The organism is Cytobacillus gottheilii, assembly GCF_001636345.1.
Classification (GTDB): domain Bacteria; phylum Bacillota; class Bacilli; order Bacillales; family Cytobacillaceae; genus Cytobacillus; species Cytobacillus gottheilii.
In genome coordinates this window covers 1377661-1435331 of the sequence record NZ_KV440945.1, presented here as the reverse complement: position 1 = coordinate 1435331, position 57671 = coordinate 1377661, and the positions used below count along the sequence as shown (strand labels likewise).

The 57671-nt window shown below is 40.0% G+C and carries 53 protein-coding genes, 1 riboswitch and 2 other annotated features (2 of these 56 only partly in view); of the genes, 9 read left to right on the top strand and 44 right to left on the bottom strand.

Annotation, left to right across the window (positions count from 1 at the left end):
• The 4 genes from A6754_RS06830 to ilvB form a co-directional block, all read right to left on the bottom strand.
• On the bottom strand, positions 1 to 1294 hold the 5' portion of the coding sequence (locus A6754_RS06830; protein ID WP_066443115.1) for a 2-isopropylmalate synthase. Its footprint begins 245 nt before the window's first position; only the first 1294 of its 1539 coding nucleotides appear in the window; the start codon lies at positions 1292 to 1294; the stop codon falls past the left edge of the window.
• Positions 1281 to 2306, bottom strand: a complete 1026-nt coding sequence (gene ilvC / locus A6754_RS06825) for a ketol-acid reductoisomerase (RefSeq protein ID WP_066443114.1) — start codon at positions 2304 to 2306, stop codon at positions 1281 to 1283. The genes A6754_RS06830 and ilvC overlap by 14 nt, the downstream gene beginning before the upstream one ends.
• 62 nt (positions 2307 to 2368) lie before the next feature.
• Entirely contained in the window at positions 2369 to 2884 is a 516-nt protein-coding gene (ilvN, locus tag A6754_RS06820) for an acetolactate synthase small subunit (protein ID WP_066443113.1), read from the bottom strand.
• Positions 2881 to 4602, bottom strand: coding sequence for an acetolactate synthase large subunit (gene ilvB, locus A6754_RS06815; protein WP_066443112.1), 1722 nt, complete (start codon positions 4600 to 4602; stop codon positions 2881 to 2883). The genes ilvN and ilvB overlap by 4 nt, the downstream gene beginning before the upstream one ends.
• A gap of 66 nt (positions 4603 to 4668) precedes the next feature.
• Positions 4669 to 4900: a binding site (T-box leader), on the bottom strand.
• A 375-nt stretch (positions 4901 to 5275) separates the two neighbouring features.
• Here ilvB and A6754_RS06810 point away from each other — a divergent pair.
• Entirely contained in the window at positions 5276 to 6031 is a 756-nt protein-coding gene (locus A6754_RS06810; RefSeq protein ID WP_066443111.1) for a hypothetical protein, read from the top strand.
• 282 nt (positions 6032 to 6313) lie between these two features.
• Here the strand turns inward: A6754_RS06810 and A6754_RS22305 are convergent, their stop codons facing one another.
• Genes A6754_RS22305 through A6754_RS06800 form a run of 3 tightly spaced genes read right to left on the bottom strand, consistent with a single transcriptional unit; the run spans position 6314 to position 8070 of the window.
• On the bottom strand, positions 6314 to 6808 hold the full coding sequence (locus tag A6754_RS22305; RefSeq protein ID WP_082851629.1) for a hypothetical protein: 495 nt from the start codon (positions 6806 to 6808) through the stop codon (positions 6314 to 6316).
• Positions 6780 to 7517: a hypothetical protein gene (locus A6754_RS22300; protein WP_082851628.1), complete on the bottom strand. Its 738-nt coding sequence runs from the start codon at positions 7515 to 7517 to the stop codon at positions 6780 to 6782. Before A6754_RS22300 ends, A6754_RS22305 begins: the two co-directional genes overlap by 29 nt.
• Positions 7498 to 8070, bottom strand: a complete 573-nt coding sequence (locus A6754_RS06800) for a nucleotidyltransferase family protein (protein WP_066443110.1) — start codon at positions 8068 to 8070, stop codon at positions 7498 to 7500. Before A6754_RS06800 ends, A6754_RS22300 begins: the two co-directional genes overlap by 20 nt.
• Positions 8071 to 8537: 467 nt before the next feature.
• Between A6754_RS06800 and A6754_RS06795 the strand changes: the two genes are divergently transcribed.
• Positions 8538 to 9359: an STAS domain-containing protein gene (locus A6754_RS06795; RefSeq protein ID WP_371806957.1), complete on the top strand. Its 822-nt coding sequence runs from the start codon at positions 8538 to 8540 to the stop codon at positions 9357 to 9359.
• Between the two features lie 81 nt (positions 9360 to 9440).
• Here A6754_RS06795 and A6754_RS06790 read toward each other — a convergent pair whose 3' ends face one another.
• The 14 genes from A6754_RS06790 to A6754_RS06725 form a co-directional block, all read right to left on the bottom strand.
• Positions 9441 to 9863 carry a group I intron-associated PD-(D/E)XK endonuclease gene (locus tag A6754_RS06790; protein ID WP_066443109.1) on the bottom strand — a complete coding sequence of 141 codons (423 nt, stop codon included), beginning with the start codon at positions 9861 to 9863 and terminating at the stop codon, positions 9441 to 9443.
• Between the two features lie 680 nt (positions 9864 to 10543).
• Positions 10544 to 11059 (bottom strand): metallophosphoesterase family protein, encoded by a 516-nt coding sequence (locus A6754_RS06785; protein WP_066443108.1) that lies wholly within the window; start codon positions 11057 to 11059, stop codon positions 10544 to 10546.
• The gene (locus tag A6754_RS06780; RefSeq protein ID WP_066443107.1) at positions 11056 to 11667 is read right to left on the bottom strand and encodes an XTP/dITP diphosphatase; all 612 of its coding nucleotides are present in this window, start codon (positions 11665 to 11667) and stop codon (positions 11056 to 11058) included. The genes A6754_RS06785 and A6754_RS06780 overlap by 4 nt, the downstream gene beginning before the upstream one ends.
• 29 nt (positions 11668 to 11696) lie before the next feature.
• Positions 11697 to 12440 carry a ribonuclease PH gene (gene rph / locus A6754_RS06775; protein WP_066443106.1) on the bottom strand — a complete coding sequence of 248 codons (744 nt, stop codon included), beginning with the start codon at positions 12438 to 12440 and terminating at the stop codon, positions 11697 to 11699.
• Between the two features lie 114 nt (positions 12441 to 12554).
• Entirely contained in the window at positions 12555 to 13619 is a 1065-nt protein-coding gene (locus A6754_RS06770) for a GerMN domain-containing protein (RefSeq protein WP_066443105.1), read from the bottom strand.
• A 119-nt stretch (positions 13620 to 13738) separates the two neighbouring features.
• Positions 13739 to 15892, bottom strand: a complete 2154-nt coding sequence (gene recQ / locus A6754_RS06765) for a DNA helicase RecQ (RefSeq protein ID WP_257297424.1) — start codon at positions 15890 to 15892, stop codon at positions 13739 to 13741.
• A gap of 89 nt (positions 15893 to 15981) precedes the next feature.
• A complete protein-coding gene (gene racE / locus A6754_RS06760; protein WP_066443103.1) occupies positions 15982 to 16782 on the bottom strand; it encodes a glutamate racemase in 801 nt (266 codons plus the stop codon).
• Positions 16783 to 16793: 11 nt separating this feature from the next.
• Complete coding sequence (locus tag A6754_RS06755; protein ID WP_066443102.1) at positions 16794 to 17252, bottom strand: MarR family winged helix-turn-helix transcriptional regulator; 459 nt, start codon at positions 17250 to 17252, stop codon at positions 16794 to 16796.
• Positions 17253 to 17498: 246 nt separating this feature from the next.
• Positions 17499 to 17723 carry a helix-turn-helix domain-containing protein gene (locus tag A6754_RS06750; RefSeq protein ID WP_009333184.1) on the bottom strand — a complete coding sequence of 75 codons (225 nt, stop codon included), beginning with the start codon at positions 17721 to 17723 and terminating at the stop codon, positions 17499 to 17501.
• A gap of 358 nt (positions 17724 to 18081) precedes the next feature.
• Complete coding sequence (locus tag A6754_RS06745; RefSeq protein ID WP_066443101.1) at positions 18082 to 18555, bottom strand: acyl-CoA thioesterase; 474 nt, start codon at positions 18553 to 18555, stop codon at positions 18082 to 18084.
• Positions 18556 to 18609: 54 nt separating this feature from the next.
• Complete coding sequence (locus A6754_RS06740; protein WP_066443100.1) at positions 18610 to 20214, bottom strand: bifunctional metallophosphatase/5'-nucleotidase; 1605 nt, start codon at positions 20212 to 20214, stop codon at positions 18610 to 18612.
• 696 nt (positions 20215 to 20910) lie between these two features.
• The gene (sdhB, locus tag A6754_RS06735) at positions 20911 to 21678 is read right to left on the bottom strand and encodes a succinate dehydrogenase iron-sulfur subunit (protein WP_066443099.1); all 768 of its coding nucleotides are present in this window, start codon (positions 21676 to 21678) and stop codon (positions 20911 to 20913) included.
• 2 nt (positions 21679 to 21680) lie between these two features.
• Positions 21681 to 23441 carry a succinate dehydrogenase flavoprotein subunit gene (sdhA, locus tag A6754_RS06730; RefSeq protein ID WP_066443098.1) on the bottom strand — a complete coding sequence of 587 codons (1761 nt, stop codon included), beginning with the start codon at positions 23439 to 23441 and terminating at the stop codon, positions 21681 to 21683.
• A gap of 47 nt (positions 23442 to 23488) precedes the next feature.
• Positions 23489 to 24097, bottom strand: a complete 609-nt coding sequence (locus tag A6754_RS06725) for a succinate dehydrogenase cytochrome b558 subunit (protein WP_066443097.1) — start codon at positions 24095 to 24097, stop codon at positions 23489 to 23491.
• A gap of 350 nt (positions 24098 to 24447) precedes the next feature.
• Between A6754_RS06725 and A6754_RS06720 the strand changes: the two genes are divergently transcribed.
• Positions 24448 to 24897, top strand: coding sequence for a YslB family protein (locus A6754_RS06720; RefSeq protein WP_066443096.1), 450 nt, complete (start codon positions 24448 to 24450; stop codon positions 24895 to 24897).
• Between the two features lie 89 nt (positions 24898 to 24986).
• Here A6754_RS06720 and A6754_RS06715 read toward each other — a convergent pair whose 3' ends face one another.
• From A6754_RS06715 to zapA, 13 genes are all read right to left on the bottom strand, one after another.
• The gene (locus tag A6754_RS06715) at positions 24987 to 26216 is read right to left on the bottom strand and encodes an aspartate kinase (protein ID WP_066443095.1); all 1230 of its coding nucleotides are present in this window, start codon (positions 26214 to 26216) and stop codon (positions 24987 to 24989) included.
• A 222-nt stretch (positions 26217 to 26438) separates the two neighbouring features.
• Positions 26439 to 26616, bottom strand: a riboswitch (Lysine riboswitch).
• 224 nt (positions 26617 to 26840) lie between these two features.
• The gene (gene uvrC, locus A6754_RS06710) at positions 26841 to 28613 is read right to left on the bottom strand and encodes an excinuclease ABC subunit UvrC (protein WP_066443094.1); all 1773 of its coding nucleotides are present in this window, start codon (positions 28611 to 28613) and stop codon (positions 26841 to 26843) included.
• A gap of 191 nt (positions 28614 to 28804) precedes the next feature.
• On the bottom strand, positions 28805 to 29119 hold the full coding sequence (trxA, locus tag A6754_RS06705) for a thioredoxin (protein ID WP_066443093.1): 315 nt from the start codon (positions 29117 to 29119) through the stop codon (positions 28805 to 28807).
• 340 nt (positions 29120 to 29459) lie between these two features.
• Complete coding sequence (locus A6754_RS06695) at positions 29460 to 30437, bottom strand: electron transfer flavoprotein subunit alpha/FixB family protein (RefSeq protein WP_066443091.1); 978 nt, start codon at positions 30435 to 30437, stop codon at positions 29460 to 29462.
• A 34-nt stretch (positions 30438 to 30471) separates the two neighbouring features.
• Entirely contained in the window at positions 30472 to 31245 is a 774-nt protein-coding gene (locus tag A6754_RS06690; RefSeq protein ID WP_066443090.1) for an electron transfer flavoprotein subunit beta/FixA family protein, read from the bottom strand.
• A gap of 124 nt (positions 31246 to 31369) precedes the next feature.
• Entirely contained in the window at positions 31370 to 32143 is a 774-nt protein-coding gene (locus tag A6754_RS06685) for an enoyl-CoA hydratase (protein WP_066443089.1), read from the bottom strand.
• A 31-nt stretch (positions 32144 to 32174) separates the two neighbouring features.
• Positions 32175 to 32759: a fatty acid metabolism transcriptional regulator FadR gene (gene fadR / locus A6754_RS06680; RefSeq protein WP_066443088.1), complete on the bottom strand. Its 585-nt coding sequence runs from the start codon at positions 32757 to 32759 to the stop codon at positions 32175 to 32177.
• A 325-nt stretch (positions 32760 to 33084) separates the two neighbouring features.
• The gene (locus tag A6754_RS06675) at positions 33085 to 34788 is read right to left on the bottom strand and encodes a long-chain-fatty-acid--CoA ligase (RefSeq protein WP_066443087.1); all 1704 of its coding nucleotides are present in this window, start codon (positions 34786 to 34788) and stop codon (positions 33085 to 33087) included.
• A gap of 299 nt (positions 34789 to 35087) precedes the next feature.
• Positions 35088 to 35495: a DUF350 domain-containing protein gene (locus A6754_RS06670; RefSeq protein ID WP_066443086.1), complete on the bottom strand. Its 408-nt coding sequence runs from the start codon at positions 35493 to 35495 to the stop codon at positions 35088 to 35090.
• A gap of 16 nt (positions 35496 to 35511) precedes the next feature.
• Positions 35512 to 37869, bottom strand: coding sequence for an endonuclease MutS2 (locus A6754_RS06665; RefSeq protein WP_066443085.1), 2358 nt, complete (start codon positions 37867 to 37869; stop codon positions 35512 to 35514).
• A gap of 205 nt (positions 37870 to 38074) precedes the next feature.
• Entirely contained in the window at positions 38075 to 39793 is a 1719-nt protein-coding gene (polX, locus tag A6754_RS06660) for a DNA polymerase/3'-5' exonuclease PolX (protein ID WP_066443084.1), read from the bottom strand.
• A 122-nt stretch (positions 39794 to 39915) separates the two neighbouring features.
• Complete coding sequence (locus tag A6754_RS06655) at positions 39916 to 40458, bottom strand: CvpA family protein (protein WP_066443083.1); 543 nt, start codon at positions 40456 to 40458, stop codon at positions 39916 to 39918.
• 8 nt (positions 40459 to 40466) lie between these two features.
• The gene (gene zapA, locus A6754_RS06650; RefSeq protein WP_066443082.1) at positions 40467 to 40718 is read right to left on the bottom strand and encodes a cell division protein ZapA; all 252 of its coding nucleotides are present in this window, start codon (positions 40716 to 40718) and stop codon (positions 40467 to 40469) included.
• A gap of 130 nt (positions 40719 to 40848) precedes the next feature.
• On the opposite strand from zapA, the gene rnhC reads away from it, so the two are divergent.
• Positions 40849 to 41787 carry a ribonuclease HIII gene (rnhC, locus tag A6754_RS06645; protein ID WP_066443081.1) on the top strand — a complete coding sequence of 313 codons (939 nt, stop codon included), beginning with the start codon at positions 40849 to 40851 and terminating at the stop codon, positions 41785 to 41787.
• 72 nt (positions 41788 to 41859) lie between these two features.
• Here the strand turns inward: rnhC and A6754_RS06640 are convergent, their stop codons facing one another.
• Entirely contained in the window at positions 41860 to 42648 is a 789-nt protein-coding gene (locus tag A6754_RS06640) for an SDR family oxidoreductase (RefSeq protein WP_066443080.1), read from the bottom strand.
• A 160-nt stretch (positions 42649 to 42808) separates the two neighbouring features.
• On the opposite strand from A6754_RS06640, the gene A6754_RS06635 reads away from it, so the two are divergent.
• Positions 42809 to 44188 (top strand): VWA domain-containing protein, encoded by a 1380-nt coding sequence (locus A6754_RS06635; protein ID WP_066443079.1) that lies wholly within the window; start codon positions 42809 to 42811, stop codon positions 44186 to 44188.
• Positions 44189 to 44543: 355 nt separating this feature from the next.
• Here the strand turns inward: A6754_RS06635 and A6754_RS06630 are convergent, their stop codons facing one another.
• Genes A6754_RS06630 through A6754_RS06620 form a run of 3 tightly spaced genes read right to left on the bottom strand, consistent with a single transcriptional unit; the run spans position 44544 to position 48332 of the window.
• Positions 44544 to 45086 (bottom strand): 4Fe-4S dicluster domain-containing protein, encoded by a 543-nt coding sequence (locus A6754_RS06630; RefSeq protein ID WP_066443078.1) that lies wholly within the window; start codon positions 45084 to 45086, stop codon positions 44544 to 44546.
• Positions 45079 to 47097 (bottom strand): molybdopterin-dependent oxidoreductase, encoded by a 2019-nt coding sequence (locus tag A6754_RS06625; RefSeq protein ID WP_066443077.1) that lies wholly within the window; start codon positions 47095 to 47097, stop codon positions 45079 to 45081. Before A6754_RS06625 ends, A6754_RS06630 begins: the two co-directional genes overlap by 8 nt.
• 17 nt (positions 47098 to 47114) lie before the next feature.
• Positions 47115 to 48332 carry a PucR family transcriptional regulator gene (locus A6754_RS06620; RefSeq protein ID WP_066443076.1) on the bottom strand — a complete coding sequence of 406 codons (1218 nt, stop codon included), beginning with the start codon at positions 48330 to 48332 and terminating at the stop codon, positions 47115 to 47117.
• Positions 48333 to 48577: 245 nt separating this feature from the next.
• Here A6754_RS06620 and A6754_RS06615 point away from each other — a divergent pair, with 245 nt between their 5' ends.
• Both A6754_RS06615 and A6754_RS06610 read left to right on the top strand, forming a co-directional pair.
• Positions 48578 to 49483: a 4Fe-4S dicluster domain-containing protein gene (locus tag A6754_RS06615; RefSeq protein WP_066443075.1), complete on the top strand. Its 906-nt coding sequence runs from the start codon at positions 48578 to 48580 to the stop codon at positions 49481 to 49483.
• A gap of 207 nt (positions 49484 to 49690) precedes the next feature.
• Positions 49691 to 49897 carry a twin-arginine translocase TatA/TatE family subunit gene (locus A6754_RS06610; protein ID WP_066443074.1) on the top strand — a complete coding sequence of 69 codons (207 nt, stop codon included), beginning with the start codon at positions 49691 to 49693 and terminating at the stop codon, positions 49895 to 49897.
• A gap of 72 nt (positions 49898 to 49969) precedes the next feature.
• On the opposite strand, the gene pheT is transcribed toward A6754_RS06610, so the two are convergent.
• The 3 genes from pheT to A6754_RS06595 form a co-directional block, all read right to left on the bottom strand.
• Positions 49970 to 52381, bottom strand: coding sequence for a phenylalanine--tRNA ligase subunit beta (gene pheT, locus A6754_RS06605; protein ID WP_066443073.1), 2412 nt, complete (start codon positions 52379 to 52381; stop codon positions 49970 to 49972).
• A gap of 18 nt (positions 52382 to 52399) precedes the next feature.
• Positions 52400 to 53437: a phenylalanine--tRNA ligase subunit alpha gene (pheS, locus tag A6754_RS06600; protein WP_066443072.1), complete on the bottom strand. Its 1038-nt coding sequence runs from the start codon at positions 53435 to 53437 to the stop codon at positions 52400 to 52402.
• A gap of 47 nt (positions 53438 to 53484) precedes the next feature.
• Positions 53485 to 53738: a binding site (T-box leader), on the bottom strand.
• Positions 53739 to 53812: 74 nt separating this feature from the next.
• A complete protein-coding gene (locus A6754_RS06595) occupies positions 53813 to 54565 on the bottom strand; it encodes a TrmH family RNA methyltransferase (protein ID WP_066443071.1) in 753 nt (250 codons plus the stop codon).
• Positions 54566 to 54683: 118 nt separating this feature from the next.
• Between A6754_RS06595 and sspI the strand changes: the two genes are divergently transcribed.
• The gene (gene sspI, locus A6754_RS06590; protein ID WP_066443070.1) at positions 54684 to 54890 is read left to right on the top strand and encodes a small acid-soluble spore protein SspI; all 207 of its coding nucleotides are present in this window, start codon (positions 54684 to 54686) and stop codon (positions 54888 to 54890) included.
• Positions 54891 to 54947: 57 nt separating this feature from the next.
• On the opposite strand, the gene A6754_RS06585 is transcribed toward sspI, so the two are convergent.
• Together A6754_RS06585 and A6754_RS06580 are read right to left on the bottom strand one after the other, a co-directional pair.
• Entirely contained in the window at positions 54948 to 56033 is a 1086-nt protein-coding gene (locus A6754_RS06585) for a M42 family metallopeptidase (RefSeq protein WP_066443069.1), read from the bottom strand.
• A gap of 70 nt (positions 56034 to 56103) precedes the next feature.
• Positions 56104 to 56592 (bottom strand): dUTP diphosphatase, encoded by a 489-nt coding sequence (locus tag A6754_RS06580; protein ID WP_066443068.1) that lies wholly within the window; start codon positions 56590 to 56592, stop codon positions 56104 to 56106.
• A 147-nt stretch (positions 56593 to 56739) separates the two neighbouring features.
• Between A6754_RS06580 and A6754_RS06575 the strand changes: the two genes are divergently transcribed.
• Positions 56740 to 57117, top strand: a complete 378-nt coding sequence (locus A6754_RS06575) for a sigma-w pathway protein ysdB (protein WP_066443067.1) — start codon at positions 56740 to 56742, stop codon at positions 57115 to 57117.
• Positions 57118 to 57398: 281 nt separating this feature from the next.
• Here the strand turns inward: A6754_RS06575 and A6754_RS06570 are convergent, their stop codons facing one another.
• Positions 57399 to 57671 carry the final stretch of a DUF3231 family protein gene (locus A6754_RS06570; RefSeq protein WP_066443066.1) on the bottom strand. The gene runs 741 nt beyond the window's last position, so 273 of the gene's 1014 nt are visible here — the last part of the coding sequence; its start codon lies off the right edge, out of view — the gene reads right to left on this strand; the stop codon is at positions 57399 to 57401.

Below are 57671 nucleotides of genomic sequence, written 5' to 3'. Positions count from 1 at the left end.
GTGCCTCAATCGAGCCAGCACCTGTTGCGGCTTCCTGCAGCATTTCATTTTGTTTGCCGGATAACGTGACAGTCGCTGTTGGAATTTGATTTGTGCCGTATTGAACCTGTATTTGCATCAGCTCATAGAAGCGCTGGTCTTTAGAGAGCTTTTCTTCAAGAACGATAGCGGCCAGGTCATCATCGGTCATTTCCTTTTTCCGATCTGCCAAATCCTTAAAGATGGTGAAAAGAGCTGGAATTTCTTCATCAGGAACAGTTAAACCAAGCTCCTGAAGACGGTTTTTAAACGCATGTTTGCCGGAATGTTTGCCTAACACCATCGCATTTGAATGGAAACCAACAAGTTCTGGTGAAATGATTTCATAGGTCGACTTGTTTTTAAGGACGCCATCCTGATGAATGCCTGACTCGTGGGCGAATGCATTTTTACCGACAACCGCTTTATTGGCTGGAACCGTCATTCCTGTAAGCTTGCTGACGAGACTGCTCGTGCGGCTGATTTCCTGCAGATTCATAGCAGTGCTCGCTCCATAAAAATCCTTTCTAATATGAAGAGCAACCGCAAATTCCTCTAATGCTGCATTGCCAGCTCGTTCACCGATGCCATTGATGGTTCCTTCCACCTGTGTTGCACCATTCTCAACAGCGGCAAGTGAATTGGCAATTGCCATTCCTAAATCATCGTGGCAATGTGCTGAAAGATGTACTTTATCAATAGAAGGAACATGTTCTCTTAAGTAAGAAAAGATTCGTCCATACTCAGCTGGTGTTCCATAGCCTACTGTATCTGGAATGTTTATAATGTTCGCTCCCGCCCTAATCACTTTTTCAATAATTTCTGCTAAGAAAGGAAGCTCTGTTCTGGAAGCATCCTCTGCAGACCATTGAATGATCGGGAACATTTTGGAAGCATATTCTACTGCTTCGACAGCTGCTGCAATGACTTCTTCTTTTGATTTTTTCAATTTATATTCTCTATGAATAGGAGAAGTTGCCAGGAATGTATGAAGACGCGGTTCTGCACCCTCTTTTAATGATTCCCATGCTGCATCAATATCCGATTTAACGGCTCTTGCCAAACCTGTTACAGAAGCGCTGCGGATGGTTTTGGCGATTTGCTCAACAGAAGCAAAGTCGCCTTTAGAAGCTGCAGGAAAACCAGCTTCAATAATATCCACATTTAATCTTTCAAGCTGTTTGGCAATTTCGAGCTTTTCTGAGAAATTCAAGTTTACTCCAGCTGACTGTTCTCCATCTCTCAAAGTTGTATCGAATATTTTAATGGTTCGCACTGACAGCCACTTCTTTCTTTTGTTTATTTTTTTGCACGAATGGCATCATTTTTCTTAACTCCTTACCAACAATTTCAATTTGATGCTGTTTTTCACTTTCGTTAACCGCGTTAAACACTGGGCGATTTGCCTGATTTTCAAGAATCCAGCCTTTCGCAAATTTACCTTGCTGGATGTCCGTTAAGATGCTTTTCATTTCTTCTTTTACTCTTGCATCCACTACTCGAGGTCCGCTGACAAAATCACCCCATTGTGCTGTGTCTGAGATTGAATAGCGCATCCCCTCTAATCCGCCCTCATACATTAAATCAACAATCAGCTTAAGCTCATGCAAACATTCAAAATAAGCTAGTTCTGGCTGATATCCTGCCTCTGTTAATGTTTCAAATCCTGCTTTTACTAAAGAAGTTAGTCCTCCGCACAGAACTGCCTGTTCTCCAAATAAGTCTGTTTCTGTTTCTTCTTTAAAGGTTGTTTCTAAACCGCCTGCTCTTAACGATCCAATGGCTCTGGCATATGCTAAAGCAAGCTCTCTCGCTTCGCCTGTTACATCCTGATAGACCGCAAATAGAGCTGGCACCCCTGCACCTTCTTCGTATGTTCTGCGTACAAGATGACCAGGTCCTTTAGGTGCTACTAATAACACATCACTTTCCTCAGGAGGAACAATTTGATTGAAATGAATGTTGAAGCCATGTGCAAACATTAAAGCCTGGTTTGTCAAATTAGGCTCAATTTCTTCTTTATACACCTTCGTCTGCTGCTCATCAGGCAACAGGATCATGACTACATCAGCTTGTGCTACTGCTTCGCTTACAGGATAGACTGCAAATCCATCTGCTTCTGCTTTGTTCCAGGAATTCCCCTTGCGCAGTCCAATCACAACTTCTACACCGCTGTCACGCATGTTTAATGAATGTGCATGCCCTTGTGATCCGTAACCAATTACTGCAACCTTTTTCCCGTTTAAGTATTCTGCATTTGCATCTCCGTTATAGTACATTTTCGCCATTTTTCATTCTCCTCTTCTATTGTTTTATGGTTTTAAAATATTTAGAAAGTGCTTGAACATTTTTATAAAATCGATACCTGTTTCGGCGGTGCACTTCTTTGCGTCCCTCGAGGGAAAGCGGTTGTGCCCGTTCTTGCCAGCTCTTTAATCCCATAAGGACTAATTAGTTCTATAAAAGCTTCAATTTTTTCAGATTCGCCGGTAATTTGAATGACCATGCTTTCTTTACTTACATCAATAACTGATGCTCGAAAAGGTTCTATTAACGAATAAAGCTCGTTTCTTGTCTGCGGAGTTGACTGCACTTTTATTAACGCCAATTCTCTTGCGACAATAGACTGGTCTGTAATATCCGTTACCTTGATCACATCAATTTGCTTATTAAGCTGTTTAGTAATCTGTTCGCTCGCTTTTTCGTCCTCGACATGTATGACACATGTGATTCTGGACATGCCTTCAAGTTCAGAGTGGCCGACAGAAATGCTTTCAATATTGTAATTTCGTTTCGAAAATAAGTTGGTCACTCGATTAAGCACCCCTGGCCGATTCATTACGGTCAGGCAGATGATTCTTCTCACGGTTTAACACCTTCCATTTCATGCAGCCCCTTACCCGGAGCAATCATCGGAAATACATTTTCATTTGGATCAATCCGCAAATCGATTAATACTGGTTCGTTACATGTTAATAGGTGTTTTAATTCATTTTCCGCTTGTTCCTTTGTATCAATTAAAACCCCTTTTATGTCATAGGCTTCTGCCAGTTTTACAAATGATGGCTGTGAGGAAAACTTACTATGTGAAAAACGCGAATCATAAAAGATTTCCTGCCATTGGCGCACCATTCCAAGAGCCTGGTTATTCAAGACAACGATTTTAATTGGCAGGTTCATCTCACGAATAACGGCTAATTCCTGCGTACACATCTGAAAGCCGCCATCTCCAAGAACCGCAATTACATTCCGCTTTGGATCAGCGAGCTGTGCCCCAATGCTTGCTGGCAAACCGAAGCCCATTGTTCCTAATCCTCCTGATGTGACCCAGCGATTCGCTTCGTTAAATCGATAATATTGCGCTGCCCACATTTGATGCTGCCCTACATCTGTGACAACAATCGCCTCTCCGTTTGTAAAAGAGTGTATAAGCTCCATTGCCTTTTGCGGCTTCACCTCAAGTGATGTTTGGTCATAATGGTATGGAAACTCTTCTTGCCACTCCTCTAGCTGTTTCATCCATTCATCATGGACTGGCGGTTTGCCTTCTCCATTCACAAGTTCCTGCAGTGCTTCTTTTGCATCTGCAACAATCGGAATAAGCGTTTCAACATTTTTGCCAATCTCTGCCGGATCAATATCAATATGAGCAACCGATGCATGTGGAGCAAAATGCTTCAGGTTACCTGTAAGCCGATCATCAAAGCGGGCACCGATGTTAATAAGCAAATCGCATTGTGATAGTGCCATATTGGCCGTATAACAGCCATGCATGCCTGCCATGCCGATAAATAGAGGATGTTCTGCCGGAAATCCGCCTAAGCCAAGCAAAGTATGAATAACCGGAAGCTTCTGCTGCTCTGCGTAGGCTTTTAATGCGTGCATCGCTTTTGCATGAAGAACGCCCGCCCCTGCTAATATAACTGGCTTTTTTGCTTTGCTGACTGCTTCAATCAGCTTTCTGATCTGCAAATAATTCGGATGTTTGGTTGGCTGATAACCCGGAAGATGGATTTCTGCCTCTTCCTGCATTTCAGCTGGAGCAGCTGCGATATCTTTTGGTATGTCAATTAAAACCGGACCAGGTCTGCCGCTGGAAGCAATGTAAAAGGCTTCCTTTACAATCTTAGGTATGTCCTCCGCTTTTCGAACTTGGTAGTTATACTTGGTAATCGGTGTAGTAATCCCTAAAACATCTGCTTCCTGGAAAGCATCTGTACCAATAACTCCTGTAGCAACCTGGCCGGTGAATACAACTAGCGGCAGTGAATCCATCATGGCATCTGCAAGTCCAGTCACAATATTGGTTGCACCTGGTCCAGAAGTGGCAATAACAACGCCTGGTTTGCCGGATATCCTTGCATAGCCTTCTGCTGCATGAATGCCTCCTTGCTCATGCCTCGGTAAAACATGCAGAATCTTTGACGAATAAATCTTGTCATAGATGGGGAGCACTGCTCCTCCAGGATAGCCAAATATGACTTCAACTCCCTCTCTTTCCAAGGCATCTAATAACAAATCGGAACCTGTTATTGACCGTGTATTCTCCGCTTTAACCTCGGGTAACGCAGCTCCCTGCAACATGAATGAAAATCCTCCTCTTTAAAAAAATAAAAAGCCTTCTCATCCCTTTATCCAGATTTCTGGAAAACAAGGGATGAAAAGGCTTGAAAACCTGTTCCACGGTACCACCCTGATTCACGTATAATACGTGCTCTCATTTTGTTTGATAACGGGTGCAGCTACCCGGCAGGTCTTACTAAAAGGTTCAGACCCGCACTCAGAGGTGAGTTCATTTTATGCTGGATTACCGGATTTCAGCATCCCCGGCTCTCTGTAAAATCCTGTTCATAAAATTACTTGTCCTCATCATTGATTTTATCGATTCAACACTTTAAACCGTTAAATTTTTAGGTTAAAAAAATGACAGTTTTTCAAAGTGAAAACGTCTTGCTGTGTTTGTGTTATTTGTGTAATTTGTTTTATTGAGGACTATCTTACCCGCATTTACCAGCATCGTCAATAGCATTTTTTAAATTATTTGATAATTTTGATTAGTCAATTTAATTGGATGCGCTTTCATTGTTGTTAGCTTCCCATTCTTGTTGGACAAAATTTTTTGAAAAAATTTTATATTTTCGAAATGAATGCTCTAGTGTTTTCTCAATAATTACCAAAAATATATTTTATTTCTAATGACTGGGTGGTAGTCTTTAGTTAGATATAGATCTGTTATTTGAAGAGGGAAGGTGAGCATATGAAAGCAGCACAAAGCATACTAGCAACATGGGAAAAATTTAACGACTTTCCTATGGAGACTTTAACAAAAATTTGGGTTTATAGCAGTGCAAGCAGCAAAAAACAAAGAGCACTTTCTCTTATGAAAGAGCATAGAGAGCAATATGGGATGTCAGGGAATTGTTTTGATCTTGCAATCTGGCTTTTAGATGAATTTAAAAAAGATGGTATACAAGCCTATCCGATCGGCGACCAGCTCATGACAGAAGATGCTCATGCAGCTGTCATCGCAGTGTGCGAGGAAGGAAAGAGATACTACTGTGATTTAGGCGATCAATGGATTACTCCGATTTTAATAGATTCGGAGTACGAGGATTTTACAGCTGAAAGACTGTCTGGTTTCTTTCCTGGCGCACAAGTGCAGGTTCACTCTGCCAATGATACATTTCAAATCCTCTATCATCGCCCAAATGGAAAAACGTCTAAACAAGTCTTTGACCCGAAACCCGTGGGTATGGATTTCTTTTTACAAGCTGCTGAACTTTCCCAGAATACGATTAGCTCAAAACCGCTAATAGAATGCAGAGTACCTTATGATTCTGAAATCGCTCATTGGGAGTTTTATAATTGGGAGAGTTTCTTAAGCACAAATGACGGTTTGTTTCCTGATCCAACACTAGGAAGCATAGGAGATTGGGTGGAGAGGATATTTGAGAGGACGGGATATAACCGTGAGATATTAGCTGATGTGTTAAAGTTGTATGAAAAGATGTAAAAGAATCAGATTTGAGGGTGAAGGGACTATTATATAGGTGTGTTGATTCGTGTGAGGCTGCTTTTTGGGGTGGGCGGGCACTTAGGAGGCGCGTTTGTTCCCTTCACGACCCTTTTGGTGGTATGACGGGCACTTAGCTGGTGGGTAAGTTCCCTTCAGGCTCCTTTTTGAGGTACGACGGGCACTTAGCTAACGCGCAACCTTCAGTCACTGTATCCTTATGAATTAAATTCTTACTAGCCGTTTAATTTCACCTCCCTACAAGAACATTCAAAATTACTCTCATTCTGCCCTAAAATAGTAGGATCCATCTTCTTCAGATAATTTGCCTCTTATATCACCAATACCAATTATAGTAACTTTCCCATTCCTATTAACTGGTTTATCCGGCAGCACAATATGAAGCTTATTAAGTTTATTTAAAGAATTATAGTATGCAATGACAGGCTGTTTTATTAAATATTCCGTTCCGTTTAAGAGAACGTTTATAAAGTTCTGATGCAGTTCCCTCTGTTTCCCGACAACAGTGTTCATAGGGTCAAATGTTTCTCTTTCCATATCGCCAAACAGGTATAAATGATATCCTTCTTTATGTTCAAATTGTGTGAACATGTCTAGTCGGTCTCTGTTAACATTTTCAATAATAGCAAGAGTTTCGCTGCTGATATTGATATGGTCAATCTCTTTAAATTCATGCTTAACTTCTTGCTTTAAAATATCATATAGTGTCGAATTGCCAGTAAAGAACTTATCTTTCCAACCAGAAAAAAAACTCATTCAGCAGACAGCAAATGACAAATCCAGAACTATAGCAGCTTCTTCTGAGAAATTGAGAGGATTCCTTATTTTCCAATAATCCTTTGCTGAATGTTTCTAATAATTTACTGTATGAATGATTACTAATATGGAGATTAGCTTGAAATTCAACATAAAAAGCTGGTCCTTCTATTGTCTCAACGAAAAGCTCGTAATCTAGAAAATGATCTATAAATTTACGCCTGCTTTCCCTTAATTCAACAAATCTCTTCATATTATCGATCTTTTCTTCTCTGCTTGTTGAGATACCTGCTTGATATAGATATCTCCTTTCTCTATTGCGCAATTCAATATTTTCCTTGTGCAATGGATAATTCATCCCTGCTAACTCATCCGGAAAGCGGCTTTCTTCTTTAAGATATTGAAACCCATGAAATAGCTCGTGTACCATAATCGAATAAACACTGTTCATTTCCTTATAGTAATTTAGGTTTACTATTGCAGTAGGATAACCTTCGTATAAGATTAATGTATTAGCCCCATTAAATTTCTCATTCCATTTTAAAAAACAATAAGGCTTATCTGCAGATAAATATTTGGGATGGTTGTATAAATACGCTCCATTCTGATCATACAAAGCCACTGCGACCAATTGAAATTCGGGCCAATATAAATTTGCGTTTTCTGCTATTCTTTCAAAAACATTAGACTTATTTATATTCAATTGCACAAACCTCTACCTTCTCCCAGATAGAATTCCATTTCTTCTTACTCATTCGATTATTATAAATGGCCACCCTCTCTTCCCCCTCCAAATAATAGGGAGTTGGCCTTACTTTTAAGTTCAAGACATCTTCAATCCCCCAAGGTGCAGTTAATACTAGATTGTCTTTCTCATCTAACTTAACGCCTAAAGCTGTTACCGTTTCAGGAAACTTGGAGATGCCATCTGTGGATGATGTATAGGGCGGCATATCATTTAACACATGCATTCTGGCCTGGTTCTTAACAGACCAAGGTATTCCCGCAACAAGCTGGTTTAGCTTTCTCTCCAATTCTTTTTCTTCGGATTCATCTATATTAGATGGATTATAGTAGATTACATCAATATCAGGCAGCGGTGTTCTCTCTTGGTAGGTATGTAAGGTATCCCATATTTTTGAGCGCACAAATCCAGCACAAATCCACCAATCTGGCAACTGTAAGGATTGAACAGCTTTTAGGAGATTCATCATCCAGTGATCTTCCCGGATCAGTTCAAGAATGTCTTCTTCTGTTTTCATGATATGTGTCCCCTTTCAACTAAATATAAACTTTATACTTATTCTATCTATGTTGATCAAGCTCCTGTTTAATCAGTAAACAAAGAATGTGAATAATTGTCTAATAATTCAAATATTTGGTATAATCAAATTGTAAATGCTAGTTTGGAAAGCGAGGGAATAGGTTTCTAACATTTTCACAGTAATATTGTTATTAATATGTTTTAACTTTTATAATATGGGTAAAAGATAATGTTATATCTTTGTCTAAGGATCTGAACCAGGGACTTCCGGCAAATTACATATGATATTAAATGGAAAAGAACTAATAACAATCTTATAGTAAAGCAGTAGTAATTTTACCTTCATAATGGAGTGCATTGGCTGGATCCTTTTATAAAGACACTAACATTAGCAAAAAACTTCATTTAATTTAGGTTCCTAAATTTTTTATTATTCTATGCACAAGAACTGGGGGAGAGCTTTCGGTGGAATTAATGTCCAACATCAGTAAAGAAGTACAATTATTTATACAAGAAAATGGTAATAAGTTTGAGGAGCAGCTGTTATCTGAAGCTGTAAACGTGTCTACGAAAATAAAAGACATCTTAAATACGGGAAATATCGATTTATTAAAAAATGCAAGGAAGCTCATCACTTGTGTCCTTGAACAAAGAGATGAGGAATTAACCGCCTTTGCAAAACAGGAAGGCATCGCTTGGGCATCTCACTCTTTAACCCTTTCCTTAAAATTAGAGTGGGTACAGGCAATAAGACGAACCTTATGGCTATCTATAAATAAACTGGACGCTATTAAACAAATGACAATAGATCGAGATGATTTCTATGAATTAGAAAAGCTTATAAACGATCGAATCGACCAGTTCCTCAATACATTTTTTCTTAACTATTCATCCTACAAAGATGAAATGCTGCAAAAACAAAGAAATATGGTCGAACATCTATCAGTTCCGATCATTCCTGTAAGAGAACATGTTTCTGTTCTGCCTCTGATTGGAAACATTGATTCCTATAGAGTACGGATCATTGAGGAAAAGGTTCTAAACGAAATTGCAAACTCGCGGATCCAGACTCTGATCCTGGATCTTTCAGGCGTTGCCCAAATGGAAATGGATGTTATAGATCAATTTGAGAAGATATTAGCAGGTATTGCCATGATGGGATGCAAAGCAGTACTGACTGGTTTACGCCCAGACCTTGTAAGACGAATGGTCCATGCGGGAATCCGCTTCGATAAAGATGCAGATACAAGAGGAACACTTCAGGATACGCTGAGGGAATATATTTAAACAATAGAGACCGCTGAGAGGCGGTCTTTTGTTATGCATTTTTTATGTTGGGAATGAGGTAGCAAAAGCAGCAAGTATATTTCAATATCCTAATGGTAAATCTCTAAAATCACTAGCCATTTTTACTAGCTTTGATTGATTATTTTTAGCAGGAGTGAGCCTTAAAGTAACCGATTCCTTCAGATTCTTGGGATCAAGATAGTAACATTCATCAGTCTGAGGACAATAAATGCAGTAAATATCGACCTCTTCCTTATCAACTGGTTTACTGATGGCACCTGTACTTTTATAATATGATGAGCGAAACCTTACTTCAAGATTACCTCTATGATTCATATTTCTAAACTTAACTTGAACACGCTTAAATGATCCATCTTTATAAATAACCAAGTCAAATGGAGCATGTTCAGTTAGAGGTAACATCACCATAAAACCTTTCTGATAAAGATCAACTTGTGCCTTTAAAACACCTAAATCTCCTTTGTTTTTTGTATGGTGTTGCATTGTAAGCTCTCCCTTCTAAATGATAATCAGCACCTAAGAAGAAGAATCACTGTTTGCAGAACCTTAAATTGATTGAAGCAGAAAAGTATGAATGCAAAGTTGTGAAGAATGTTGAAGAAAAATAAAAAAAGATGCTAACACAATTTCTAATCTGTGTTAGCATCCTTTTTCTGTACAATTTATGACGTCCCAGGAGAGATTCGAACTCCCGACCGACGGCTTAGCTTACCACTATGACTTTCGTCACCAAACAAGTTTTGTTTGTGGTCTGGACTATATCTTCACCATTTCAGGTGCGACACGTATAGTCTCTACGGATCCTCACGATGATCAAGAGTGATCATTATTTAAAATTCTTACCACTAACAGTGTTAGTCATTCAGAATTTCTCATCCTAAGGTTAGGCGTAAGTTTCCTCGGTATTACCATCAGCATATCTGTTAAGGCTTCACCGATACAGTGTCGTCCACTCTAAAAGTTTCTGTTTCCTTATAGAGGCTCCTAATTTCTTGAAGGCCGTTGCTCTATCCTGCTGAGCTACTGGGACATATTTAAATGTTAACGTCCTCTTGAGGACAATATTTATTATATTAAAGTAATAATTAAAAGTCAACATTTTTTTAGAAAAAAATTCTTTATGAGGGAAGTGTTTGCTTCCCTCAATTATTATATGCGATTCTTTATTCTTTTGGAAGGGAGAAGTTACGACAAAGCTCGTCTAATTTCTCACCATATGTTTCATACACATCAAGCTGCAGTACTGATTGATCGATCGTTAAGATGACATATGTTTTCTCCACACGTCCCCGCGGCATTAAGATGCTGCCAGGGTTGATAAAAAGAATATCATCAATCATTTCAGCACCAAGCTGGTGTGAGTGGCCAAAGCAAACGATATTGGCACTTTTTTCTCGTGCCCGGTATGACAGATTCATCAGTGATGACTTAACCGAATGCAAATGACCATGTACCGTTAAAACCTTTAAGCCATCTGCCAGGCTGATGATCTCCTCGGGGTAGCCGCCATAAAAATCACAGTTTCCCCGGACAGCAGTGAACCCTTTCATTGCTGGATGATTTGGCTCAAGCTCGGAATCTCCACAGTGGATCATGATGGCACAATCCTGATGACGTTCCATAATTGACACCAATTCATCCGTTAGCCCATGGCTGTCACTTAAAATAAGGATTTTCATTTCCCATCAGCTCCTGGAAAAAGAACTGGCAGCATGTCCTCCAGCTTTCTTAAAGCATTCGCGCGGTGGCTGATTTCACTCTTTTCATCCGGCTCAAGTTCTGCCATGGCTTTTCCTTTTTCAGCGCAGAAAAAGATTGGATCATAGCCAAATCCAAAGCTTCCCCGTTTTTCCGTTAAAATGGAACCTTCACATGTACCCGCTACTGTCTCTGTTTCTTTTCCTGGAACTGCAACGGCTAAAGCGCAGTAAAACCGGCTCGTTCTCTCAGCTTCAGGAACATCCTTTAACTCCTCTAGGACCTTATCCATGTTGGCATCGTCGTTTTTCGCTTCTCCAGCATAGCGTGCAGAATAGATTCCAGGTCTGCCATCTAATGCATCGATCATAAGTCCTGAATCGTCGGCAATGACAATTTTATTAAGAGCTTTTGATACTGCCTCTGCTTTTAAAATCGCATTTTCCTCAAATGTACTTCCCGTTTCCTCAATATCCTCAAATTCAGGATAATCCAGTAAGGTTTTCACTTCATAGCCAAGCGGCAAAAACATGCGTTTGAATTCTTTAGCTTTTCCTGCATTTTTGGTTGCGATGATTACTTCTTGCATGCTTGCTTCTCTCCCTCTATGTTTATTTCTTATTTCTTAATCTTCCCTGTTATCTCTTCCCCTAAAGCTTCTTTTTGCAGTTCAAATAGCTCAGAGATACCGTCCTGTCCTGCTTTTAACATTTCCTGGAGCTGATTATATGAAAATGTTGATTCTTCTCCTGTTCCTTGAAGCTCAACAAATTCCCCATTTCCCGTCATGACAATATTCATATCCACTTTTGCGCTAGAGTCTTCAATATAATTCAGATCAACGACTGCTTGATCATTTGTTAAAATACCAACACTTGTGGCAGCCAGAAAGTCATGGATAGGAAATTTTGACAGTTTCTTTTGGCTGTGTAGCTTGTTAATCGCCTGCGTCATGGCAACAAAGGCACCTGTGATTGATGCGGTTCTTGTCCCGCCGTCCGCCTGGATGACATCACAATCCAGCCAGATTGTTCTTTCTCCAAGCGCATCTAAATCAATAACCGCTCTTAAAGCCCGTCCGATTAAGCGCTGAATTTCCATTGTCCGGCCGGAAACTTTGCCTTTAGAAGATTCTCGAATATTGCGCTGATCGGTTGCGCGCGGGAGCATGGAATATTCTGCTGTAATCCAGCCTTTTCCTTGACCTCGTAAAAACGGAGGCACTCGTTCATCAATACTTGCTGTACAAATTACTTTTGTATCGCCAACAGTAATAAGCACAGAGCCTTCCGGATGCTTTAAATAGTTTGTATCAATATGTATAGGCCGCAATTGCAGCGGTTGTCGTCCATCATTTCGCAATGGTACATTTCCCCCTCAAGTCATTTTCACTACTAGTATGAATCCAATAAAAAGAGGCGGCAATATTTGCCTACCTCTTTTATTGTTACTATATAGTATATCAAAAACTCATTTTTAAAAACTACCTGTGTTCACTTTTTCTGGACGTGTTACAGGTTCCGTAATGATTTCGCCGTTTTCATTTGAGAAACCAGCTTCGCCATTCACCGTAATGGCGACACTTTCAACACCCTTTTGTTCTGTTAAGGACAGTACCAATGCATTCATTAAATGCTGGGAGATCATTTTCTCTTCATCATCGAAGGTACTGTAAATGGCTTCATTAAAGTTTAATGTCACTGTCCCATTTTCTACTTTCGGTTCATCCAGCAGCTGTACATCATTGTTCATGTCCATTAACAGATTAGAACCATAGTTTGGCCCATCTGCAAGCTCATTTACGACTGCAACTACATTATCATTTGTTTCATTGCTGATCCGTTTTGTAACAGGAACATAGTAATAATTATCCTCTGCTCCTCCGAGGTAATAAACAGTCACTGGCTTCGTATTTGTAATATCAATAACATCACTTGCATCCAGATTAATGCCGCTCGCTCTTGTAAGCGACTCGCCAATTGGTGTTCCATTAACAGGCATTTCTGTCATCTCATTGCCGTTTAGCGTCAGCTTCACTTCATCAATCGTATCAAATTGAGTAAGTGTCCATGTTATGGAATCGAGGATTCTCATTTCATCCTCTGGCTGATAGTTATTAAACTCCTTCGAAAAATCAACAGTTGCTACTCCATCTTTTACATCCACAGACATTTTCGTCTCTGCAGGCAATACAGCTTTAAAATCATTTGGAAGCAGATCAGTCACAGAACCATTTTCAACTAAATATTCCAGTGCCTGTGTTGCAACTGAATTGGTTTCAGGCAGCTGCAATGTTTGCGGAACAACATAGCCATTTTTATCAACTAGGTATAGTTCAGTCTGAAGGGAACTGACTTCTTCCACTTCTTCACCTGCACCAGCTGTTTCTTCCGTAATGACTTCTCCATCCTCTGTGTATGTTACAGATTGCGGCGGATCGATCTGTTCCTTCTCATCGCCGCCAAATAAGCCGCACCCAGTTAATAATGCGGATGACACTACCACAGCTGATACTATTGTCCATTTTTTATTTATTGACATGAAATTTTCCCTCCTAAGACAGTTTGTACTACATGTATACGAGCCTATTTGTAATTTAGACCGTCTTTGGAGAGAAAATCTTGAATTGTTTTATGACAATTTTGGACAAACAGAAGCTTTTAAGCTAAATCATGTTTTGTCAGAACAGCCTTAATGGTAAAGTAATCCGCCAGTTCACCAAGCTCTTCTTTAATCGGCTTCAGCTTTTCATGACCGACTTTTGAGGCAGCAACTAATACCTCGTTTTCTAGTTCTTCATCAAAAAGCATGTCCCAGTCAATGGGCTTGCCTTCCTTTATAGCTTTGAAAATATGATTCTGAATAGTCATCGATGAAAAGTTGCGTTCTTTGGCAATCTCTTTTATAGACATATTGTCCATATACATATTGTATGAAAGGATATGACTCGCAACATCAGTATCTCCACTGCTTTTGACAGGGCTTGAAGAACTGGATGGTACAGCAGCAGGAACTGGTGTAATTTCGGGATTATCTTGTAAAAAGCTTTGAATCTCACCTAAGAAAGTTTCACCGTATTTTTCATATTTGGCTTGTCCGACACCTTTAACCTGCAGCATTTCAGCCTTATCTCGAGGAAAATATGTGCACATTTCCTTTAAAGCCGTATCCGCAAACACAACATAAGGAGGTATTTTTTCACGATCTGCAATCTCTTTCCTTAACGCCCGCAGTCTTGTAAATAACTCTTCATTTTCAGCACCTTCCACACGTTCTGGAGCCAATGCAATTTTCATATGAATGTTCGTTTCTCCTTTTAAAGCAGGAAGTGCTTGTGCTGATAGTTTCACGACGGGATATTTACCGTCTGTCAGCTGCAGATAGCCTCCTGCAAGCAGGAAATTAATGATGTCTGTAATTTCTTTTTCCTTGCGGTTTTTTAATAAACCATAGGTTGATAGATTCTGAAAACCTAATTCTTTTATTCTTTTATTAGAAGATCCTTTTAACACTTGTGCTGTTAACGTCACTCCAAATCGTTCTTCCATTCTCTTAACACATGAAAAGATCATGAGAGCTTCGCTGGTAATGTCGACACTTTCCCGCTGATCCTTACAATTGCTGCATTTTCCGCAATTTTCTGCAGATGAATCGCCAAAGTATTCAACAATATATGACTGCAGACATTTTTCTGTATGACAATAATGAGTCATTTGCTTTAATTTAAAATATTCCTGTTCCTTCATCGTGTAATCAAGGTTCGATTCTTCAATGAGGAATTTCTGAAGCTGAATATCCTGCGGTGCAAACAGCAGGATACATTCACTTTCCTCGCCATCACGTCCGGCTCTCCCTGCTTCCTGATAATACGCTTCAATATTGCGAGGCATATTATAGTGAATAACATAGCGGACATTCGATTTATCAATCCCCATTCCAAAAGCATTCGTTGCAACCATCAGTTCCACTTCATCATATACAAAACGGTTTTGCTCGTTTTTTCTCTCCTGTTCAGAAAGCCCTGCATGATATTTTGCCGTTTTAACATTCTTGCCATTTAAAAATGTATACAGCTGATCCGCTTCTTTTCGGCTTGATGTATAAATGATCCCAGATTGATTCTTATGCTTGCGGACATAGCTTTCAATATAATCCCGTTTATTGACGCCTTTCATAATATGAAAAGATAAGTTATCACGCGAAAAGCCTGTAATGATCGTATTTTCATCGCGAATATCAAGCAGACGGCAAATATCCTGCTCCACTTCCTTTGTCGCTGTGGCTGTCAATGCCATAATGACCGGACTGGAAGAAAGCTGTTCAATATTCTGGATGATCGACCGGTAGCTTGGCCGGAAATCATGTCCCCATTGCGAAATACAATGGGCTTCATCAAAAACAATCATAGAGATATCAATTGAATTCAGCAGTCCGATAAATGAAGGCGATTCAAACCGTTCAGGAGCTGCATAAAGAAGCTTGTAATCTCCATTTCGCAGGGAATAAACCGTATCTTCATATTCATTTCTGGATAAGGAACTGTTAATAAAAGCAGCGGGGATTCCAGCAGCAGTCAGTGCATCAACCTGATCCTTCATTAAGGAGATAAGCGGGGAAATGACGATTGTGGTTCCCGTCTTTACTAAGGCAGGAATTTGAAAGCAGATGGACTTTCCTCCTCCAGTCGGAAGTATGCCTAATGTGTGTTCATTGTTTAAAACACGCTTGATCAGCTCTTCCTGGCCAGCCCGGAAAGTGGAGTAGCCAAAGTATTGTTGCAGATGCTGATATGCTTCAGTTAACAAACAAATCATCCTTTCTTTTCATTTCAACTTTTTAGACCTATTTAGAAAAAAACAACCTCTATAAATGAGTGGATCATGATAGAGGTGTTTTCTGTTCATTATGATAGATGTACTTTCTCAACAATTGGCTTCTCAATTTCCAGCCATTTAGATGAGATCTTGGAGAAAATTGCCGGTGACCCTGTTGTAAAGAAATGATAAATTGGCTTCTGCTCACCTTCAATTAATTGGCCAAGATGATGCAGAATCGTACTCGCTTCTCTGGCTGTTTCTTCCCCCGAACTAATTACTTTAACTGACTTTCCCATATACTCTTTTACCAATTGCTCCAGCAATGGATAATGGGTGCAGCCTAAAACAAGCGTATCAAGCTGATAATCTTTTAACGGGGCCAATGTTTCCGCTACAATTTTTCTCGGTATTTCACCTTCGTATTCTCCACTTTCAACCAGCGGTACAAACTTGGGACATGCTAAGCCAAATACCTCCGATTTACTGGAGATTTTTTTAATGGCCTTTTCATATGCCTTGCTTTTAATCGTTCCCTCGGTTCCAATAATACCAATTCGATGGTTATTGGTGACTTTCATAGCTGTTCTGGCTCCGGGAGCAATGACGCCGAGCACAGGGATTGGCAATTCTGCCCGGATTTCTTCTAATGCGACTGCTGTAGCCGTATTGCAGGCAATGATCAGCATTTTCATATTTTTCTCAAGCAGAAATCGGGTCATTTGCCATGTGAACTCTTTAACTTCAGCACCTGTTCGCGGACCATATGGACAGCGTGCTGTGTCCCCAAGGTAGATAATATTCTCGTTTGGCAGCTGTCGCATAATTTCCTTTGCCACGGTCAATCCGCCAACTCCCGAATCAATAACCCCTATCGGTCTATTCCTCAAAACTTACCGCCTCATTCTTTCGCCATATCTTGGTGTAATCGATTTAGATTTTTGCTTAACTGCATCACTTCTTCATCCGAATAATGGTTAAGCAGATCCAATAAATAGGCTTGTCGCTTCCTAATCACTTCTTCAATAATTCTTTCGCCTTCCTCGAGAAGATGAATACGAACAACTCTGCGATCATTAGGATCTTTTACTCTTTTCACAAGTTCGCTCTTCTCCATGCGATCAACCAGATCCGTTGTTGTACTGAACGCTAAGAACATTTTATTAGAAAGCTCGCCAATTGTCATATCTCCATCCTCAAGCAGCCATTGCAGAGCAATAAACTGTGGAGGGGTAATGGTATAATTACTTAAGATTTCCCGGCCTTTTTGCTTCACAATGCCAGCTATATAACGCAAATCTTTTTCTATATTCGCAACTACGTCGTTTACGCCGTTTCCTTTTAAATCCTCAAGCTCCATTCCATACACTCCTATGTAGTTTTAACAGACCCATATTTCGCCCCATTAGATTAATTTTCGCTTTTTTTAAGAGAAAATTCAAGAACGAATACCTATATGGAAGAAAATAATTGTATTTCGCAGTGCATTTCGAAGCTGTTTTATAATGGGATCATGCAGATTAAGTGATGAGGACATCTCTATGTATCTGAAAAACTGTCCATAAACATCATAACCGGCAATCCGATGACGAATTGCCGGTCTTGATTAAAGTTCTAGCTCTCCCATTCGAAGGAGCTCTACAACAGCTTGTGAACGCCCCTTTACACCAAGCTTTTGCATGGCATTCGAAATATGATTCCGAACCGTCTTTTCGCTTATAAATAATTCACCAGCGATTTCACGCGTAGTTTTATCTTGGACTAACAGTTCGAATACTTCTCTTTCGCGTTTAGTGAGTAATGGCTTGTGAGTATATTCATTCTCCTTCAAGTATTGTAACCCTCCTTGCCTTTCGCCAGCTATGAATCGCGGGGTGGGTATATATTTAGTCACCATATCATATGTACATATCAGATATGAAGTGACTACAAATAACCATCAAAGAAGGTTTATTTTTAGGGAACTTTTCTTTCAATAAACCACTGTATCTATTTGATCTATTCACCCGCGGCAATGACCTATTACTTGGTAGCTTTTCGCCTTTTTTATGATATGTATAAAAGGAGTAAGGGGTACCATGAACTGGTGGAAAAAACGTTATTCCTTTCTTCTTAGTTACTAGTGTAGCTTTTAAAAACAACAAAAGAGCCTGCCACTGTATTATGACAAGCTTACGTATAGTTACTATTTATTTTTCATTTACAAGATCATGCTTCATTCCAGCAAGCATCTCCCGTATTTCCTCTGTCCACGGAACACCTTTTCCCGTTTTTTTCGAAATTTGCACCATCGTTCCTCTTCCGGTCAGAACGGTGTCTTCCTTATTATTTTTACCCATATAGTGAATATCCACCGAGGATTCACCGATTGCTGCAGCTTTTACATAGATTTTCAGCTGTTCATCAAAAAATACCTGTTGCACAAAATCGCATTGCAGATCAGCAACAACAGGAATACATTCTTCTTCTGGCTCCAGCCAATTCTGCATGAAGCCGAGACTTTTAAAAAATTCAATTCTTGCTGATTCAAAATAAACAAAAGGAACCGTATTATTCAAATGACCAAACATATCTGTTTCATTAAATCTTACTTTTGTTTCATAGAAGAAAGAAAATTCCTTTTCCCATTGGCTAATATCTTTTATGTAAGTTTTGTTCCTCATCTTAATCCCCCTTTTAAAATGAATAACTATTCACTTTTCTATTTTAACATAATTTCACAGTTCATCGTTAGTAAAAACTTTTTGGATCCTTCCTTCTGTTCTGGGTGAGACAGGACTATACTCCTCTAGGTACTCCGCTAATATTTCATAATCCAGAAATGGCGTTTCAATGATGTTCTCGTTCACTTTCTTTCTCTTAAAAATGGCATACCCCTCTCCTCCGCCTGCAAGATACGAATTAACTGCGGCCGTATAAATCTTTGATGGATTTAATAATTCATAATGACCTCCATCATTCACCCTAACAGATAGTACTCTCTTTCCGGCAGGCATCTGGGGATTAAATGTAAACCGAATGCCTGACACTTGTAAAAATCGTCCTGTATTCCCGTCCAGTTGCGAGACACTATGCTCTAAGATCTCTTTTAATTCTAATCCTGTTATATCCACAATCGATAATGTGTTTGAAAAAGGCAATGCAGCCATTACATCTCGCATAACAACATTTCCCTCTGGTATAGAGGCCCGTATACCGCCGCTGTTTTGAAAGGCGATTTGTGTTGGAACAACCTCATTCGCTTTTTTTAACATAGAGTCTGCAATAAGATTGCCTAGATTCGTTTCTTCTCTGCGAACATCTTCCCTGACACCGTTTAAAGGTATAAATGAATACCCCACAGTTTCTTGAAGAAGCTCGACAAGCTCTTGGTCTGCTTCACTTAACTGTTTTTTGGCCCACGCATCCTCTTCATATATGTAATTCCCTTTTGAATCCTTCGCTTGGACGTCTAAAAGTCTGCCATTCCATTTTTTGATCAATCCTTTTTCAGTAAATGAAACAGAGAGCTCACCAACATAAGCAGCATTTTCGCCCGCCTGCACAATCAATACAGGATCCTTTCCGTTATATATGACAGTTGGCTCCTCAAGCTTGGTATGCGAATGTCCGCCAACGATAATGTCTATCCCCTTAACCATTGAAGCAAGTTTTTGGTCTTCCTCAAATCCTAAGTGAGAAAGAGCAATGATTTTATTGACCCCTAAGTGCTCTAATTGATCTGTCGTTTTTTGGGCCATTGTCAGTGCATCTTCAAAAATCAAATCTTGGTTTGGCTGGGAAATAAGAGGTGTTTCCTCTGTTGTTAGTCCGAAGATTCCAATTAACTCATCATCCACCTTTTTAATAATCGCTGGATAAATTTTTCCTGGTTGTGGATTTGCTGTTATCTTACGGACGAATAGTGGTTCAAGCAGCTGATCAGCGCTAAAATCAATATTGCTGCTCACAAATGGAAAGTTGGCTCTTTTAATAAAATCAGCCAATGTCGCTGACTTTAAGTCAAATTCGTGATTGCCAAATGTCATTGCATCATATTTTAATTTGTTCATAAAAGGGATGGAGGCAAGCCCTTTGAATTGAGAGAAATATAAAGTACCAATAAAAACATCACCGGCATTTAAAAGAAGAGTATTTGTATGTTCAGCTCTAATACTGTTGATCGCAGTAATAAGACGAGGCATTTGTTCAAGATGGGAGTGTGTATCATTGGTATGAATAATGGTGAAAGATACTTCCTTAGTTTTTGCTGATGTATTTGCGGGAGGCAGCGTGCAGAGTATAAGAGTCGTTAAGAACAGCAACAGCATTTTCTTTCTCATTTCGTTAAAATCTCCTTAGGTTGTAGCAGCTTAAGGATATAGTTCCCGAATTGATGATTTATATAGGAGTGGGAGTGGGGAGTTCGTTTTTTGGTTACTCATTGGGTTGCAGGAATAAAAAATAATATTGACTGCTGAGATTTCTTGGGTGCGGTGTTTTGATGGCTTTAGATACCTTTTTTTGGGGTTTAGGGGGATGTAATTTGGGGGTTTTGTGACACCAATTTCCTTTTTCTGGACTTTAGGGGTGTGTTTATCTAGTTTGCACGACACCATTTTCCTTTTTCTGGACTTTATGGGTGTGTTTATTGGATTTCCGCGACACTAATTTCCTTTTTCTGGACTTTATGGGCGTGTTTATTGGATTTTCGCGACACCAATTTCCTTTTTCTGGACTTTACGGATGTGTTTATCTAGTTTGCACGACACCATTTTCCTTTTTCTAGACTTTACGGGTGTGTTTATCAGGTTTCCGCGACACCATTTTCCTTTTTCTGGACTTTACGGGTGTGTTTATCAGGTTTCCGCGACACAAATTACCTTTTTCTGGAGTACACAGGTACATTTATCAACTTTCGCAACACCCCTTACCCTTTTCTAATTTACAAAACTGTCCCCCCTACCCCTCCATCTCAAAACGCCTTTATAAAAACCAAAAACCCTCCCCGTATTAAACGGGAAGGGCAAATTGCAGAATCAAACCGTGTCACTGCCGAAGAAGCTCTTGAATGATTGGAATGTAGTATCACGATTTAAGGCTGCGATTGATGTTGTTAAAGGAATACCTTTTGGACAAGATTGAACACAGTTTTGGGAGTTACCGCAGTTAGCAAGTCCGCCATCGCCCATGATTTGCTCCAGGCGTTCTGCTTTGTTCATTTCTCCTGTTGGATGTGCATTGAATAAACGCACTTGTGATAATGGTGCTGGTCCTATGAAATCAGATTTGCTGTTTACATTTGGACATGCTTCTAAACATACACCACATGTCATACATTTTGATAGCTCATATGCCCATTGGCGTTTTTTCTCAGGCATACGCGGCCCTGGGCCAAGATCGTAAGTTCCATCAATTGGAATCCATGCTTTAACCTTCTTCAATGAATCAAACATTCTGCTGCGGTCAACCTGAAGGTCACGCACTACAGGGAAAGTACGCATTGGCTCTAAGCGAATCGGCTGTTCCAGCTGATCCACTAGGGCTGTACAAGACTGACGCGGCTTGCCATTAATGACCATTGAACATGCGCCGCAGACTTCTTCCAGACAGTTCATATCCCAGTTAATTGGTGTTGTACTTTCACCTTTAGAGTTAACTGGGTTCCGGCGGATTTCCATCAACGCGGAGATGACATTCATATTAGGACGATATTCCAGCTTAAATTCTTCCTGATACGGGGTGGCATCAGGAGAATCCTGACGGCTGACAATAAACGTAACTGTTTTAGCTTGTGTCTCTTGCATGCTTATTTGCCACCTTTCTTCTTCGTATAATCGCGTTTACGCGGAGTGATTAAACCTGTGTCTACTTCTTCATAATGGAAAGCTGGTGCACTTGTTGCATCCACAAATTTAGCCATTGTTGTTTTTAAGAATTCTTCATCATTACGGTCTGGGAAGTCTGGCTTGTAGTGCGCTCCGCGGCTTTCATTACGGTTATAAGCTCCAATGGTAATAACACGTGCAAGCTGAAGCATGTTTTGAAGCTGGCGGGTAAACATCGCTCCCTGGTTGCTCCATTTTGCTGTGTCATTAATATTTATATTTTGATAGCGCTCTAAAAGCTCTACAATTTTTTCATCTGTTTTCAGTAAGCGGTCATTATGACGTACAACCGTTACGTTATCAGTCATCCATTCTCCAAGCTCTTTATGAAGAACATATGCATTTTCAGTGCCATCCATAGACATAATGCTGTTCCATTTTTCTTCTTCCTGCTGAACAAAACGGTCAAACACAGTTGAAGAAATATCTTCTGCAGTCTTTTCTAAACCATTAATATAATCAAGTGCTTTTGGACCGGCAACCATACCGCCGTAAATAGCAGAAAGTAAGGAGTTTGCGCCAAGACGGTTCGCACCGTGCTGTGAATAGTCACACTCACCTGCTGCAAACAAGCCAGGAATATTCGTCATCTGATCATAATCAACCCATAATCCGCCCATTGAGTAGTGAACAGCAGGGAAAATCTTCATTGGTACTTTACGAGGATCATCACCCATGAATTTTTCATAGATTTCGATAATGCCACCAAGCTTAATATCAAGTTCTTTTGGATCTTTGTGTGAAAGATCCAAGTAAACCATGTTCTCACCATTGATTCCTAGTTTTTGATTTACACAGACATCAAAGATTTCACGTGTTGCGATATCACGAGGAACAAGGTTTCCATAAGCAGGATATTTTTCTTCAAGGAAATACCAAGGCTTTCCATCTTTATACGTCCATACTCGTCCACCTTCACCACGGGCAGATTCACTCATTAGTCGCAGCTTGTCATCACCAGGGATGGCAGTTGGGTGAATTTGAATAAATTCTCCGTTTGCATAGTATGCGCCCTGCTGATATACGATTGATGCAGCTGAACCTGTATTGATAACTGAGTTTGTAGATTTTCCAAAGATAATCCCTGGTCCGCCTGTAGCCATGATAACTGCATCGCCGGCAAAAGATTTAATTTCCATTGTTGTTAAGTTTTGAGCAACAACGCCTCGGCATATCCCATCATCGTCAATAATAGAGCCTAAGAATTCCCAGCCCTCATATTTTGTAACTAATCCGGAAACCTCATGACGGCGGACTTGCTCATCAAGTGCATATAATAATTGCTGACCAGTTGTTGCCCCGGCAAATGCTGTACGGTGATGCTGTGTTCCCCCAAAGCGGCGGAAGTCAAGCAATCCTTCTGGTGTACGGTTAAACATAACACCCATGCGGTCTAGTAAATGAATAATTCCTGGTGCTGCTTCTGTCATAGCTTTCACCGGCGGCTGGTTTGCTAAGAAATCTCCGCCGTATACTGTATCATCGAAATGCTCCCAAGGTGAGTCTCCTTCACCTTTTGTATTAACAGCTCCGTTAATGCCGCCCTGGGCACAAACAGAGTGAGAACGTTTTACTGGAACTAATGAAAATAATTCAACTGGATGTCCTTTTTCGGCAACCTTGATTGTGGCCATTAAGCCTGCCAAACCGCCGCCAACTACGATAACCTTTCCTTTACCCATGTGACTCACTCCCTTATTGCTTCTTTATATCAACAGGTTGCATAATTTTATACGAATGCGAAAATCGCGCGAATACCAACAATTGAAAGTGCAATGAAAATACCTAGTGTTGCATAAGTAGAGATTAATTGAGATCTTGGAGTAACTGTAATTCCCCAGCTCACAAAGAAGCTCCATAAACCGTTAGCAAAGTGGAAAATAGCAGAGATAACACCGACGATATAAAATGCGATCATCCAAGGATTCTCAAAAATATTCTCCATCATCTGATAGTTTACTTCTGCACCAAATGCAGCTGCGATACGTGTTTCCCATACATGCCATACAACAAAGATCAGTGTAATAACACCGGTTACCCTTTGAAGCATAAACATCCAGTTACGGAAAAAGCTGTACTTAACAGTATTGTTCTTTGCTGTAAAAGCGATATAAAGCCCATAGATTGCATGAAATAAAAGAGGCAAAAATATGATAAACAACTCTAGGAAAATCCTAAATGGTAAACTTTCCATAAAATGTGCCGCATCATTAAATGCTTCTTCACCTTTAGTTGCAAAATGATTCACAACCAAGTGCTGTACTAAAAACAATCCAACCGGAATAACACCAAGCAATGAATGCAATCTGCGATAAAAAAACTCTCGATTCCCCGCCATAAAATATCCCCCCTGTTTTGTAACGTGATGCTCAGGATCTATTCATATCCTAACATCAGTAAAAAATGAAAATTTATATCTTACAATTATGTGACAAGTCCATTTTACTCTCAACAGAAAAGAGCGTCAAGAAAACGGATACACAAATTGTTCAATATTAATAAAATTTTATAAATATATTGAAATTGAAAAAACACGTTCACACTTGAATTATCATTCATTTTTTTCAAAAGATGAAATATATTAAAATAGCATTATTTTCCCTTATCAAATATATGCTTTTTTCATGTATCTTTGACTAAAAGGGTTCTAAATTGTATATAATAGTCTCATAGAAAGAGGGGAGATTATTGACTGATCAAACACCAGAGCAAAAACCGTTAACCGTTCATGATGAAACTGTGCCAGCATTTGGGTATGAATTAATTCGTGAAGTGCTGCTTAAGGATTTACTGGGCAAAGAAGCTCCCGGTATTTTATATTGGGCAGGAAAAAGATTAGCACGAAAATACCCATTGGCTTCGATAGATGAAATGATTTCTTTTTTCTCCAGCGCAGGCTGGGGCAATCTAATGCTCTTGAACGAATCAAAAAATGAGATGGACTTAGAATTATCAAGCGCAATCATTAGCGCTCGCTGTAAAAACGATGAAGATTGTGCCTTTCAGCTTGAAGCGGGTTTTATTGCTGAACAGATCGAACAGCAAAAAGGGTACATATGTGAAGCGTTCGAACATCCTAAGAAAAGAAAAGGAAAAGTTCTTTTTACTGTTAAGTGGGATAAAAAGGATACAATCTAAGTTTTCTATAATTTGCGGTACAATACTGAATTATGAGGAAAAGAAGAAGCTCTCGAATAAAAGAAGCTTCTTCTTTTTTAGTGTTATTCTTATGCTTTCACTGAATTGGCAGATAGCTGAAATGCATCATGAAGCACTTCAACGGCAGGAAGCATTTTCACTTGTTCTACGACTGCTGAAACTTTAATCTCAGATGTGCTGACCATTTTGACTAAAATTTCGTTCTGCGCAAGCACATCAAACATTTCTGCTGCTACCCCTGGATTTGAGATCATGCCTGAGCCTACGATTGAAACTTTTGCTAAGCCAGATTCCCATTCGATTCGATCATATAGAAGCTGATCACGATTTCTCTCAAGCACCTTAACAGTCTCTGTTAAATCTTCATTTTTAATGGAGAAAGACAGCGAAGAAGTTTCGCCTTCCGTCATACTCTGAATAATGATATCCACATTGATATGATCATTGGCTAGTGCTGAGAAAATGGTAGATAATCCGCCAAGGCTGCTTGGAAGCCCTATGACAGATACTCTTGTGATTTCATCTTCAAACGCAACTCCGCGTACAACTAAATTTTGCTCCATTTTAACTTCCTCCTCAATCGTTGTTCCTTGTTCTTTTTCCATGCTAGATCTTACTTCTAAAGAAACTCCGTAGTTTTTCGCGAATTCAACCGCTCTTGGGTGCAGAACTCCGGCTCCTAAATTGGCAAGTTCCAGCATTTCATCATAAGAAACGGATAGAAGCTTGCGGGCATTCTTTATGTAACGGGGATCTGTTGTAAATACCCCAGTCACGTCTGTATATATATCACATTTATCAGCTTTTAGCGCTGCTGCAAGTGCAACGGCTGTTGTATCAGAACCGCCCCTTCCCAGAGTAGTGATTTCTCCCTCTGAGGTAGCGCCTTGAAAGCCGGCCACAATCACAATTTTGCCTTGCTGAATTTCCTTTTCAATTTTATCACTATCAATATTTAAGATTCTTGCATTTCCATGAATTTCCTCTGTCTCAACACCTGCTTGCCAGCCTGTCATTGAAACGGCCGGATGACCTTTAGAAATTAAAGCCATGCTTAACAGCGAGATCGTCACTTGTTCCCCTGTTGTTAAGAGCATATCCATTTCTCTTTTACTGGGGGAGGACGTAATTTCTTTTGCCATGCCAACAAGCTGATCTGTTGTCTTTCCCATCGCTGAGACCACAACGACAACATCGTTACCCCTATTTTTTTCTTCAATGACCCGGTTTGCAGCATTTTGAATTTTATCGACGCTGCCGACCGAAGTTCCCCCAAACTTTTGCACAATTAAACCCATTTGAATACCCTTCCTTCCGACTATGATGATTTCCCTTTGCCATTTTGTTTTGTCTCAATAAGAAGAATGATTTTTGTATCTTTCTCTTTTTTGCAGTTTTGTATGAAAAATCGCTAGTTAATCGATTCCCGATTTCTTCTGTAAACATGCAGACAAAACAAAAAAGCAATGAGAATTATCTCATTGCTGTGTAGTCAAACGTATACAAAAAATACGTGCACACAGTGAGATAGCTCTCCAAGACTACTGTCTTGACAATCCGGCATTTATTCAATGCAAGACCAGCATGGCGAGTGATGAGTCTCCCCCTGCTTCGGCAAACATTCCCTTTCACAGCAAATCGTCGGAGCTCATTCTCCTCAAAGCTGTTACTGATGAAGCTTGCACCTCTACCTTCACTTTACGATAAGAAAAGCGGAAGCACATTGCTAAGCCCGATAAGCATAAGCCGAAATGGGTAGAAGGTTTTGCCCTCTGCACAGATCGGCTTAGACCCAAAAATGGCTAAGCACTGCAGCTAATCACTGTTCTATGTCTATAAATTTATACTTTCAGAAAGTATAAAAAAGTGAGTGAATATGAAAGTTGGTCCAAGTATAGCATATTGTCTATATGATGACAACGCTATTCACTTAGTTTCTTTACGAGTTCTTCTGCTACATTAGCAGGAATTCCTAATTGGCGGAAGTCATCTGCAGAAGCTTCCTTCATTTTTTTAACTGAGCCAAATGTCTTTAACAGTTGTTTTTTGCGCTTTTCACCGATCCCAGCAATGTCATCGAGCATAGATTGGAATGTACCTTTTCCTCTTAACTGGCGATGGAACGTGATGGCAAAGCGATGGACCTCATCCTGAATTCGCTGCAGCAAATAAAATTCCTGGCTATTGCGTGCAAGCGCAACGATTTCCAGCGGATTCCCAAATAACAGCTGCGACGTTCGGTGTTTTTCATCTTTTACGAGTCCTGCCAGCGGCAAATCAAGACCCAGCTCATTTTCAAGAACATCTCTGACCGCTTCAACATGACCCTTTCCTCCATCAATAATAAGCAGATCCGGTAGAGGCAGCTCTTCTTTTAACACTCGAGTATACCTTCTGCGAACCGCCTCACGCATGGAGTCATAATCATCCGGGCCTTGAACGGTTTTAATTTTATATTTACGGTACTCCCGTTTCGCCGGTTTTCCGTCAATAAAAACGATCATTGCAGATACTGGATCTGCACCTTGAATGTTTGAGTTGTCAAATGCTTCAATCCGATGCGGCGTATAAATTCCAAGCTGTTCGCCCAAACTCTCCACTGCCTTAATCGTCCGGTCTTCATCCCGCTCAATGAGAGAAAACTTTTCCTGCAGCGCGATTTTGGCATTTTTATAAGCTAATGAAACCAAATCTTTCTTTTGTCCCCGCTGCGGATTTAATACTTTTACACCAAGAAGCTTTTCTGCCATCTCGCCATTAACAGAAGATGGTGCTAAAATTTCCTTCGGCTTAAAATGATTTGCTTTCATGTAAAATTGACCGAGAAACGTAAGGATTTCTTCCTCAGGCTCGTTATGAATGGGAAACATGGAGACATCCCTTTCAATCAGCTTGCCTTGGCGGATAAAAAAGACTTGTACACACATCCAGCCTTTATCAACAGCATAACCAAAGACATCACGATCAGTGAAGTCAGTCGTTGTCATTTTTTGCTTTTCCATCGTTGCATCAATATGAGCGATTTTGTCTCTATACTCTTTTGCACGCTCAAAATCAAGGTCTTCAGCCGCAGCCGCCATTTTTTCTGTAAGTTCTTTCTTTATATCTTTATAACCGCCATTTAAAAAACGGGTAATTTCCTCTGTCATTGTCCGATATTGCTGCTGATCCACTTCCTTCACACATGGAGCCAGGCATTGTCCTAAATGATAATACAGGCATACGCGGTCAGGTAAGGTAGCACATTTCCGAAGCGGATAAATGCGATCGAGCAGCTTTTTTGTTTCGTTTGCAGCATGAACATTTGGATATGGACCAAAATATTTGCCTTTGTCTTTTTTCACTTTTCTCGTCGTAATAAGACGCGGATGTCTTTCAGCAGTTAATTTAATAAATGGGTAGGTTTTATCATCCTTCAGCATGACATTGTATTTAGGATCATGCTTTTTTATTAGATTGAGCTCAAGAATCAGCGCTTCCATATCGGAGGAAGTGACAATATATTCAAAGTCCTCAATTTCGTTAACAAGGCGCAGCGTTTTTCCATCATGTGAGCCAGTAAAATAAGACCGGACTCTGTTTTTTAATACTTTCGCTTTGCCCACATAAATAATAGTGCCTTGCCTGTCCTTCATTAAGTAGCACCCTGGCTGTGCAGGCAAAATCATTAATTTATTTTTAATGATGTCATTCATCGTCAAACACATCCTCGAAAAGGAAGTAAAAACCCCGGCCTTCAGGAAGAAGCCGGGGATCAACTGTCATTACACTCATTATCTGCTTTCTGCATCAATAATTATAGTAAAAGGCACTCTTCATCATTGCAGCAGGGCAGATCAGATTGAAGAAGCTGATTTTTTAAAACGTACAAATCCAAATATGCTAATTATGCATGCTTGGAAAGAAGCTCAGATAATGCTTCTTTTGGCTGGAAGCCAACTACTTTATCTACTACTTCACCGTCTTTAAGAACGATTAATGTAGGAATACTCATAACGCCGAATTTACCAGCAGTTTCTTGATTTTCATCTACATCGATTTTAACGATCTTTACTTTATCGCCCATTTCTCCGTCAAGCTCTTCAAGAACTGGAGCAATCATTTTACAAGGTCCGCACCATGGAGCCCAGAAATCTGCAAGTACTAAACCTGAACCTGTTTCTTCAGTAAAGTTTTGATCTGTTGCATGTGTAATAGCCATTTATATGCCTCCTAATCAATTCAACTAATTCATAACATATCGAGAGTATACCATTTAACACCATATGAAGCGAACAATTTGCTCGTTGGTACTATACCCTCAAATTCATGGGAATATTCATGATTGCTGTTCCGCAGACATGGTTCTTTTTTTGAGATGTTATTTTGTTCTGCACGAACAAATATTTTCTTTGCATCTCCATAAAACAAAGCTGGAATTCCCGCACGTTCCGTTCCAATTGCAAAGCAACATGAGAGCTGGATCCACATTTTAATAAAAAGAAACAGACAGCTGCTGCTCTTCCTTCAATAGCAGTTGATTCCGTCTGTTTCAATGATTGTTACGCGTTTACTAAGATCTTCTTAAATTCTTCTGTCAGCATCGGCACCACTTCAAAAAGATCGCCTACAATGCCATAATCTGCAACTTTAAAAATATTTGCTTCTGGATCTTTATTAATAGCGACGATAACTTTAGAGTTCGACATTCCCGCTAAATGCTGAATTGCTCCTGAAATTCCGCAGGCAATATACAAATCAGGTGTTACGACTTTTCCTGTCTGGCCAATTTGCAGTGAATAATCACAATACTCTGCATCACAAGCTCCGCGTGATGCACCAATGGCACCGTTTAGGACCTGTGCCAGCTCTTTTAGCGGCTCAAATCCATCTTCGCTTTTCACTCCGCGGCCGCCTGCAATAACCACTTTTGCTTCTGAAAGATCTACACCTTCACTTGCCTTGCGGACAACCTCTTTAATTATGGAGCGAAGATCTTTTATATCAACAGATAAAGCTGATGTCTCTCCTGATCTTGTTTCATCCTTCTCAAGAGGAGCGATATTGTTTGGTCTAATCGTTGCGAAGATAAGACCGTCTGTTACGATTTTCTTTTCAAAGGCTTTCCCTGAATAAATCGGCCGTGTAAAGACAATATTTCCGCCTGCTTCTTCGATCTGCGTAACATCAGAGATTAATCCGGATTGAAGCTTTGCTGCGATCTTAGGTGCAAGGTCTTTTCCTAATGCAGTATGCCCCAGGATAATACCGTCTGGACTTTCAGCATCCACAGCTGCCATTAATGCTTGTGAAAAGCCGTCAGAAGTATATTGCTTAAGCAGGTCGTGTTCAACCGTTAGTACGCGGTCTGCACCAAAGTGAATTAATTCACCCGATAAAGCGCTTACAGAATCACCGATTAATAATCCGACCACTTCGCCGCCTTCTGCAGCCTGCTTTGCTGCGGCGATTGCTTCAAATGTGACATTACGCAAAGATTGATCTCTTACTTCACCTAATACCAAAACTTTTCTGCTCATTATGTTAACCTCCTGCGTTTTATTTTACGTTTTATTAAACGACTTTTGCTTCGTTATGAAGAAGTTGTACAAGCTCCTTTACTTGATCCTGCAGTTCACCTTCAAGAATTCTTCCGGCTTCTTTTTTAGGAGGCAGATACACTTCAATTGTTTTTGTTTTCGGCTCTACGTCATCCTCGTCAAGATCTAAATCATCCAGCTCCAGTTCATCCAGGGGTTTTTTCTTCGCTTTCATAATCCCCGGCAGCGAAGGGTAACGAGGTTCATTCAAGCCTTGTTGAGCTGTAACCAATAAAGGAAGAGATGTTTCAATCACTTCGGAATCTCCTTCAACATCTCGGACAACGCTTACATTTGTCCCATCAATTTCAAGTTTCGTTATGGTTGTAATATAGGGGATATCCAAGAGGTCAGCCACTCTCGGTCCAACCTGGCCAGATCCGCCGTCAATTGCCACATTTCCTGCCAGGATTAAATCTGCTTCCTTGTCTTTTAAATATTCGGCCAAGATTTTTGAGGTAGTAAACTGATCTCCTTCTTCAAGATCGTCTTCCGTGTTGATTAATACCGCTTTATCGGCTCCCATCGCCAGTGCAGTACGAAGCTGCTTTTCACCTTCCTCACTTCCAACTGAAACAACCGTTACTTCTCCGCCATGTGCATCGCGGACTTGAATGGCTTCCTCCACTGCATACTCATCATAAGGATTGATAATAAACTCAGCGCCATCTTCATTTATTTTTCCGGAAGAAATCGTGATTTTTTCCTCAGTATCAAACGTTCTTTTTAATAAAACATAGATGTTCATAATGTCCCTCCTAAATTATTAAATCATTTCTGCACTTCTAAAGATTCGGAAAATTTATGTTAAATGAAACTGAAGGCTTTTGAGCATCCGCTCACCTTCAGTTAATCATTTACTACTCGCTGCATTATTTGCCTGTAAAGTTGGGCTCACGCTTTTCAATAAAAGCCGAGATGCCCTCTTTGCCATCATTTGATGCAAACACTTCGCCAAAAAGCTCAGCTTCTTTTTTAACACCTTCATAAAACTGATCTGATTTTGTGTAATTTAATAGCTCAATCGTTGCCTTAATGGAAAGCGGGCTCTTCTTTGCGATTTTTTTGGCTAAATTATAGGCATTTTCTAACAGTTCAGCTTCTGGATAGGCATGGTTTGCCAGTCCGTACTTAACGGCTTCAAGCCCCGTAATCGGATCGCTTGTAAAAAGCATTTCAGCAGCTCTGGCTCTGCCGACAAGGTGCGGAAGTCTTTGCGTGCCTGCAAATCCGGGTATTAACCCCAGCTGTAACTCCGGCAGTCCCAGCTTGGCATTGTCTGAAACAAGTCGGAAGTGACAGCCCATTGCCAGCTCAAGCCCACCGCCTAATGCTGCACCATGAATGGCTGCAATTAATGGTTTCGGGAATCTCTCCATTTTTTCAAACAGATCCTGACCATATTGGCCAAGCTTTTCAAACTCGCTTCCGCTAGTGATTGAAGTAAACTCTTTTATATCGGCTCCAGCAGAGAAAAATCTTCCTTCTCCGTGAATCAATACAACACGAATATCATCTGCTTTTTCAATTTCATCCAGTACTGATGAGAATTCTTTTAAAACGTCTGATGATAGTGCATTTGCTGGTGCTCTGTCGATTGTAATAGTCGCAACATGATCTTGATGATTCCACTTTAAGTATTCCATTGGTTTATTCACCTCTCTACTTATTAGATGGTCAATCCGCCTTGCATCCGCTGATCAGCAGCTGATGTACAGATGGCGCCAAAGAGGGAAGATCATACTTCTGATCATTCATCACCCAGGTTGTCACCACTTCATCCATCGTCCCAAATATCATTTGCCGCGCAAGTCTTGTTTCGAGATTTCCAGAAAACTCACCGTTTTCTTTTCCTTCAACAAGAATTTTATCAACAAGAGATAAATAACCCTTCAACACCTCATTGATCTTAAGGCGAAGCTCCTTATTAGACTGTCTTAGCTCTAACTGTGTTACGATAGCAAGATGCCGATCTTGAGAAAGCATTGTAAAATGGGATTCGACCATGACTAATAACTTCTCTACAGCCCGTTCTTTTCCTGCAATCTGCTCTTCAATTCTTTCAATAAAATGGCCCATCTTATCTTGAAAGAGAGAGATTAAAATATCTTCTTTATTCTTAAAATATAAGTATATCGTTCCATCAGCAACACCAGCCTGCTTTGCAATTTTGGAAACCTGTGCCTGGTGGTAGCCATTCTCAGCAATAACAACGACTGCTGCATCGATGATTTGCCGATATTTTGGTTTATCTTTTTTCAATCCGTTTCCCTCCCTTCAAGACACATCTTACATCTTATCTCGTGATCTCTTTTCATTCTATAAACACAACTCTGCAGTGCTTCGTATGAGCTGTTAAATGTAATAATGAACACAAAGAAAGATTTAATGAATGAATCATCATTCATAATTTAATAATAGTAATTGAAGGTTATATTGTCAAGAAAATAACCACTTTTTTCTTTTATCCTATTATGACATTTACAATTATGAATGGACAAGCCTTAATATTCAAAAAAGAAGAGCCGAATATTCCGGTCCTTTTAAATGAAAGCTGGAATGTTTCATTTTTTCATTATTTTACCGTCTAGGCTTGCTTTTCTTCATCTTCGGTAAATTTCTTCTTCTCTTCATCAATTAATGCTCTGCGCAGGATTTTCCCTACTGCTGTTTTAGGCAATTCTTCTCTAAACTCGTATACCCTTGGCACTTTAAAGGCTGCCAAATGCTTACGGACAAATACATTCAAGTCTTCTTCGCTTACATCGTTGCCATCTTTTAAAACGATATAGGCTTTAACGGTTTCACCTCGATAAGGGTCTGGTATACCTGCTACAACTGCTTCCTGAACGGCTGGATGCTCGTATAGGATTTCTTCTATTTCACGGGGATAAATATTAAAGCCCCCAGCAATAATCATATCCTTTTTACGATCCACTACATAAAAATATCCTTCTTCGTCCATATAGCCAAGATCTCCTGTTAAAAGCCAGCCATCTCTTAAAGTCTGCTCCGTATCGTCTGGACGGTTCCAATAGCCTTTCATTACTTGTGGACCTTTAACAGCTATTTCCCCGATCTCACCTGGAGGCAGCTTTTCGCCATTCTCCATCGAAAAAATGACAGCATCTGTATTAGGCCAAGGCACACCAATACTTCCTTTTATTCTCGGCATATCCCATAAAAAATTAGCATGTGTAACAGGTGATGATTCAGTCAGGCCGTAGCCTTCAACTAGTTTTCCGCCTGTAATTTGTTCAAATTTCTGCTGAACCTCTACCGGAAGTGCAGCGGAGCCGCTAATACAGGAATCAATGGATGAAAGATCATATTTTTCAATATCAGGGTGGTTTAATAGCCCAATATAAATCGTTGGGGCACCTGGGAACAGAGTAGGTTTTTGCTTTTGAATGGTTTTTAATGTATCCCCTGCATCAAACTTAGGCATTAACACCATTTTATTGCCTTCTAAAACGGAAAGCAGCAGGACAGTCGTCATTCCATAAACATGGAAGAAAGGCAAAATGCCAAGAACAGTTTCTTTCCCTCTTTCACACTTATACAGCCAAGCTCGGCACATTGCCGTATTCGCCACTAAATTTCTATGTGTCAGCATAACTCCTTTAGGAAAGCCGGTCGTTCCGCCTGTATATTGCAAAAGAGCCAAGTCATTCTCAAAGTCAATCTCCTGCTCACTTACAGGAATAGAAGGCAGCTTTAGTATTTCTGTCCATAGATGATGATTTCCTTCATGCTTGACATTGACCACAATTCCGTATTGTTTCTTCTGTATAAAGGGATAAATAAGATTTTTTGGAAATGGAAGTGCATCTTTGATAGCGGTTACAATTATATGCTGAAGATCTGTCTGCTGTTTCACTTTCGACACACGCGGAAATAAAATGTCCATTGTAATGATTGCTTTTGCCCCTGAATCCTTCAGCTGATACGCTAACTCCCTTTCCATGTAAAGCGGATTTGTCGGAACAACGATCCCGCCAGCCAATAGGATTCCATAATAGCTGATCACAGATTGTGGAGTATTCGGCAGCATAACCGCTACCCGATCGTCTTTTTCAATCCCAATCGATTGCAGATAGCCGGCCAGTTTAAGTGCAGCTTCATAAATGTATGAGTAAGTGAATTCCTTACCCATAAAATGAACAGCCGTTTTTTCAGGAAATTCTGCAGCTGTATTTTTCAAAAAATCCTGGACAGGCTGATTTTCATAGATGAGTTCTTTAGGAATTTCTTCAGGATACAGGTTAAGCCATGGTTTATACTCAGTCATACGCGATCCCCTTTCTTTAAGTATTTTGAACATTCTAATTGTTCTCACCTCATTATAATATACTGCTTTAAACAAAACAATTAGAATAAACGGTGTAGTTTATAAGCAGGAGATGTTAACAGCCATCTTATAGATATAAGCCTATTGGATAACAAAAAAGAACTGCACTTAACACGGGCAATTCTTTTTTGTTATCACCATTAGGCAATGAAAAGAATATATACAAGTCCAACTAGCACAAAAAGGGCGCTAACCACGATTAATACTTTTGCAAGCTTCTCCATTTTCCCCTTCTCCCTCTATCCGATACTTGCTCCAATGACAAATGACAGACCAATAGAGATGACCATTGAAATAAAGCCAACTGCTTTGTTGTTATTCTTAATCTCATCATCTACATTAAATCTTGGTGTTAAAAACTCAAAGATAAAATATGCGACAAGCAATAGGAAAAATCCAAATACTCCCCATATAATCATCGTAAAAAGCGTATCGTTATGCATAATGGAGTGTCTAAACACATTGGCAATACCAAATATCTTCCCGCCCGTGGCCATTGCTACGGAGATATTGCCGTTTTTTATTTCTTCCCAGTTTCTGTACTTTGTCACAAGTTCGAATACAGCTAAAAAGACAATCATACAAAGGACGACAACACTATAGTAGGCAGCGGTTTGGATAAACTCATTTTCCCAAAAACCTTCCATATTTCACTTCCCCCTCTTACTTAAATTCCACGACGGTTACACCAGTACCGCCTTCTCCCGCTTCTCCAAAGCGGATTTTTTTAACAGAACGATGATTGCGTAAATATTCCTGTACCCCCTGCCGCAGTGCACCAGTTCCTTTTCCATGAATGATTGATACACGCGGATAGTTGGCAAGAAGAGCATCGTCGATATATTTTTCGACTCTCATAAGGGCATTCTCATATCGTTCTCCGCGGAGATCAAGTTCCAGACTGACATGGTAATCCTTGCCTTTAACAGTAGCAAGCGGTTTTGTTTCAGTCTTTTTAGGGCTTTTAATAAATTCTAAGTCTTTTTCTTCCACTTTCATCTTCAGGATTCCGATTTGAACATGCCATTCATTATCACCTGATTTTTCAAGCAGCTGTCCTTTTTGGCCAAACGTTAACACCTTCACTTCATCACCTGGTGTTAACTTTCGTTTGCCGTCGGCATTTCGTTCCGGACTTTGTTTCTTTTTCAGTGCCGGAGCTGCCTCTGAAAGACGCTTCTTCGCTTCAATCAATTCATGCTCCTTCACTTCTGCTTGTTTTTCTATTTGCATTTTCCGCAGATCATGGATAATTTGCTCTGCTTCCTGCTTTGCTTTTTCAACAATCTCATTTGCTTTTATTGCAGACTTTTCATAAAGAGTTTCTTTTTTAGTATAATATTCAGCCATCTGCTTTTGAAGATCCTTATGCAGAAGATCTGCATTTTTGAGCAATTCATTGGCCTCTTCACGATCTGTTTCTGCTTGTTTACGGCTTTCCTCCAAGGATGCAATCATATTTTCGACTTGGTTGCTGTCTGCACTAATATACGACTTTGCCACATTTATAACGTCTTCTTTTAAGCCTAGCCGTTTGGAAATTTCAAATGCATTGCTTCGGCCAGGAACACCAATAAGCAGTTTATAGGTCGGACTTAATGTTTCTATATCAAATTCGACACTGGCATTAATGACACCTTCCCGATTATAGCCATATGCCTTTAATTCAGGATAATGAGTTGTCGCTATGACACGGGTTCCGCGTTTATTCACTTCGTCTAAGATAGAAATCGCTAATGCTGCACCTTCCTGCGGATCCGTGCCAGCACCTAATTCATCGAATAAAACAAGGCTGTTGTATTGAGCCTTTTCAAGAATGTCGACAATATTAACCATATGAGATGAAAATGTACTTAAACTCTGCTCAATGGACTGCTCGTCCCCAATATCTGCATAAACAGCATCAAAAACAGCAATCTCTGATCCATCTAGAGCCGGGATTTGCAGACCTGCCTGGGCCATTAATGTACATAATCCAACTGTTTTAAGTGTTACCGTTTTACCGCCCGTATTTGGTCCAGTAATGACAATAGAGGTATATGTATCACCGATGGCAATATCATTCGCGACTACCTCGTCTATTGGGATGAGCGGATGCCGTGCTTTAAAGAGAGAAATTCTTCCCTCATCGTTTACTTTTGGCTTAGAGCCTTTAATCTTTTTAGCATATCTGGCTTTTGCAAACATGAAATCAATTTGGGCAAGCACATCCACAATCGTTTCCAGCTCTTCTTTGAATTCACTTGTGTATGCTGAAAGGGCAATTAAGATTTTTTCAATTTCCTGCTGTTCTTTTACTTTAATACTTTGCAATTCATTATTTAATTGCACAACAGATTGAGGTTCAATAAATAATGTCTGGCCGGATGAACTCTGATCATGAATAATCCCGCCGTAGTTGCCTCTATATTCTTGTTTAACAGGAATAACAAAGCGGTCATTTCTGATCGTAATGATCGCATCAGACAGCATCTTTTGCGCATTAGAAGACCTGATCATACTTTCAAGTCTTTCCCTCACACGCGCTTCTCTTGCGCGAAGCTGGACGCGAAGCGATCTCAGTGTTTCACTCGCACTGTCCAGCACCTCACCATTTTCATCAATTGCATTGCGGATAGAGGTTTCCAAATCCGCTAATACAATGATCTCTTCGGAATATGCCATTAAGATGGGAATGTCGTTTTCTTCTTCTGAAAACTCTTGAATAAACCTTTTCATTTGCCTGCTGGCATGTACGGTCGATGCCACCTGCATTAGCTCATGGGGGCTAAGCATCCCGCCGATTATTGCTCGCTTGGCATGAGGCTTTATATCAAAAATTCCCCCTAAAGGAATATTGCCTTTAATTCTTAACACGGTAGCAGCTTCATCTGTTTCTTCCTGCAGACGGACAACCGTCTCATAGTCGGTGGATGGCTGAATTCTCTCTGCTTTTCTTCTGCCGACCTCAGATGATACGTAATCAAGCAGCTGATCCTTAACTTTATTAAATTCCAAAACCTTTAAAGCGCGTTCTTGCATAATTCCCCCTCCTTCGAGGATGTGATTTATAGAAAAGCGAAAGTGGCTCGTTCACCCCCGACAAGCATAATGCAAGCCAGACGGAAGGTTGTTCTGAATGGCTTGACTTATGACCTCGAGGGGCTAGCCACTGCACCTAGACAATTCGAAAAGCAGAAGTGGCTTGACGCAGGGATCTCCCCGCCTTTCTATGATTCAAAATATATTAATCGTTCGTTTTTAAGTAATCCAATAAATCCTGCGTTTCCATTGCATTTAAAACGGATGCTGTCTGAACCCATCCTTTTTTCGCTGCAGATACACCAATTTCCATATGAGCTAACGTATCGATTTTATGGGCATCTGTATTAATGACGATTTTAACTCCCGCTTCCTGCGCCTTTTTTATATGCTCCGCAGCAAGGTCAAGTCTGTTAGGGTTGGCATTCAATTCAAGTGCAGTATTCGTTTCTTTAGCTAATTGAATTAATAAATCTATATCTACTTCATAGCCTTCCCGTTTTCCAATCAGTCTGCCTGTTGGATGGGCAATAATGTCTACATGAGCATTTTGCAGTGCATTTTTTAGCCTGTCCATTATTTTTTCCTTCGGCTGTGAGAAGGATGAGTGAATGGAAGCAATGACAATATCCATGTCAGCAAGCAGTTCATCATCATAATCAAGTGTGCCGTCCGGCAAGATATCCATTTCAACTCCTGCTAAAATGGTGATATCATCATATTTTTCATTAAGTCTTTTTATTTCTTCTCTTTGCTGGCGCAACCGTTCTGGTGTCAGACCGTTAGCTACCTTCAGATAATGGGAATGATCCGTAATGGCCATATATTGATAGCCGCGCTTTCGGCATGCCTCAATCATTTCTTCTATTGTAAACGCTCCATCGCTCCACGTCGAATGCATATGAAGATCGCCCTTAATATCTTCCAGTGAAATTAACTTCGTTTCTTGTGTAAACAAGTCAACCTCCTTGCCATCTTCTCGAATTTCCGGCGGAAAATGCGGCAAGTTAAAATGTGCATAAAACTCTTTTTCTGATGAGAATGTTTTTACTTCTCCAGTTTCAACGTTTTCTACTCCATATTCACTGATCTTTTCTCCGCGTTCCTTAGCAAGCTGCCTCATTCTTACATTATGATCCTTAGAGCCAGTGAAGTGATGCAGGGTAGTCGCAAATTCACTGGGTGCAACAATCCGAAAATCACAGGAAACATCATATTGATGCTCAAAAACAACTGAAACCTTTGTATCACCCGCTGCGATTACTTCTTTAATGGATGGAAGACCAAGAAGCTGCTCTTTTACGGCTGTCCGATCATCTGCAGAAATAATAAAATCAAGGTCTTTAACGGTTTCGCGCATTCTTCTGAGACTGCCGGCTCTCGAGAACCTTAATACTTCCGGGATATTCCCCAGCGCATCCTCTATTGCTTCTGCTACAGGAAGCATATAAGCAAGCGGCAGCCGATCCGGCTGTGTACCGGCATTTAATAAAGCGGCCAGAATCTTTTCCTCTGTCTTCGCTCCAAATCCAGTAAGTCCCTGCACACGATTTTCCTTGCATGCCTGCTCTAATTCTTGTGCATCTGTAATTCCAAGCTCTTTATGGAGCTTTGCAATTTTTTTACCGCCCAAACCTTGAATATGCAGCAAAGGAATCAATCCAGGCGGCACCTGTTCCTTCAGCTCAGTTAACACTGAGGATGTTCCTTCCTGTACATATTCTTCTATAACAGCTGCAGTGCCTTTGCCTATGCCAGAAAGACTCGTATAATCTGTCATTTCAGACAAACTTAAGTCACTGTTTTCCAAAGCAATAGAAGCCTTTCGGAAAGCCCCTGTCTTAAAGGGATTTTCCCCTTTTAATTCCATATATACTGCAATAGTTTCCAGTAATTTTATAACGTCTTTTTTGTTGATGATCATTTTACACACCTGCCTATTTAGATCCTATTTATTTAGTATTTCCTATTATTCAGGAGAGTACATCCTTAGTGATTATAACATTTCATCCTTAATCAAAAAGAAAACTTCTCCGCAAAGAGAAGTTAGGCTGCCATATATTCGATCCACATATCCTTAATTGTCTCTGATAATACAGGTGTATGATTGACAATTAAATCCACCATAAATGAATCATTAAAATATGTTTGCATTCCCGCAATTGGTACTAATGCGGCTATGTATAATATAATAAACATGATAAGATAAACTTCTATAAAACCAAGAATGCCGCCTGCCCAAATATTAAGCTGTTTAATAATTGGCAAGCTTGCAACAAAATCAAGCATGCTTCCAATAATCTGCAATAGTACTTTTACAGCGAAAAATATGATGGCAAATGCGATCGCACGATAGTAAGCATCTTCTAAATTATCATTAGCAAAAAACATTTGCATGGTTGAATCACTGCCGAAATTGGGATAAGGCACCCATAGGGTCAGTTTTTCCGAAAGAGGCTCGTAATACATTCTCGCTACAATAAAAGCGATAATGAAGCCTGTTAAATGAATCAGCTGCAGGATAAAGCCACGCTTTAATCCTACTAAAAAACCAAATAACAATATAACTATTATAAAAAGATCAAGCATGATGCTTTTCAGTCCTTTACTCTTTTTAATTCATCCTCAAGCCGCTCTTTTAATTTCAGATAATCATTAACAGCATTAACAGCTGTGAGGACAGCTAATTTATTCGTATCGAGTGAAGGATTCTTAGAGCTTATCTCACGCATTTTATCATCAACGATTGATGCAACAAGCCGGATGTGACTGGAGTTTTCAGTGCCGACAATTACATATTGCTGCCCATATATATCTACACTAGTGCGATTTTTTTCCGTATTTGACAACCTTTGAACCCCCATTCAAAAGAATCCTAATCAATATCATAACACGAAGGTCTAATTTGTGGGAAGTCAAAGCATGCCAAAAATAGCACAGATACTGTAAATTCAGAGATTTTCAGAAGGAGATTAAAATATGAGTCATGTTGTACTGCTAAAGAGTTTACCTGAGATTAAAGAAATGCAGGCTCACTATGAGCCATTCTCGACCGGAAAAATCCCTCCAGGGGGCGTATTTGCTGCTAAAGCAAACAATTGCTCGATCACAGCCTACAAATCTGGAAAGGTTCTTTTTCAAGGAGCCGGCGCAGAATCAGAATCTGCCAGGTGGGGCGGGGATATCGCTAAACCAAAGGCAAAAAAGGAAAGTAAACCTGCTGCTGCAAACCTGCCAGAAAATATCAGCAGTCTTTCCTGTATAGGATCCGATGAAGTCGGGACAGGAGACTTTTTTGGACCAATAACCGTCGTCGCCGCTTATGTAAGTCAGTCTAACCTTCCATTGCTGAAGGAGCTTGGCGTTCGTGACTCTAAAAATTTAAATGACGAGAAAATCATCAGCATTGCCAAACAAATTAAAGAAGTAATACCGTACAGTCTCTTAACCTTACATAATGATAAATACAATAAACTGCAGATGTCAGGGATGTCGCAGGGAAAAATTAAGGCTCTTCTTCATAACCAGGCCATTGGCCATCTGCTAGAGAAAATTGCTCCAGAGCAGCCCGAAGTGATTTTAATTGACCAATTTGCGCAAAAGGATGTTTATTACCAATATTTAAAGAGCCAACCAAAGGTGCACCGCGATCGGGTCTATTTCAGTACAAAAGCTGAAAGTGTTCATCTTGCTGTTGCAGCAGCATCGATTCTTGCCCGCTATGCATTTGTAAAGCAATTTGACAAGTTGGCAAAAGAAGCTGGATTCCCTTTAACCAAAGGAGCTGGCGGCAAAGTGGATGAAGCAGGTGCGCGCTTAATTCATGAAAAAGGAATAGATGCACTTCCTCAATTTGTGAAGCTGCATTTTGCCAATACTGAAAAGTCCAAGAAACTTTATAGGAAGAAATATATGTAACAGACTTATGTTACCCAAGAATGCCAATCAAGCATTCTTGGGTTTTTATTTTTAGAGCAGCTGATATAAATCCTAAATCTCCATTTCCCATTGTTTCTTTTCCGTTTCTTTCATTTGCTTCTCCGTTTCTGGCGGATAAGCATTTCGAACCTTATGATGATCAGAAGGAATCAGATCGACCATTACCTCAATCATTTCTTTAGGATCGTACTGATTTTCTAAGCCTTTTTCCTTTTCCTTCATATCTTCACCACTTGTAAAGTGAACTTCGTCATTAAACCATTTCCACTTTTCTTCTGCTGCCCTGTCATTAAATCCAGTGTTGTATGGTCCTGGATTAATCGTTGCCACTTTTACGCCGTGTGGATCAAGCTCCTGTTTAAGAGTTAAAGCCAAGGCCTCAATGGCATGTTTAGTAGAAGCATAAGGACCGCCGTATGCCGTTTTCATAACGCCTGCCATCGAACTTAAGAAGAAAATCTTTCCGCTCCCTTTTTCAACCAGTTTTCTCGCTGCATATTGAACAGATTCAAGTGTCGAAAATACGTTCACTTCAAAGATGGCTTTAAAGCGCTCCATCGGAATTTCGCTCAGCGGTCCGCCTTCATTAATAGCAGCATTTGCTACGAAAATATCAAAATCATATTCATCTATTTGGACTAAATCGATTGGATTGGTAATGTCTATCTTAAGTACTTCCAGATTTGAAAGCCCTAGTTCTTCAGCTTCTCTGAGTACACTCGTTTTCTGTGAAGTCGTTTCTGTTGCTGCAATGACTTTATGGCCTTTCTTAGCCAGCCCAATTGCAGTGCCTCTTCCCAGTCCTGAGCCTGCACCCGTAATCATAATGGTCTTTTTCATCATCACATCTCCTTTATAGCCTGTATATATTCAAATGTTCCCACTCTTTTCTCTCATAAACCTTATGAAAACCTGCGGAGACTTACACTTACTGTAAAAATTGAACAGAAATAGTGTGTATCGTATAATTCTATTAACAAAAACAATTCAGGAGGATCATATGAAGCACTTAATTCGCGGAGAAAAAGTTAAACTATCTGATTTCACAACCGACACGATCGTTGAGATCGAAGTCATCATAAACGCTCATGCAGAAATTGACATCACCTGTTTTGGACTAAATGAAAATAAGAAACTAGCAGATGACCGGTATATGATTTTTTATAATCAAACAGCTTCCCCCTCACAAGAAATTCAGCTGCTGAATCATAAAAGCGGGATGGGCCATTTCAGCATTGATTTATCAAAACTTCCAGCATCGATCCAAAACCTTGTATTCACTGCGACCATTGATGGCAATGAAGCAATGGGAACAATACAGAGCGGCACACTGCAGATCAAAGCAGGAGGACAAGCTATTTTAGAATACTCATTTAGCGGACAGGATTTTCAGAATGAAAAAGCAATCATTATGACTGAAATCTATCATAAAGGGGTTTGGAGAGCATCTTCGGTTGGAAGAGGTTTTGATGGAGGCTTAGCAGCATTATTAAAGGACTTCGGCGGAGAAGTAGCAGAGGAGCAGGAACAGCAGCAGCCAGCACCACCTGTGCAACAGCAGCCACCACCAGAAACCGCTCAATCTCAGTCGAAAAAAATCATGCTCGAAAAGAAGATGGCAGAACAAGCTCCTAAGCTATTAGATTTATCCAAAAAGGCGAAGGTGTCTTTAGAGAAAGCTGGCTTGCATGACCACCAGGCAAAGGTAGCTTTATGCCTCGATATATCCGGATCCATGCATAGTCTGTATCGTTCCGGAAAAATACAGGAATTTGCCGAGAGGATTCTTGCATTAGGAACACGTTTTGATGATGATGGCACGATTGATATTTTCTTATTCGGAGCAAATGCACACGATGCAGGAGAATTGTCTGTTGATAATTTCAATGGCTTTGTTAACAATCTTATAAAAAAATATCCTCTTGAAGGCGGAACCTATTACGGAAAAGCTATGAAGACCATTCGGGAGCATTACTTTGGCTCTGCCTCTAAAAGGAACTCTCCATATGCAAGCAATGTTCCTGTTTATGTAATGTTTGTAACAGATGGAGCGACATTTGATGAAAGTGCAACAATCAGCCATATTCAAAATGCTTCCTATGAACCTTTGTTCTGGCAATTCATGGCTATTGGGAAATCGAATAAAGGGACGAAAAAACGCGGATTCTTCACAAGTATGTTTCAATCAGATTTTACCTTCCTGGAAAAGCTCGATGACTTAAAAGGAAGATATTTAGATAACGCAGATTTTTTCAGTATTGAAGACCCCGGGCACATCTCTGACAGCGAATTATATGACCTGCTTATGCAGGAATATCCGCAATGGGTAAAAGAAGCGAAACAAAAAGGATTACTTGCACAAGCACAGTATCAATTATAATACGATCGTTGTTTCAGCAAGTCCTTTTCAGTGAATAAGAAGCATCCTGATCAGAAGAAGGAGAAAACGAGAACGAACATTGCAAAAATGCTTGGAATATGGTGGACCAGGCATTTTTGCATTCTTTTTGAAAATTAAGCGGACGAATTCCGTTTATTTTAAGAAATTCTAATATTTCATGCATAATAAGCGGAGGTTTTCCGCTTAAAGCAAAAAAATCATTGAATTTAGCTATAATTTGAGAAGATAACTGGAATCTTTCCGCTTAAATCTCCTCTTTAAGCACCCTCTAGGCATATTAACCGGAATTTCTCCGTCTATGGCTCATACTCAGCCTTCCCAAGATGATGCTATACTACCTCATCTGAAAATACCTCTTCCGTTCCTTCTCCGGTAAAAATACGATAGATGGATTTGTAAGTCTAGTATCAGGAAAGCCCAATGTTGTTCCCATTCCGTTTACTTGGCAGAACGTGTATAAATCTTTGACAGTTAATGCTTCTGTCGGACATGCCTCCACACAAGCAGCCTGCAGCCCTTGATCGATACGGTCATTGCACATTTGGCATTTCGTGACTTTATGCGTAATAGGGTCAAATTGTGGAGCTTGATACGGACATGCCTCCATACATAGACCACATCCGCTGCAGCGCTCAGCGTGAATTTCTACGATGCCATCCATTCTCTTTGTAAATGCATTCTCTGGACACACTCTGAAGCACTCCGGACTGCTGCAATGATTACATGATAATGATAAAAAGCTGCCATCCACTTGTCTTGTTACTTTCCGCCACCGCACAGTTCCAACAGTTTGATTCTCATTTCTGCAAGCAACTTCACAGGTTTTACAGCCAATGCATAAATCAATATCAAAGACAAAACCAAGCTGTTTAACCATTCCTGCTCACCTTTTTCTTTCGGATGTTCACTTTACTGTCGTAAAAGTGTGTACTCGTTTCCTGACATTGGTCGCTTTCTTGATGAACAATGATCCAATTAATAGGTTTTTTACCTGCCTGTTTAACAAGTACAATGTTTTTCGCTAAATAGGGGTTGACCTTTACCTTAGCATCTACCCAGCCATTTTCATTAAAAATTTCGATGCTGTCTTCTGGCATTAATTTATTTTCTTCAGCTGCAATGGCAGAGATTTCAGCAATAGTATCCTCACTATTTTCATCTGTCCCAATCAGCCATGACAGGTGCTCGTATTGCGAATGTATTGTTAAAAGCGATTGCGGAGTGATCAGCTGGTACGGAAATAATAAGCTGTCTTTCTGAACTTTTATATTTTCTAAATAACCACTTACATCCAGAATATTAAAACTAAACTTTTCCTTAGCGGGAATTTTCTCTGGCTTTTTTAAATGCGGTCCACTCAGCAAATCTGTATAATCTTGGATACCGTAAAGCTCTTGAATTTCCGGCGACAGCTCTTTTTGAATCCAGTCTAATGCCTCCAGCTCAGATGGAAAAGTTGAGAATCCTGGCGATCGTTCATTCAGCTTGTTTGTAAGTTCTCTTGTAATTTGCAGATCGCTTTTTGATTCAAAGTAACCTGCTAAGGATTGTTCATTAATAGAGATCCAATGATGCCAATAGCTCACAATTAAGTCCATCTCTTCAAAATGGGTAGCTGCAGGGAGGACAATATCAGAGATCTCGGCTGTTTTGGTCATATATAAATCAACCGTTACGATTAATTCAAGCTGCTGTATCAGCTTCATCCATGACTGAAGATTATTATCCTGGGAGAAGGGATTTCGTGACGCAATCCATAAAAACTTTAATGGCGGGTCCGAAAGCTCTAAGGCATTTTTTGCAAATGAATTTATATCTATTGCTCTAGAAGCCTGGGCTTTGGAATGTTTTTGTTCCGGGAATTTCAAAAGGTGTAATGGAAACTGCTCCAAGTCATCGTGTGCATAGAAGAGCTTTCCTTTCTTTTTTTGAAGGAAACCTGTCATCGCAGCAAGAGCACTTATAGCTTGAACGTTTTCACCGCCTATGTTTGTTCTTTGCATACCAAATCCAATCCATGTAACACTCGATGCTGCATGTATATATAATTCAGCAAGTTCCTCAATTGCCGATATAGGAGCATTGGTAAGTTCACTCACTTTGTCTGCACTTGGAACCTTTTCCATGATCCTTTTAAACTGAATAAAATTGTTTGTGCAATCCTGAGCATAGTTTTCATCAAAAAATGAAGAATCTGCTATACGTTTAGCAGCATATAAAGCAAGTAGCCCATCAGTTCCTGGCTTAATTTGAATATAAAGATCTGCTTTTGCTGCAGTTTCTGTAAATACTGGGTCAATGACAGCTACCTTTGCACCCGCTCTTCTTGCCTGGAATATATACTTCATTTGCGGAACATTTGTGACAGCGGGATTCGCACCCCAAATCACGATTAAATCTGCAGCTGCCATATCTTCAGGGCTGCTTTGTTCGAATTGCTTAAACCTCTCCTTAAGCGCCTCATCTCCAGTTGTCAGACAGAGGTTTCCTTTTGGTTTTGTATGCGGCCCTATACTATTAAACATAGCTTCAGCTGCATAATGCAGCAGTCCAATATTGCCAGAAAACTTATTATAGCCGCTTGCTAAATTCGATCCATAGCGCTCATTCAATTCAATGATCTTGTCAGCAATTATAGTATATGCCTGCTCCCACGATATTCTTTTCCAGTTTCCAGAGCTCCGCGGTGACTGCATAATCGGATATTTTAGCCGATTAGGATGAGTTACATACTGTGTAAAAGCATATCCTTTTGCACATAGGTTTCCTTTCGTATAGCCATGCTGATCATCTCCAGCCACCTTTACAAGCTTCCCATTATTCACATAAGAAAGCATGCTGCAGGAGGCATAGCAATTACGCGGGCAAGCATTTCGGAAGATTTTCATGCTGTACACCTCAATCTTTAGATTTTTCCAAGCTGCTTAATTTTTAAGGCTGCGATAATATTTAGCCTTACATTCATATCATCCAGCTTTTCACCAAGTATTTCTTCGATCTTTTTAAAACGGTACCTTAACGTATTGCGGTGCACATACATTCCTTCAGCTGTTTTTGTCAGATCAAATTGATTGGCAGCAAATATACTTAAAGAGCTCATTAAATCACTTTCATGCTCCAGATCATATTTTTCCAGCTCTCCCAGTGTATGATCATAGTACTCTTTTAAATCATGTAAATCGTGATTATATAAGATTCTCTCCAGACCAAGGCTGCTAAAAAACGGAACGGAAATATTCAATAGCAATCCCAGTTCATACGCCACCTTTGCCTCCTGGTAGCTGCGGTGAATTTCTTCCGGCAGCATTCTTCTCCTTCCGATCCCTGCAGCAATTCTTTCACTTAGATGATGGGATTTAGACAAATACATGATTAAGGAAACAAACTCTTTTATCTCTGAATGATGATCTGTTCCTCCTTCAGGGGATGACGGATATATGAGGATAATTTCGCCTCGTTTCCTGATAGAGATCGGTCTTTGCCTACGATCAAGCAAAGCTTTTTCAATCATATAGAACAGCAAATCTATTAAATGCCGATCATCTGAAAAATAGTCAAAATCTTTTAAAGAGAAAACGACTGCAGTATGGGCCAGCTGAAAATCCCACCCCCATATCTGCCCGTACGAAATAATATCTTCTCTTTTTTTGATATTTCCATATAAGAGGTCATATAGAAAAACTTCCCGCAGCTTTTGTTTTTCCTGTTTCATCGTTAATGTATTTTGAAGTTCCATGGAGCAAAGTGTTGATGCAAATTGGAGGATTTCACTTAGTTCAAGAGGAAATCTGCTTTTATCATTCACCGCAATCACATATCCCCGAACACGCCCATCGACATGAATTTCCATACATACCCCTTTAATAAGCTCTTCTGCTGCAGATATCACACATGATACAGGTTCTGGCTCTTTTTGATTTAGGCCATCCATTGCAGTTTCGATGTATTCAATTTTTGTTCCTTCTTTATCCCAGGCAGATACAATTTGATTTAGAAGAGGATCAGCAATCAGAATGGGGATTGATAAAATATCTGCTAACTCCTGGGCGATCCCTTCCATACCATTTTGTGAGGAAACTAATAATCTTTGCAAATAGTCTGGAACTGAAAAACTTATTTCCATTATATTCAATTCCTTTCTAAACTCGAAATATCTATTACCTTCATCTTATAAGAATAAACGCCTATTCACAATGGATGTCACAACACCGTAAAAATTCATTGGCTTATCGTACAAAAAAAAGAGTAAATTTTCGTGCATAGAAGATATATCACTCCCAAGTTTCATGATTTATAATATAGTCATGAATCTGATTGTGAAATAAATCACAAATCATGTTTGTGATGAGAAGGAAAGGAGCGGCTTTGATGGGTTTATTTGATCTTTGGATGGAAAGTTTGGATTATGAGTTCCAAATTTTAAAAACGTGCAGCCGCTATCAAAGTCCTTTTTCAAGCTGCACAAAGTGTTTGGATTCCTGCGAGATGAACGCCATTGTTTTAGAAGATGGAAAACCAGTTATCCAGCCAAATCAATGCACTGAATGCGGCGATTGCATTGCCGAATGCCCTGTTCAGGCAGTAGAGGGTTTTTATCCAAAAAGACGCATAATAGAGCATGTATTCCTTGCAGAAGAGAAACCTCCCTCAATAAAAGAAATGCTTGGTTATTATCAAACAAGAGTGACATCTGTTTACTTTCACAATAAAGAACTTAGCGAAGAGTGGAGGAGATTTCTCAATGAAATCAACAGCAAGTTAGAACAACTTAATGAAGAGGCGTTAGTGATACAATTCAACTTACAAAAGCAAGACAATAAAATGACACGGCGTGAAGTCTTTTCGTTTTTGAAAAAAGGAGCAGCTTCGACAGTCAGACAAATGGCCCCGGCAAAATGGCGCTTCAATCATCAGAATTTGGAGCTTGCCCATTCTTTTAAGGAGTATCAATTTAAAGAGATCGAGCTGGATGAGTCAAAATGCACTTTATGTAAAGCTTGTGAAATGCTTTGCCGAAAGAACTGTTTTCATTTTTCAGAGACTGAGCTTGCCATCACCGCTCAAACCTGCACAGGCTGTATGCTCTGTGCTGATATTTGCCAGGAAAAAGCACTCACTATAACAGATAATATTCAGAGAGCCAGCACTCGTGTACACCACCTCTATCAAAAGGAGTGTGCTTCCTGTCATGCTGCGTTTACTTCAGCCTCCCTTGTGGAAGAGGAATGTGTACGCTGTAAAAAAATGAAACAGTATGACTCCTTCTTGGGATAAGCGGTAGTGATATGCGCCATTTGATAGGAAAATGCTCGAATTTGATAGGAATGCAACTATTTTGATAGGAAAATGCTTTTGTTTGATAGGAAGTTCATTTCATTTAATAGGAAAATCATTAATTTTGATAGATAGCTTATCCTTCCTGCCTTTTTCAGCATAACAGCGGGAATTTGTAGATCAATTATAAGTAAGGAAGTGTTTTAAATGTTATCAAACATTGGAATTCCAGGATTAATTTTAGTTTTAGTGCTTGCGCTAATCATTTTTGGTCCGAAGAAACTCCCTGAAATCGGCCGTGCCATGGGCCAAACATTGAAAGAGTTTAAAAGCTCTACGAAAGGGATGCTCGAGGATCATAGCCAAAGTGAAGATGAAAAGAAGAAAACCGATGACACCGTTAAAGATCTTTAAGCGGAAATTCACCACCATTATAAAAAGCCAAGAATGCCGACATCGCATTCTTGGCTTTTTTAATTCACTGAATTAACCCCTTAGGACTGCACCTGCTTTTTCTTCAAGTGCCTCTAGCACCTTAGTATGTGCTTTAACCACTTCTTCATCTGTTAATGTTTTTTCAGGATCAAAATATTTTAATGAGAATGCAAGGGACTTCTTCCCTGCTTCCATCCGCTCTCCTTCATAAAGGTCAAAAACAGATACTTCTTTTAACAGGCTGCCGCCTGCTTCCTTAATAATGGATAGTAAATGTCCTGATGACACTTCCTGATCCGCTACTAAGGCGATATCTCTTGTAATAGAAGGGAATCTAGGGATCGCTTCGTATACAAGCGGTGCTGTTTCAGCAAGGAGCGACTCTAATGATAATTCAAAAACATAAGTAGCTTTTAAATCAAGTTCCTTCTCAACGATCGGATGAACTTGACCAATATAACCGCAAGCCTTGCCGTCAATCAGCACTTCAGCTGTTCTGCCCGGATGCAGGCCATCTCTTTCAGTTTGACGGAATTCAATGCGATCATTAATTCCAAGCTTGTCAACTAATGCTTCCACAATTCCTTTTAACACGTAGAAATCAACAGGTTTTTTCTCGCCCTGCCATGGGTGGTTTACCCATAATCCTGTTACAGCACCTGCCACATGCTCTTTTTCTTCTGGAAGCTGATCTTTTCCGGTTGATAAAAAGACCGAACCAATTTCATAAACAGCCAGGCTGTCATTTTGACGTGCTGAATTATATTTCAATACCTCAAGAAGCTGAGGAACTAAGCTTAACCGTAATACACTGCGCTCTTCGCTCATTGGCATTGCAAGCGGCAGAGGCTCACGGACTTCAAGAGCAAACTGGCTTGCTTTTGCTTCGCTTGTTAAAGAATACGTAATGGCCTGGTATAATCCAGCACTTTCAAGCGTATTGCGGACGATTCTGCGAGATTGCTGATACTGTGTAAGACCGCCTTGGGTAGTAGACCCAACTGGCAACGTGGATAAAAGATTATCATAGCCATAGAGTCTTGCTACCTCTTCAATTAAATCTTCACCAATTGTGATATCTCCTCTGCGGGTAGGAACCGTGACCGTAATTTGTCCCTGTTCGGCAACAGCCTCGAACTGCAGACGAGTGAAAATATCCACAACTTCCTCTGATTTCAATTGTAAACCGAGAACTTGGTTGATTTTATCAATCGATACTTCTACAACAGCGGGCTCTATTTTCAATGTATTTGCTTCTGCACTGCCAGCAAGAACTTCGCCTTCTGCATATTGCTGAAGCAATACAGCCGCACGCTCTGCAGCCGCACGCACACGATTCGGGTCAACCCCTTTTTCAAAACGTGCACTTGCTTCACTGCGAAGACCATGATCTTTAGAAGCTTTTCTAACTGTGCTTCCTTTGAAGTAGGCTGATTCAAGTAAGACTGTTGTTGTATCTGCTTGAACTTCTGAGTTTGCACCGCCCATGACACCGGCTAATGCCACTGGCTCTGTTCCGTTTGTGATCACAAGGTGATCGCTGGAAAGTGTTCTTTTCGCATCATCAAGTGTTACGATCTCTTCGCCATCTTTAGCTCTTCTGACTACAATTTCTTTTGACCCAAGCTTATCATAATCGAAAGCATGAAGAGGCTGGCCATATTCAATCAAAATGTAGTTCGTAATATCGACCACATTATTATGCGGGCGTATGCCTGCAGCTGTCAGTCTTGCTTGCATCCATAGCGGAGATGGCTTTACTCTTACATTCTTGATTACTTTTGCAATATATAATGGATTGTCTTCAGCAGCTTCAGCCACTACAGAAATATAGTCTTCTGCCTTTTCAGCCGCTTCTGAAGCTTTTCCTTCAGGAAGATTTACGTCTCTGCCTAAAATGGCAGCAACCTCATATGCTACACCAAGCATGCTTAGGGCATCTGAACGGTTCGGTGTTAAGCCAAGCTCAAGTACTTCATCATCACGGTGAAGTTCTTCTAATGCATTCTTGCCAACTTCAACGCTTTCAGGAAAAACATAAATGCCTTCCGCATATTCCTTTGCCACAAGCTTGCTTTCAAAACCAAGCTCCTGCAGGGAACAGATCATTCCATTGGAAGCTTCTCCGCGCAGTTTAGCCTTTTTAATTTTAAAGTTGCCCGGAAGAACAGCGCCAACTGTTGCAACAGCCACTTTTTGGCCTTTGTCTACATTCGGAGCTCCGCAAATAATCTGCACAGGCTCTTCTGCACCAATATCAACAAGACATTTATTCAGCTTATCGGCATTCGGATGCTGCTCTCTTTCAAGCACATGTCCGATTACAACACCGCTGATTCCTTCTGTTAACTTTTCTACACCTTCGACTTCAATTCCGCTTCTTGTAATCTTTTCAGCAAGCTCGTTTGCAGTTATGCCAGAAAGATCGACATAATCCTGGAGCCATTTATATGAAACATACATGTGTTTTCCTCCTGACACTTATTCATGAATTGAGAATTGCTTTAAAAACCGGACATCATTTGTATAGAAATGACGAATATCATCAATACCGTATTTCAGCATCGCAATGCGCTCAACACCCATTCCAAATGCAAAACCTGAATATTTCTTTGAATCGAATCCAGACATTTCAAGAACATTTGGATGTACCATTCCAGCGCCTAAGATTTCGATCCAGCCTGTTTTTTTGCAGATGTTACAGCCTTTGCCTCCACATTTGAAGCAAGATACATCGACCTCAACAGAAGGTTCTGTGAAAGGGAAGAAGCTAGGACGCAGACGAATTTCTCTGTCGCTGCCAAACATCGCTTTTGCAAAAACTTCAAGCGTTCCTTTTAAGTCACTCATACGGATATTTTCATCTACAACTAAGCCCTCAATCTGCATGAATTGATGAGAGTGTGTTGCATCATCATGGTCACGGCGGAACACTTTCCCTGGGCAGATAATCTTAACCGGCCCTTTGCCTTCGTACTTTTCCATCGTTCTAGCTTGAACCGGTGAAGTTTGAGTACGAAGCAAAATGTCTTCGGTAATATAGAAGGAATCTTGCATATCACGAGCAGGATGATCCTTCGGCAAGTTTAAGGCTTCAAAGTTATAGTAATCCTTTTCCACTTCTGGCCCTTCTGCCACTGTATAGCCCATCCCGATAAATAAATCTTCAATCTCTTCCACCACACGTGTTAGTGGATGATGATTTCCTGATTTAACAGGTCGTCCCGGCAATGTAACATCAATCGTTTCTGCAGCTAACTTTGCAGCAACAGCAGCTTCTTCAAGGTTTTTTTGCTTCGATTCGATAGCAGCAGCAATCGCATCTCGCACTTCATTTGCCAATGCACCCATTTTTGGACGCTCTTCAGCTGATAATTTTCCCATTCCTTTTAAAACTTCTGTTATTGGACCTTTTTTTCCTAAATAAGAAACCCGGATCTCATTTAGCTCTTTAAGATCACCTGCTGTGTTCACGCGTTCGAGAGCTTCAGTCTGCAACTCTTTTAAACGTTCTTGCATGTATAATAACCTCCTTTTTTTGGACAAACAAAAAAACCTAATCCCTATAAAGGGACGAGGTTTTGGTTCGCGGTACCACCCTTTTTAATACATGTAAACAGGGGAACCCGCGTATATGTATTCGCTTCATTGAGATAACGGCCAGATGCCGGTGCATCTTTACATAGCCAGATTGCTATGGTCCCGATGCCAACTCTGGAGGTGAATGTTCACTTGCATCCCTTTTAAAAACACTTGCAGTCAAGGTGTTTTCTCCCTAAAAAAGTTTGAGCAGGCTACTTTTCTCCGTCATTGTTTTTTACATATAATTTGTTGTTAATTATAGTACATTCTTTTACAACTTTCAAATCGTTTTAAGCAAATTTACTGCCCATTTCAAGAGCGTAAATGATACATTAAAATACCTGCAGCAATTGATACGTTTAAAGACTCACTCTTTCCGAAAATCGGGATATACAGATTTTCATCTGTTTCAGTTAAAAGTTCCGGATTGACACCATTGCCTTCATTTCCGACTAATAGAGCGAAAACGTCACGTTTATTGATTTCTGTATATGGACGGCCATTTTCCAATGCAGTTCCGTACACGGCTGCACCCTGCTGTTTGAGCTTAGGAATCAATACACCAAGATCCTCCCCGATGATCGGCAGATGAAAGTGACTGCCTTGGGCTGAACGCAGAACTTTTGGATTGTACATATCGACGCTGCCTTTTCCGACGAAAACAGCATCCATACCGGCTGCATCAGCTGTTCGGATCATTGTTCCTAAGTTGCCGGGATCCTGTACCGCATCAATTAAGAGAAACTTCCTTCCTTCTTCAAGAACGCTGTCATATGTTTTCTGTTCACAGACAGCAAAGATCCCTTGTGACGTTTCAGTATCAGAGAGCAGCTGAATGATCTCATTACTGACAACATTGACAGGGATATCTCCATAGTTCCATGCTGCGGGCAGTTCTACTTGTTCTCCCATTATGATTTCTGCAATGCTGCCGCTATTTAATGCTTCCTCGACAAGATGATAGCCTTCTACTAGAAAAGTAAGCGTCTTATCTCTCTCTTTTTTTGTCAAAAGTTTTTTCCACTGCTTAACCTTTTGATTTTGTGCAGAGTGAATATAGTTCACAGTGTTCTCTCCTTTTTCTAACATCAGTTTGTCTATTATAACGTAAATACCATACATAATAAATCGGAGAAAAGAAAAACTATGAACGTAATCATGAAATTGGAAGGAGTGTAAAAAAATGAACTTGAATCTGCGTAATGCCATTCTTCATAATGTTTCTGGAAACAATCAGGATGAATTAAAGGATACAATTGTTGATGCGATCCAAAATGGGGAAGAAAAAATGCTGCCTGGTCTTGGTGTTCTTTTTGAAGTCATCTGGAACAACTCTTCTGAGGAAGACAAACAGGAAATGCTGCACACGCTTGAAAGCGGCTTGAAATAAGAGAAGCTCTGTATACATGAGAAAAATCCGCAGACATGCATCTGCGGATTCTTTTTATCAATCAAATTTCAGGCTATTAACTGTATCTTCATCTAATCGCTTAATGACTTCTGCAATTAGTTTCACTGCATTCTCGTAATCGTCACGATGAAGCATTGCTGCATGTGAATGGATATATCTTGTCGCAATTGTAATGGATAAAGAAGGAACACCGTTATGTGTCAGGTGGATCGCACCTGAATCTGTTCCGCCTCCAGGCACAGCATCGAATTGATATGGAATATTCAGCTCATCTGCAGTGTTTGTTACAAGATCACGCAAGCCTTTATGTGATACCATGGATGCATCATAAAGGATAATTTGTGGTCCTTTGCCCATTTTGCTTAAAGCTTCTTTTTCTGTGATACCAGGTGTATCCCCAGCAATTCCAACATCTACGCCAAAACCGATATCAGGCTGGATCGTCTGTGCAGCTGTTCTTGCACCGCGCAAGCCAACTTCTTCTTGGACTGTTCCTACTCCGTATACCACGTTCGGATGCTCAGCATCTTTTAATTGTTTTAATACATCAATTGCAATTGCACAGCCAATGCGGTTATCCCAAGCTTTGGCAAGCAGCATTTTTTCGTTGTTCATCACTGTAAATTCAAAATAAGGAACAACCATGTCACCAGGCTTAACGCCCCACTCAGCTGCTTCGTCACGGCTTGTGGCACCAATATCAATAAACATATCTTTGATATCTACAGGCTTTTTACGAGCTTCAGCTGAAAGGATATGCGGTGGCTTTGAGCCAATTACGCCCGTTACATCCCCTTTGTTTGTTACAATTGTGACTCTTTGGGCAAGCATAACTTGTGACCACCAGCCGCCAACTGTTTGGAAACGAAGAAAACCTTTGTCATCAATACTTGTAATCATGAATCCTACTTCATCTAAATGGCCGGCAACCATAATCTTTGGTCCGCCTTCTTTGCCTGTTTTCTTGGCAATTAAGCTTCCTAATCCATCAGTTGTTACTTCGTCTGCAAATGGAGTTATGTATTGTTTCATTACTTCGCGAACTTCACGCTCATTGCCTGGAATTCCTTTTGCATCCGTTAAATCCTTCAGCATGGTTAACGTTTCATCTAATTTAGCCATTATTTCGACTCCCTTAATATGTATTCCACTTCATTATACTAGACTGCCCTGTTAATGTGCAAAAATTCAGCTAATAATTTTCTTTTTGTCTTTTATAGTTTACTTCATTTTTTTCAAAATAAGCCTGTTCAATATCAGCGGCTGAAAAGCCAAGTAGTTGGCCAAGCTGTAAATACACTAAGAAAAGCTTTTCGTAAGACTCCCGAGTTTTTTCTGCCCTAAACTGATGAATCTGTTCAAAAACAGCAAGAAATTGTTCATTTATGTCATTCTGATCAGCTGCTTCAATAACCGGAGCAGCTGCTTCAAACTGAAGCTCTATTCCAAGTGATAAAATAAAATGAACTCCATCTACATATTCTTCAAGAATTGTTTCCTGGGCAGCAGCTGGCTTTACACTCCAAAACTTGAAGCAGCGTGTTTCATTTGCCAGTTCTCCAAGTTCTACCAGCAGAGCAAGCACTTTACGGTCAAATAGGTTTTCATTATTTAATTCATGTTTGGTCTCAATATGAGCATCCAGTTCTTTTTGCATGTTAAATAGTCTTTCAAAATTCATTCCAGCACCATCCTATCTTGATCAATCACACATTGATTCTATATAAAAGAACCGATATATGATAAATTTTATAATAAATATAAAAAAGTTGAAACTTTTTTGAAGTTCATTCGTACTTAGTAGCAAATCGCATTTGGAGGGCTTGTTATGATGTGGCTGTTGCGTCTGTTGCTTTTAGCAATCATCATCTTTTTAATATACACTGCTGTTAAATATTTATTAAATCCAAAAAGAAAGCTTGAACTTGCCCATGAGCAGAAGCGTTATTATTTCTATGATGATGAAAATAACGTTCATAAGAATTTCTTAGTAACATATAAAGGAGTTCTTTTTGAAGGAGAGAAGTACTTAGGTACCACTGCGGCTTCTTTCGATGTTGTCTCGATTTTTGTATGGCCGCATAAAGTCACGGCTCTTAAGGGGCTTGTAAAAGAAGACTTCTTATTTATTGAAAAGAAAATTTCAGAGCAGTATCCTAGTGCAAAAATTGATTGGAAAAGTCCTGTTAAGGAATTTATGCAATAGGAAGACCTGTTGTTAACAAAAGGTAAACACGAATTTGTGTTTACCTTTTATTATGTTCTATTAAGAATTGTACTTTTATTTGCTGCTTATGTTGTCGGCAGCAGGTTTGATAATCGGTTTAGGCGCTGTTTAGAGGTTTCAATCAAGAACGCAATCTTAATAATTAAAGAAATAATCCTTTTAATTAAGCTTGAAAGTGTACTCAAATTGTATCCCTCCACATCTTTTTTAGTGTCCGGATGGTCCGACACTAACGTTAATACCTTCTAGTGCAGTATCCTTTATTCATTTTCCTTCTTAATAATCTGTGAACGGCCTTCCATTTGCGGCGGCTCCTCGAACCAGCCATACTTAATCTTGAGCTCGATCCCTTCCTGTGCATAAAAATAAACATCTTTTGCTAATAACATGGATTTCATCGCAAGATCATTTCTTAAGCTGAAAAAGCCGCCTGTTCCAGATCCAATAAGACCGAATCCATTAAGAATATAAATGCAGTGCATCATTAACTTATCTGAAAACGGCGGGACTGTTGAAGTCGTTACCGTGGCCCC

Coding starts and splice junctions, on each gene's coding strand:
- sdhA (WP_066443098.1), bottom strand. CDS start 23,441: ATGGGTAAAGGAAAGGTTATCGTAGTTGGCGGCGGTTTGGCAGGCTTA.
- rnhC (WP_066443081.1), top strand. CDS start 40,849: ATGAGTCATGTTGTACTGCTAAAGAGTTTACCTGAGATTAAAGAAATG.
- A6754_RS06640 (WP_066443080.1), bottom strand. CDS start 42,648: ATGAAAAAGACCATTATGATTACGGGTGCAGGCTCAGGACTGGGAAGA.
- A6754_RS06810 (WP_066443111.1), top strand. CDS start 5,276: ATGAAAGCAGCACAAAGCATACTAGCAACATGGGAAAAATTTAACGAC.
- recQ (WP_257297424.1), bottom strand. CDS start 15,892: ATGATTTGTTTGTTAACTGAAGCATATCAGCATCTGCAACAATACTTT.
- A6754_RS06670 (WP_066443086.1), bottom strand. CDS start 35,495: ATGGAAGGTTTTTGGGAAAATGAGTTTATCCAAACCGCTGCCTACTAT.
- A6754_RS06675 (WP_066443087.1), bottom strand. CDS start 34,788: ATGACTGAGTATAAACCATGGCTTAACCTGTATCCTGAAGAAATTCCT.
- A6754_RS06625 (WP_066443077.1), bottom strand. CDS start 47,097: ATGAAAATCTTCCGAAATGCTTGCCCGCGTAATTGCTATGCCTCCTGC.
- A6754_RS06745 (WP_066443101.1), bottom strand. CDS start 18,555: ATGAGGAACAAAACTTACATAAAAGATATTAGCCAATGGGAAAAGGAA.
- pheT (WP_066443073.1), bottom strand. CDS start 52,381: ATGTATGTTTCATATAAATGGCTCCAGGATTATGTCGATCTTTCTGGC.
- A6754_RS06780 (WP_066443107.1), bottom strand. CDS start 11,667: ATGCAAGAAGTAATCATCGCAACCAAAAATGCAGGAAAAGCTAAAGAA.
- A6754_RS06740 (WP_066443100.1), bottom strand. CDS start 20,214: ATGAGAAAGAAAATGCTGTTGCTGTTCTTAACGACTCTTATACTCTGC.
- A6754_RS06800 (WP_066443110.1), bottom strand. CDS start 8,070: ATGAAAACAGAAGAAGACATTCTTGAACTGATCCGGGAAGATCACTGG.
- ilvC (WP_066443114.1), bottom strand. CDS start 2,306: ATGGCGAAAATGTACTATAACGGAGATGCAAATGCAGAATACTTAAAC.
- A6754_RS06655 (WP_066443083.1), bottom strand. CDS start 40,458: ATGCTTGATCTTTTTATAATAGTTATATTGTTATTTGGTTTTTTAGTA.
- A6754_RS22305 (WP_082851629.1), bottom strand. CDS start 6,808: ATGAGTTTTTTTTCTGGTTGGAAAGATAAGTTCTTTACTGGCAATTCG.
- pheS (WP_066443072.1), bottom strand. CDS start 53,437: ATGCAAGAACGTTTAAAAGAGTTGCAGACTGAAGCTCTCGAACGCGTG.
- A6754_RS06610 (WP_066443074.1), top strand. CDS start 49,691: ATGTTATCAAACATTGGAATTCCAGGATTAATTTTAGTTTTAGTGCTT.
- A6754_RS06790 (WP_066443109.1), bottom strand. CDS start 9,863: ATGCAACACCATACAAAAAACAAAGGAGATTTAGGTGTTTTAAAGGCA.
- sdhB (WP_066443099.1), bottom strand. CDS start 21,678: ATGCAAGAGACACAAGCTAAAACAGTTACGTTTATTGTCAGCCGTCAG.
- A6754_RS06585 (WP_066443069.1), bottom strand. CDS start 56,033: ATGGCTAAATTAGATGAAACGTTAACCATGCTGAAGGATTTAACGGAT.
- ilvB (WP_066443112.1), bottom strand. CDS start 4,602: ATGTTGCAGGGAGCTGCGTTACCCGAGGTTAAAGCGGAGAATACACGG.
- A6754_RS06635 (WP_066443079.1), top strand. CDS start 42,809: ATGAAGCACTTAATTCGCGGAGAAAAAGTTAAACTATCTGATTTCACA.
- A6754_RS06725 (WP_066443097.1), bottom strand. CDS start 24,097: ATGGCGGGGAATCGAGAGTTTTTTTATCGCAGATTGCATTCATTGCTT.
- A6754_RS06690 (WP_066443090.1), bottom strand. CDS start 31,245: ATGAACATCTATGTTTTATTAAAAAGAACGTTTGATACTGAGGAAAAA.
- uvrC (WP_066443094.1), bottom strand. CDS start 28,613: ATGAATGACATCATTAAAAATAAATTAATGATTTTGCCTGCACAGCCA.
- A6754_RS06665 (WP_066443085.1), bottom strand. CDS start 37,869: ATGCAAGAACGCGCTTTAAAGGTTTTGGAATTTAATAAAGTTAAGGAT.
- A6754_RS06755 (WP_066443102.1), bottom strand. CDS start 17,252: ATGGAGCTTGAGGATTTAAAAGGAAACGGCGTAAACGACGTAGTTGCG.
- A6754_RS06620 (WP_066443076.1), bottom strand. CDS start 48,332: ATGGAAATAAGTTTTTCAGTTCCAGACTATTTGCAAAGATTATTAGTT.
- A6754_RS06615 (WP_066443075.1), top strand. CDS start 48,578: ATGGGTTTATTTGATCTTTGGATGGAAAGTTTGGATTATGAGTTCCAA.
- polX (WP_066443084.1), bottom strand. CDS start 39,793: ATGATCATCAACAAAAAAGACGTTATAAAATTACTGGAAACTATTGCA.
- A6754_RS06785 (WP_066443108.1), bottom strand. CDS start 11,059: ATGAAAATCCTTATTTTAAGTGACAGCCATGGGCTAACGGATGAATTG.
- A6754_RS06695 (WP_066443091.1), bottom strand. CDS start 30,437: ATGAGCAGAAAAGTTTTGGTATTAGGTGAAGTAAGAGATCAATCTTTG.
- A6754_RS06715 (WP_066443095.1), bottom strand. CDS start 26,216: ATGGGTTTAATTGTGCAAAAGTTTGGGGGAACTTCGGTCGGCAGCGTC.
- A6754_RS06580 (WP_066443068.1), bottom strand. CDS start 56,592: ATGAATTTTGAAAGACTATTTAACATGCAAAAAGAACTGGATGCTCAT.
- A6754_RS06630 (WP_066443078.1), bottom strand. CDS start 45,086: ATGGTTAAACAGCTTGGTTTTGTCTTTGATATTGATTTATGCATTGGC.
- A6754_RS06575 (WP_066443067.1), top strand. CDS start 56,740: ATGATGTGGCTGTTGCGTCTGTTGCTTTTAGCAATCATCATCTTTTTA.
- A6754_RS06770 (WP_066443105.1), bottom strand. CDS start 13,619: ATGTCAATAAATAAAAAATGGACAATAGTATCAGCTGTGGTAGTGTCA.
- sspI (WP_066443070.1), top strand. CDS start 54,684: ATGAACTTGAATCTGCGTAATGCCATTCTTCATAATGTTTCTGGAAAC.
- A6754_RS06685 (WP_066443089.1), bottom strand. CDS start 32,143: ATGGAATACTTAAAGTGGAATCATCAAGATCATGTTGCGACTATTACA.
- trxA (WP_066443093.1), bottom strand. CDS start 29,119: ATGGCTATTACACATGCAACAGATCAAAACTTTACTGAAGAAACAGGT.